At 70.5% G+C, this 55,014-nt stretch carries 54 protein-coding genes, 1 tRNA gene and 1 pseudogene (1 of these 56 only partly in view); 27 read left to right on the top strand and 29 right to left on the bottom strand.

The genetic code is table 11. The features are described 5' to 3' along the window. Together ACWDEX_RS00280 and ACWDEX_RS00275 are read right to left on the bottom strand one after the other, a co-directional pair. Nucleotides 1–1,059, bottom strand: the 5' portion of a protein-coding gene (locus ACWDEX_RS00280; protein WP_450460843.1) for an alpha/beta hydrolase. The gene continues 144 nt to the left of window position 1, outside the view; only the first 1,059 of its 1,203 coding nucleotides appear in the window; its start codon is at nucleotides 1,057–1,059; the stop codon falls past the left edge of the window. Between the two features lie 202 nt (nucleotides 1,060–1,261). Continuing rightward, nucleotides 1,262–1,948 (bottom strand): TetR family transcriptional regulator, encoded by a 687-nt coding sequence (locus ACWDEX_RS00275; RefSeq protein WP_450460842.1) that lies wholly within the window; start codon nucleotides 1,946–1,948, stop codon nucleotides 1,262–1,264. Nucleotides 1,949–2,056: 108 nt separating this feature from the next. Here ACWDEX_RS00275 and ACWDEX_RS00270 point away from each other — a divergent pair, with 108 nt between their 5' ends. Next, a complete protein-coding gene (locus tag ACWDEX_RS00270; protein WP_450460840.1) occupies nucleotides 2,057–3,685 on the top strand; it encodes an MFS transporter in 1,629 nt (542 codons plus the stop codon). A 245-nt stretch (nucleotides 3,686–3,930) separates the two neighbouring features. Here the strand turns inward: ACWDEX_RS00270 and aceE are convergent, their stop codons facing one another. Further along, entirely contained in the window at nucleotides 3,931–6,678 is a 2,748-nt protein-coding gene (gene aceE / locus ACWDEX_RS00265; protein ID WP_450460839.1) for a pyruvate dehydrogenase (acetyl-transferring), homodimeric type, read from the bottom strand. 466 nt (nucleotides 6,679–7,144) lie between these two features. Here aceE and ACWDEX_RS00260 point away from each other — a divergent pair, with 466 nt between their 5' ends. From ACWDEX_RS00260 to ACWDEX_RS00235, 6 genes are all read left to right on the top strand, one after another. Then, on the top strand, nucleotides 7,145–7,582 hold the full coding sequence (locus tag ACWDEX_RS00260; RefSeq protein WP_450460838.1) for a DUF3052 domain-containing protein: 438 nt from the start codon (nucleotides 7,145–7,147) through the stop codon (nucleotides 7,580–7,582). 220 nt (nucleotides 7,583–7,802) lie between these two features. Further along, nucleotides 7,803–8,261 (top strand): peroxiredoxin, encoded by a 459-nt coding sequence (locus ACWDEX_RS00255; RefSeq protein ID WP_450460837.1) that lies wholly within the window; start codon nucleotides 7,803–7,805, stop codon nucleotides 8,259–8,261. Between the two features lie 112 nt (nucleotides 8,262–8,373). Then, entirely contained in the window at nucleotides 8,374–8,949 is a 576-nt protein-coding gene (locus ACWDEX_RS00250) for a TerD family protein (RefSeq protein ID WP_450460836.1), read from the top strand. 176 nt (nucleotides 8,950–9,125) lie between these two features. Further along, nucleotides 9,126–9,701: a TerD family protein gene (locus ACWDEX_RS00245; RefSeq protein WP_450460835.1), complete on the top strand. Its 576-nt coding sequence runs from the start codon at nucleotides 9,126–9,128 to the stop codon at nucleotides 9,699–9,701. A 72-nt stretch (nucleotides 9,702–9,773) separates the two neighbouring features. Then, complete coding sequence (locus tag ACWDEX_RS00240) at nucleotides 9,774–10,922, top strand: DUF475 domain-containing protein (protein WP_450460834.1); 1,149 nt, start codon at nucleotides 9,774–9,776, stop codon at nucleotides 10,920–10,922. 100 nt (nucleotides 10,923–11,022) lie between these two features. Continuing rightward, nucleotides 11,023–11,757 (top strand): TerD family protein, encoded by a 735-nt coding sequence (locus ACWDEX_RS00235; RefSeq protein WP_450460833.1) that lies wholly within the window; start codon nucleotides 11,023–11,025, stop codon nucleotides 11,755–11,757. Between the two features lie 24 nt (nucleotides 11,758–11,781). Here the strand turns inward: ACWDEX_RS00235 and ACWDEX_RS00230 are convergent, their stop codons facing one another. After that, entirely contained in the window at nucleotides 11,782–12,639 is an 858-nt protein-coding gene (locus ACWDEX_RS00230; protein WP_450460832.1) for a TerD family protein, read from the bottom strand. Between the two features lie 199 nt (nucleotides 12,640–12,838). On the opposite strand from ACWDEX_RS00230, the gene ACWDEX_RS00225 reads away from it, so the two are divergent. From ACWDEX_RS00225 to ACWDEX_RS00210, 4 genes are all read left to right on the top strand, one after another. Continuing rightward, on the top strand, nucleotides 12,839–14,032 hold the full coding sequence (locus ACWDEX_RS00225) for an HpcH/HpaI aldolase/citrate lyase family protein (protein ID WP_450460831.1): 1,194 nt from the start codon (nucleotides 12,839–12,841) through the stop codon (nucleotides 14,030–14,032). A gap of 36 nt (nucleotides 14,033–14,068) precedes the next feature. Further along, nucleotides 14,069–16,543 (top strand): phosphoribosyltransferase, encoded by a 2,475-nt coding sequence (locus ACWDEX_RS00220; RefSeq protein ID WP_450460830.1) that lies wholly within the window; start codon nucleotides 14,069–14,071, stop codon nucleotides 16,541–16,543. Beyond that, nucleotides 16,540–17,367 (top strand): HAD family hydrolase, encoded by an 828-nt coding sequence (locus ACWDEX_RS00215; protein ID WP_450460829.1) that lies wholly within the window; start codon nucleotides 16,540–16,542, stop codon nucleotides 17,365–17,367. Before ACWDEX_RS00220 ends, ACWDEX_RS00215 begins: the two co-directional genes overlap by 4 nt. A gap of 81 nt (nucleotides 17,368–17,448) precedes the next feature. Continuing rightward, nucleotides 17,449–18,108, top strand: a complete 660-nt coding sequence (locus ACWDEX_RS00210) for an O-methyltransferase (protein WP_450460828.1) — start codon at nucleotides 17,449–17,451, stop codon at nucleotides 18,106–18,108. A 53-nt stretch (nucleotides 18,109–18,161) separates the two neighbouring features. On the opposite strand, the gene ACWDEX_RS00205 is transcribed toward ACWDEX_RS00210, so the two are convergent. From ACWDEX_RS00205 to ACWDEX_RS00195, 3 genes are all read right to left on the bottom strand, one after another. Next, the gene (locus tag ACWDEX_RS00205; RefSeq protein WP_450460827.1) at nucleotides 18,162–18,383 is read right to left on the bottom strand and encodes an FmdB family zinc ribbon protein; all 222 of its coding nucleotides are present in this window, start codon (nucleotides 18,381–18,383) and stop codon (nucleotides 18,162–18,164) included. A gap of 76 nt (nucleotides 18,384–18,459) precedes the next feature. Continuing rightward, nucleotides 18,460–19,986, bottom strand: coding sequence for a hypothetical protein (locus ACWDEX_RS00200; protein ID WP_450460826.1), 1,527 nt, complete (start codon nucleotides 19,984–19,986; stop codon nucleotides 18,460–18,462). 120 nt (nucleotides 19,987–20,106) lie between these two features. After that, nucleotides 20,107–20,895, bottom strand: a complete 789-nt coding sequence (locus ACWDEX_RS00195; protein WP_450460825.1) for a DUF4097 family beta strand repeat-containing protein — start codon at nucleotides 20,893–20,895, stop codon at nucleotides 20,107–20,109. A 190-nt stretch (nucleotides 20,896–21,085) separates the two neighbouring features. Here ACWDEX_RS00195 and ACWDEX_RS00190 point away from each other — a divergent pair. Further along, nucleotides 21,086–21,160: transfer RNA gene (locus ACWDEX_RS00190), tRNA-Val, on the top strand. A gap of 111 nt (nucleotides 21,161–21,271) precedes the next feature. On the opposite strand, the pseudogene ACWDEX_RS00185 reads toward ACWDEX_RS00190, so the two are convergent. After that, nucleotides 21,272–21,727: pseudogene (locus ACWDEX_RS00185) on the bottom strand (hypothetical protein); the annotation flags it as partial. A 65-nt stretch (nucleotides 21,728–21,792) separates the two neighbouring features. On the opposite strand from ACWDEX_RS00185, the gene ACWDEX_RS00180 reads away from it, so the two are divergent. After that, complete coding sequence (locus tag ACWDEX_RS00180; RefSeq protein ID WP_450460824.1) at nucleotides 21,793–22,158, top strand: hypothetical protein; 366 nt, start codon at nucleotides 21,793–21,795, stop codon at nucleotides 22,156–22,158. A 9-nt stretch (nucleotides 22,159–22,167) separates the two neighbouring features. Here ACWDEX_RS00180 and ACWDEX_RS00175 read toward each other — a convergent pair whose 3' ends face one another. Next, nucleotides 22,168–22,509 (bottom strand): hypothetical protein, encoded by a 342-nt coding sequence (locus ACWDEX_RS00175; protein WP_450460823.1) that lies wholly within the window; start codon nucleotides 22,507–22,509, stop codon nucleotides 22,168–22,170. Between the two features lie 136 nt (nucleotides 22,510–22,645). Between ACWDEX_RS00175 and ACWDEX_RS00170 the strand changes: the two genes are divergently transcribed. Next, nucleotides 22,646–23,539: a LysR family transcriptional regulator gene (locus ACWDEX_RS00170; RefSeq protein ID WP_450460822.1), complete on the top strand. Its 894-nt coding sequence runs from the start codon at nucleotides 22,646–22,648 to the stop codon at nucleotides 23,537–23,539. 4 nt (nucleotides 23,540–23,543) lie between these two features. Here ACWDEX_RS00170 and ACWDEX_RS00165 read toward each other — a convergent pair whose 3' ends face one another. Then, nucleotides 23,544–24,455: a ketopantoate reductase family protein gene (locus ACWDEX_RS00165; protein ID WP_450460821.1), complete on the bottom strand. Its 912-nt coding sequence runs from the start codon at nucleotides 24,453–24,455 to the stop codon at nucleotides 23,544–23,546. A gap of 368 nt (nucleotides 24,456–24,823) precedes the next feature. On the opposite strand from ACWDEX_RS00165, the gene ACWDEX_RS00160 reads away from it, so the two are divergent. Further along, nucleotides 24,824–25,072, top strand: a complete 249-nt coding sequence (locus ACWDEX_RS00160; RefSeq protein ID WP_450460820.1) for a DUF2277 domain-containing protein — start codon at nucleotides 24,824–24,826, stop codon at nucleotides 25,070–25,072. Here ACWDEX_RS00160 and ACWDEX_RS00155 read toward each other — a convergent pair. Then, nucleotides 25,044–25,643 (bottom strand): DedA family protein, encoded by a 600-nt coding sequence (locus ACWDEX_RS00155; RefSeq protein WP_450460819.1) that lies wholly within the window; start codon nucleotides 25,641–25,643, stop codon nucleotides 25,044–25,046. The genes ACWDEX_RS00160 and ACWDEX_RS00155 overlap by 29 nt on opposite strands. Before the next feature lie 178 nt (nucleotides 25,644–25,821). Then, nucleotides 25,822–26,466 (bottom strand): HNH endonuclease family protein, encoded by a 645-nt coding sequence (locus ACWDEX_RS00150; protein ID WP_450460818.1) that lies wholly within the window; start codon nucleotides 26,464–26,466, stop codon nucleotides 25,822–25,824. A 286-nt stretch (nucleotides 26,467–26,752) separates the two neighbouring features. Between ACWDEX_RS00150 and ACWDEX_RS00145 the strand changes: the two genes are divergently transcribed. Then, nucleotides 26,753–27,418 (top strand): HAD-IA family hydrolase, encoded by a 666-nt coding sequence (locus tag ACWDEX_RS00145; protein ID WP_450460817.1) that lies wholly within the window; start codon nucleotides 26,753–26,755, stop codon nucleotides 27,416–27,418. Between the two features lie 198 nt (nucleotides 27,419–27,616). On the opposite strand, the gene ACWDEX_RS00140 is transcribed toward ACWDEX_RS00145, so the two are convergent. Next, on the bottom strand, nucleotides 27,617–27,880 hold the full coding sequence (locus ACWDEX_RS00140) for a peptidoglycan-binding domain-containing protein (protein ID WP_450460816.1): 264 nt from the start codon (nucleotides 27,878–27,880) through the stop codon (nucleotides 27,617–27,619). Between ACWDEX_RS00140 and ACWDEX_RS00135 the strand changes: the two genes are divergently transcribed. Both ACWDEX_RS00135 and ACWDEX_RS00130 read left to right on the top strand, forming a co-directional pair. Continuing rightward, nucleotides 27,870–28,457 carry a hypothetical protein gene (locus tag ACWDEX_RS00135; protein ID WP_450460815.1) on the top strand — a complete coding sequence of 196 codons (588 nt, stop codon included), beginning with the start codon at nucleotides 27,870–27,872 and terminating at the stop codon, nucleotides 28,455–28,457. The two genes, ACWDEX_RS00140 and ACWDEX_RS00135, sit on opposite strands and share 11 nt — an antisense overlap. 408 nt (nucleotides 28,458–28,865) lie before the next feature. Continuing rightward, nucleotides 28,866–30,983 (top strand): MDR family MFS transporter, encoded by a 2,118-nt coding sequence (locus tag ACWDEX_RS00130; protein ID WP_450461101.1) that lies wholly within the window; start codon nucleotides 28,866–28,868, stop codon nucleotides 30,981–30,983. Nucleotides 30,984–31,013: 30 nt separating this feature from the next. Here the strand turns inward: ACWDEX_RS00130 and ACWDEX_RS00125 are convergent, their stop codons facing one another. After that, nucleotides 31,014–31,505, bottom strand: coding sequence for a GNAT family N-acetyltransferase (locus ACWDEX_RS00125; RefSeq protein WP_450460814.1), 492 nt, complete (start codon nucleotides 31,503–31,505; stop codon nucleotides 31,014–31,016). A 55-nt stretch (nucleotides 31,506–31,560) separates the two neighbouring features. Continuing rightward, the gene (locus ACWDEX_RS00120) at nucleotides 31,561–31,965 is read right to left on the bottom strand and encodes a DnaJ family domain-containing protein (protein ID WP_450460813.1); all 405 of its coding nucleotides are present in this window, start codon (nucleotides 31,963–31,965) and stop codon (nucleotides 31,561–31,563) included. A gap of 127 nt (nucleotides 31,966–32,092) precedes the next feature. Here ACWDEX_RS00120 and ACWDEX_RS00115 point away from each other — a divergent pair, with 127 nt between their 5' ends. Further along, on the top strand, nucleotides 32,093–32,491 hold the full coding sequence (locus ACWDEX_RS00115) for a hypothetical protein (protein ID WP_450460812.1): 399 nt from the start codon (nucleotides 32,093–32,095) through the stop codon (nucleotides 32,489–32,491). An 86-nt stretch (nucleotides 32,492–32,577) separates the two neighbouring features. Here ACWDEX_RS00115 and proP read toward each other — a convergent pair whose 3' ends face one another. Beyond that, complete coding sequence (gene proP, locus ACWDEX_RS00110; protein ID WP_450460811.1) at nucleotides 32,578–33,963, bottom strand: glycine betaine/L-proline transporter ProP; 1,386 nt, start codon at nucleotides 33,961–33,963, stop codon at nucleotides 32,578–32,580. 406 nt (nucleotides 33,964–34,369) lie between these two features. Between proP and ACWDEX_RS00105 the strand changes: the two genes are divergently transcribed. After that, nucleotides 34,370–36,457: a bifunctional glycosyltransferase 87/phosphatase PAP2 family protein gene (locus ACWDEX_RS00105; RefSeq protein ID WP_450460809.1), complete on the top strand. Its 2,088-nt coding sequence runs from the start codon at nucleotides 34,370–34,372 to the stop codon at nucleotides 36,455–36,457. 81 nt (nucleotides 36,458–36,538) lie between these two features. Here ACWDEX_RS00105 and ACWDEX_RS00100 read toward each other — a convergent pair whose 3' ends face one another. Both ACWDEX_RS00100 and ACWDEX_RS00095 read right to left on the bottom strand, forming a co-directional pair. Next, a complete protein-coding gene (locus ACWDEX_RS00100; RefSeq protein WP_450460808.1) occupies nucleotides 36,539–36,817 on the bottom strand; it encodes a DUF397 domain-containing protein in 279 nt (92 codons plus the stop codon). After that, nucleotides 36,777–37,625, bottom strand: a complete 849-nt coding sequence (locus ACWDEX_RS00095; protein WP_450460807.1) for a helix-turn-helix domain-containing protein — start codon at nucleotides 37,623–37,625, stop codon at nucleotides 36,777–36,779. Before ACWDEX_RS00095 ends, ACWDEX_RS00100 begins: the two co-directional genes overlap by 41 nt. Before the next feature lie 93 nt (nucleotides 37,626–37,718). Here ACWDEX_RS00095 and ACWDEX_RS00090 point away from each other — a divergent pair, with 93 nt between their 5' ends. Continuing rightward, entirely contained in the window at nucleotides 37,719–38,138 is a 420-nt protein-coding gene (locus ACWDEX_RS00090; RefSeq protein WP_450460806.1) for an ATP-binding protein, read from the top strand. Between the two features lie 66 nt (nucleotides 38,139–38,204). On the opposite strand, the gene ACWDEX_RS00085 is transcribed toward ACWDEX_RS00090, so the two are convergent. Beyond that, entirely contained in the window at nucleotides 38,205–38,624 is a 420-nt protein-coding gene (locus ACWDEX_RS00085) for an aggregation-promoting factor C-terminal-like domain-containing protein (protein ID WP_450460805.1), read from the bottom strand. Between the two features lie 448 nt (nucleotides 38,625–39,072). After that, entirely contained in the window at nucleotides 39,073–39,546 is a 474-nt protein-coding gene (locus tag ACWDEX_RS00080) for a hypothetical protein (RefSeq protein ID WP_450460804.1), read from the bottom strand. Nucleotides 39,547–39,628: 82 nt separating this feature from the next. Here ACWDEX_RS00080 and ACWDEX_RS00075 point away from each other — a divergent pair, with 82 nt between their 5' ends. Next, nucleotides 39,629–40,474 (top strand): hypothetical protein, encoded by an 846-nt coding sequence (locus ACWDEX_RS00075; protein ID WP_450460803.1) that lies wholly within the window; start codon nucleotides 39,629–39,631, stop codon nucleotides 40,472–40,474. Nucleotides 40,475–40,582: 108 nt separating this feature from the next. Here ACWDEX_RS00075 and ACWDEX_RS00070 read toward each other — a convergent pair whose 3' ends face one another. The 5 genes from ACWDEX_RS00070 to ACWDEX_RS00050 are packed head-to-tail and all read right to left on the bottom strand — an operon-like array spanning nucleotide 40,583 to nucleotide 46,014. Continuing rightward, nucleotides 40,583–41,404 (bottom strand): ECF transporter S component, encoded by an 822-nt coding sequence (locus ACWDEX_RS00070; RefSeq protein WP_450460802.1) that lies wholly within the window; start codon nucleotides 41,402–41,404, stop codon nucleotides 40,583–40,585. Beyond that, entirely contained in the window at nucleotides 41,401–43,083 is a 1,683-nt protein-coding gene (locus ACWDEX_RS00065; RefSeq protein WP_450460801.1) for an ABC transporter ATP-binding protein, read from the bottom strand. The genes ACWDEX_RS00070 and ACWDEX_RS00065 overlap by 4 nt, the downstream gene beginning before the upstream one ends. Beyond that, nucleotides 43,080–44,168 carry a CbiQ family ECF transporter T component gene (locus tag ACWDEX_RS00060; RefSeq protein WP_450460800.1) on the bottom strand — a complete coding sequence of 363 codons (1,089 nt, stop codon included), beginning with the start codon at nucleotides 44,166–44,168 and terminating at the stop codon, nucleotides 43,080–43,082. Before ACWDEX_RS00060 ends, ACWDEX_RS00065 begins: the two co-directional genes overlap by 4 nt. 2 nt (nucleotides 44,169–44,170) lie before the next feature. Continuing rightward, nucleotides 44,171–44,800: an SCO2322 family protein gene (locus ACWDEX_RS00055; protein ID WP_450460799.1), complete on the bottom strand. Its 630-nt coding sequence runs from the start codon at nucleotides 44,798–44,800 to the stop codon at nucleotides 44,171–44,173. Further along, nucleotides 44,797–46,014: a prenyltransferase/squalene oxidase repeat-containing protein gene (locus ACWDEX_RS00050; RefSeq protein ID WP_450460798.1), complete on the bottom strand. Its 1,218-nt coding sequence runs from the start codon at nucleotides 46,012–46,014 to the stop codon at nucleotides 44,797–44,799. The genes ACWDEX_RS00055 and ACWDEX_RS00050 overlap by 4 nt, the downstream gene beginning before the upstream one ends. A gap of 321 nt (nucleotides 46,015–46,335) precedes the next feature. Here ACWDEX_RS00050 and ACWDEX_RS00045 point away from each other — a divergent pair, with 321 nt between their 5' ends. Beyond that, nucleotides 46,336–47,007 carry a phosphotransferase gene (locus tag ACWDEX_RS00045; protein WP_450460797.1) on the top strand — a complete coding sequence of 224 codons (672 nt, stop codon included), beginning with the start codon at nucleotides 46,336–46,338 and terminating at the stop codon, nucleotides 47,005–47,007. A gap of 204 nt (nucleotides 47,008–47,211) precedes the next feature. Here the strand turns inward: ACWDEX_RS00045 and ACWDEX_RS00040 are convergent, their stop codons facing one another. Beyond that, nucleotides 47,212–47,901: a TetR family transcriptional regulator gene (locus ACWDEX_RS00040; protein WP_450460796.1), complete on the bottom strand. Its 690-nt coding sequence runs from the start codon at nucleotides 47,899–47,901 to the stop codon at nucleotides 47,212–47,214. Between the two features lie 213 nt (nucleotides 47,902–48,114). On the opposite strand from ACWDEX_RS00040, the gene ACWDEX_RS00035 reads away from it, so the two are divergent. The 4 genes from ACWDEX_RS00035 to ACWDEX_RS00020 all read left to right on the top strand — a co-directional run bounded on the left by ACWDEX_RS00035 (nucleotide 48,115) and on the right by ACWDEX_RS00020 (nucleotide 52,062). Beyond that, nucleotides 48,115–49,548, top strand: a complete 1,434-nt coding sequence (locus ACWDEX_RS00035; protein ID WP_450460795.1) for a glycosyltransferase family 4 protein — start codon at nucleotides 48,115–48,117, stop codon at nucleotides 49,546–49,548. After that, nucleotides 49,542–50,285: a class I SAM-dependent methyltransferase gene (locus ACWDEX_RS00030; RefSeq protein ID WP_450460794.1), complete on the top strand. Its 744-nt coding sequence runs from the start codon at nucleotides 49,542–49,544 to the stop codon at nucleotides 50,283–50,285. The genes ACWDEX_RS00035 and ACWDEX_RS00030 overlap by 7 nt, the downstream gene beginning before the upstream one ends. Further along, nucleotides 50,282–51,355: a prenyltransferase/squalene oxidase repeat-containing protein gene (locus ACWDEX_RS00025; RefSeq protein WP_450460793.1), complete on the top strand. Its 1,074-nt coding sequence runs from the start codon at nucleotides 50,282–50,284 to the stop codon at nucleotides 51,353–51,355. Before ACWDEX_RS00030 ends, ACWDEX_RS00025 begins: the two co-directional genes overlap by 4 nt. 152 nt (nucleotides 51,356–51,507) lie before the next feature. Next, nucleotides 51,508–52,062: a hypothetical protein gene (locus tag ACWDEX_RS00020; RefSeq protein WP_450460792.1), complete on the top strand. Its 555-nt coding sequence runs from the start codon at nucleotides 51,508–51,510 to the stop codon at nucleotides 52,060–52,062. A 102-nt stretch (nucleotides 52,063–52,164) separates the two neighbouring features. Here ACWDEX_RS00020 and ACWDEX_RS00015 read toward each other — a convergent pair whose 3' ends face one another. The 3 genes from ACWDEX_RS00015 to ACWDEX_RS00005 form a co-directional block, all read right to left on the bottom strand. Further along, nucleotides 52,165–52,989, bottom strand: coding sequence for a hypothetical protein (locus tag ACWDEX_RS00015; protein WP_450460791.1), 825 nt, complete (start codon nucleotides 52,987–52,989; stop codon nucleotides 52,165–52,167). A 155-nt stretch (nucleotides 52,990–53,144) separates the two neighbouring features. Beyond that, nucleotides 53,145–54,095 carry an N-acetylmuramoyl-L-alanine amidase gene (locus tag ACWDEX_RS00010; protein ID WP_450460790.1) on the bottom strand — a complete coding sequence of 317 codons (951 nt, stop codon included), beginning with the start codon at nucleotides 54,093–54,095 and terminating at the stop codon, nucleotides 53,145–53,147. 10 nt (nucleotides 54,096–54,105) lie between these two features. Next, nucleotides 54,106–54,768, bottom strand: coding sequence for a class I SAM-dependent methyltransferase (locus tag ACWDEX_RS00005; protein WP_450460789.1), 663 nt, complete (start codon nucleotides 54,766–54,768; stop codon nucleotides 54,106–54,108). Nucleotides 54,769–55,014 lie beyond the last annotated feature (246 nt).

The following is a 55,014-nucleotide window of genomic DNA, read 5'->3' as shown; positions in this document are numbered from 1 at the left end:
CTGTGCGGACAGCACCCGCGCCCCGAAGTCGTGGGACACCGGGTCGGCGCCGTGGCCGAGGCCCCCGACCTCCAGGTACGGCACGTCCTGGATCCAGTCGTCGGCGTCGCGCGTGGCCCACACGTGGGCCGTGGTGTGCAGTCCGGCGGCCGTCCGGCTTCGCATGCCGGGGCTGCCGGCCACCGCTATGTCGGACACCCGGGAGGGCAGCTCGCGTGCGGCGACCCCGCACAGCACCGAGCCGTAGCTGTGGCAGTACAACTGGACGGGGGAGCGGCCGGGCAGGGCGCGCAGCAGGGCGTTCAGACGGACGGCGCCTTCCGTGGCGCGCATCGCCGTGGCCGCCTCGACGCCGAGTCCGCCGGGCGCGGTGTAGTCGGCCCAGGCGATCACGGCCGTACGGGTCAGTGGGCTCGCCGAGCGCTCGGCCGTGTACAGCGACCGGGCCATGCCGACCGGTGCCGAGTACTTGCGGAAGGTGCGCTGGAAGGTGAGCAGGTCGGTGTCCACCCCGGGGACGACGACCGAGATCCGCTGGGCCCTGTTCAGGTTCCCGAAGACCTCGGCGATGCGTCCCGAACCCTCCGGGTCGAAGGCGAGGATCTGCCGGTCCTTCCGCATCAGCGCCTCGAAGCGGTGCATGCGGCGGTCCGCCTCCTGGTGGCCGACGGGCGACAGCCGGTCGTCGTGCGTCCGGGCGCGCTCGACCTTCCGTTGCTGGCCGAGGGCGATGCGGTTGGCCTCGTAGCGGAGCTGTACGGGCGCGCCGTTCATGTTGCCGACCGCGAGCGGGAAGCGGTGGGCGAGCCGGGAGCGCTGGTGGGCGCTGAGCGAGGCGAAGAAGCCGGCGAGCCGGGCCGGGCTCGCGTCGGGGGCCGGCAGTCGATGCCCGGCGATCCTGCCGTGCTCCCAGGCGGAGCGCGACGCCTGGAGAGGGGTGGTGCCACGGTGGCTGCGCACAGCGGTCCAGCCGGTCGTGGCGAGCATCACGAAGACCACGCCCAGCGCGAGCAGCGCGCGCCAGACATTGAGTTGCGGGGGGCTGTCGAAGGAAGTCACTGGGAGGACACACTAGGAGAACGAGAGAGTCTCGCGTTAACCGAGTGACGCGTATCACGTTTCCGGTGGGCCAATTGCGGCAATTGGAATGCGGTTTGTGTCCGATCATCACGCCGGGTCGATGAGGCGGGCGTCACTTGACGCTTCGTGTGAGGGAGACTTCACTCCGACGGCCGCGTCAGACCGTTTGCACACCGGGAATTCAGGTGACGCGTACGGGGCGATGCGGAGCCGGATCGGTGCGCGTGTGCTCCGGCCGCCACTTCTCCGCCAGTGCCGGGCCTATGGTGTCGAGGTGCCTGGCGGTCAGTTCGCGGATCGAGGCCGGGCTGGTGTCCTCGCCGCAGCTCCACAGGCGTTGTGTGACGCGGAGTACCCCGCAGAAAACGGCCACGGCGACCCGCGGTCGCGGGTCCGTGTCCACGTCGAGCCCCTCGCGCTCGGCGATCACTCGGGCGATCTCCTCCTCCAGCTCCGCCGATCGGCGCAGACGGGTGGCGAGGAGGGCCGGTGTCGACTCGATCAACCGGCAGGCACGCAGGTGGAGTTCGGGCGGGATGATCTGCCCGACGGTCTCGTCCAGAGCGCCCCAGGACTCCAGGGCCGCCTGCCGCAGCGCCTCCAACGGCGCCTCGTGTGGTGGGCGTTGGCGTACCGTCTCGACGAAGTGCGTCTCCGCGACGGACTGGGCGAAGAAAACCGCCTCCTTCTTGCCTGCGAAGTAGCGGAAGAAGGTGCGCTGCGAGACATCCACGGCCTCGGCGATCTCGTCGACGGTCGTCCGCTCGTAGCCTTGGGTGAGGAACAGTTCCAGGGCGGCGTGCAGTAGTGCGTCCCGAGTGTGCTGCTTCTTGCGCTCACGCAGCCCCGGCCGCGACGCCGTCACCATGTCTCCTCATCTCATTCGCCCAGTTCAGCCTACCTTCGAGTGGAGTGACAGTTACCGACTAGTGAATATGTTTGTCAATTGTCAGAGGCTGTCACTAGCCTCGAACACATGACTAGTCAGACCACCGTCGACGCGACGGACCCGGGGGACAAGACGTCCACGACGTCGACGGCCCCGCCAGACACGGCGCAGGGGCGCGGACTGCGCGGGCATCCGTGGTTCACCCTCATCTCGGTCGCCATCGGCGTGATGATGGTCGCCCTCGACGGCACCATCGTGGCCATCGCCAACCCGGCCATCGCCAAGGATCTGGGCGCCAGCTTCGCCGACGTCCAGTGGATCACCAACGCCTACTTCCTCGCCCTGGCGGTCACCTTGATCACCGCGGGCAAGCTCGGCGACCGCTTCGGCCACCGGCAGACCTTCCTGATCGGAGTGGTCGGCTTCGCCGCCGCCTCCGGGGCCATCGGTCTGTCCGACAGCATCGCCCTCGTCGTGACCTTCCGTGTGTTCCAGGGCCTGTTCGGCGCGCTGCTGATGCCGGCCGCGCTCGGCCTGCTGCGGGCCACCTTCCCGGCCGAGAAGCTGAACATGGCGATCGGCATCTGGGGCATGGTCATCGGTGCCTCCACCGCCGGCGGCCCGATCCTCGGCGGTCTGCTCGTCCAGCACGTCAGCTGGCAGTCCGTCTTCTTCGTCAACGTGCCGGTCGGCCTGCTGGCGCTCGTCCTCGGCGCGGTGATCCTCACCGACCACCGTGCCGAGAACGCCCCGCGCTCCTTCGACGTGCTCGGCATCCTGCTGCTGTCGGGGGCCATGTTCTGCCTGGTCTGGGCGCTCATCAAGGCTCCGACCTGGCACTGGGGCAACGGCAGGACATGGCTGTTCATCGGCGCGTCCGTGCTTGCCTTCGTCCTCTTCGCCCTGTGGGAGACGAAGGTGAGGGAACCGCTGATCCCGCTCGGGCTGTTCCGCTCGGTGGCGCTGTCGGCGGGCGTCGTCCTGATGGTCCTCATGGCCATCGCCTTCATGGGCGGCCTGTTCTTCGTGACCTTCTACCTGCAGAACGTCCACGGGATGAGTCCCGTCGACGCGGGTCTGCACCTGCTGCCCCTGACCGGCATGATGATCGTCGGCTCCCCGCTCGCGGGCGCCGTGATCACCAAGGCGGGCCCGCGCGTTCCGCTGGCCGGCGGCATGGTGCTCACCGCGGTCGCCATGTTCGGCATGTCGAAGCTGGAGGCGGGCACGAGCAGCGGTGTCATGTCCGTCTGGTTCGCCCTGCTCGGTCTCGGGCTCGCGCCGGTGATGGTCGGTGCCACCGAGGTCATCGTGGGCAACGCGCCGATGGAGCTGTCCGGTGTCGCCGGCGGCCTCCAGCAGGCAGCGATGCAGATCGGCGGCAGCCTCGGCACCGCGGTCCTGGGCGCGGTGATGGCCTCCCGCGTCGACAACGACCTCGCGGGCAACTGGGCCGCCGCCAAGTTGCCGCCGCTCACCCCCGCACAGCTCGACCAGGCGTCCCAGGCGGTCCAGGTGGGCGTCGCCCCGGTCCCGAAGGGCACGCCGGTCGCGATCGCCGAGAAGATCACCGGCGTCGCGCACGACACGTTCATCTCCGGCATGAGCCTGGCCTGCCTGGTCGCCGCCGGGGTCGCGTGTGTCGCGGTACTGGTCGCGCTGCTCACCAAGCGGGGCCAGAACGCGGAGGCGGGCGCTGGGGCCGCGCACATCTGACGACTCCAGCCCCGGGCGAGTTCACCCATCAGGGTGAAGACGCTCAAGATCCCTCCCGTCGGCATGCGTCGCACGTAACAGTGGGCCACGTCCTCCGCATGGCAGGGCCGTGCATCCGGAGGGCGGCCGGACTGCGGCGCGCTGCCGGAGGGGGGCAGCGCGCAGCAGTTCCCCGGCTGGCGAACGCGCAAGGGCGGCGGAGCACAGTGCTCCGCCGCCCTTCACCGTTCAGTGCGAGCGCGGTGTCACGCGTCGCCGCCAGCCGCTCCCGGCTCGGCCGCGGTCACATCGAGAAGCTGGTAGCGGTCGATCGCCTGCTTCAGTACCGAGCGGTCGAGCCGGCCCGCCCTGGCCAGTTCGGTGAGCACCGCGACCACGATCGACTGGGCGTCGATGTGGAAGAAACGGCGCGCCGCACCGCGGGTGTCAGCGAAGCCGAAGCCGTCCGCGCCCAGAGACTGGTAGGTCCCCGGAACCCAGCGCGAGATCTGGTCCGGAACCGAGCGCATCCAGTCGGACACGGCCACGAACGGCCCCTCGGCACCGCTCAGCTTCTGCGTCACATACGGCACCCGCTGCTCCTCCTCCGGGTGCAGCAGATTGTGCCGCTCGACCTCGACGGCCTCACGCCGCAGCTCGTTCCAGGAGGTCGCGGACCATACGTCGGCCCGTACGTTCCACTCCTCGGCGAGGATCCGCTGCGCCTGAAGGGCCCAGGGAACCGCCACACCGGAGGCCATGATCTGCGCCGGTACGGTGCCCGACGTGCCCTCGCTGATGCGGTGGATGCCCTTGAGGATGCCCTCGACGTCGACGTTCGCCGGCTCGGCCGGGTGCCGGATCGGCTCGTTGTAGACGGTGAGGTAGTAGAAGACGTCCTCGCCGTGCGGGTGCTCGGGCGAGGAGCCGTACATCCGGCGCAGACCGTCCTGCACGATGTGCGCGATCTCGTAGCCGTACGCCGGGTCGTACGCGACGCACGCCGGGTTGGTCGAGGCGAGCAGCTGCGACTGGCCGTCCGCGTGCTGCAGGCCCTCACCGGTCAGCGTCGTACGGCCGGCGGTCGCGCCCAGGACGAAACCGCGCGCCAACTGGTCGGCCATCTGCCAGAACTGGTCGCCGGTGCGCTGGAAACCGAACATCGAGTAGAAGACGTACACCGGGATGAGCGGCTCGCCGTGCGTGGCGTATGCCGAACCAGCCGCTATCAGCGACGCCGTGCAGCCCGCCTCCGAGATGCCGTCGTGCAGCATCTGGCCGGTGGGCGACTCCTTGTACGCGAGGAGCAGCTCACGGTCCACGGCCTCGTACTGCTGGCCGAGCGGGTTGTAGATCTTCGCGCTCGGGAAGAACGAGTCCATTCCGAACGTGCGGTACTCATCGGGCGCGATCAGCACGAACCGCTTACCGATCGCCTTGTCCCGCAGGAGGTCCTTCAGTAGACGCACGAACGCCATGGTCGTGGCGATCGACTGCTGACCGGTGCCCTTCTTCACGCTCGCGTACGTCGACTCGTCCGGCAGTTGCAGCGGCTTCGACCGCACGACACGCGTCGGGACGTACCCGCCGAGCGCCTTGCGGCGGTCGTGCATGTACTGGATCTCCTCCGAGTCCCGGCCCGGGTGGTAGTACGGCGGAAGGCCCGACTCCAGCTCCTTGTCGGAGATCGGCAGGTGCAGACGGTCCCGGAAGCGCTTGAGGTCGCCGACCGTCAGCTTCTTCATCTGGTGCGTCGCGTTGCGGCCCTCGAAGTTGGGGCCCAGCGTCCAGCCCTTGACCGTCTTGGCCAGGATCACCGTCGGCTGGCCCTTGTGCGCCTTGGCCGCCGAGAACGCCGCGAAGATCTTCCGGTGGTCGTGACCGCCACGGCCCAGGTGCAGGATCTGGTCGTCGGTCATGTCCTCGACCATCGCGCGTAGCCGGTGGTCGTCACCGAAGAAGTGCTCGCGGATGTAGGCGCCGGACTCGGTCGCATACGTCTGGAACTGACCGTCCGGTGTGATGTTCATCTTGTTGACCAGGATCCCGTCCCGGTCCTGCGCGAGCAGCGGGTCCCAGGTGCGGTCCCAGACCAGCTTGATCACGTTCCAGCCGGCGCCACGGAAGACCGACTCCAGCTCCTGGACGATCTTGCCGTTGCCGCGGACCGGACCGTCCAGGCGCTGCAGGTTGCAGTTGACCACGAAGGTCAGGTTGTCGAGTCCCTCACGGGCGGCGATGGTCAGCTGTCCGAGCGACTCGGGCTCGTCCATCTCGCCGTCGCCGAGGAACGCCCAGACGTGGGACCTGGAGGTGTCCGCGATGCCGCGCGCCTCCATGTAGCGGTTCATGCGGGCCTGGTAGATCGCGCCGATCGAGCCGAGGCCCATGGAGACCGTCGGAAACTCCCAGAAGTCCGGCATGGAGCGCGGGTGGGGGTAGCTGGAGAGGGCGTACGGGGCCTTGGACTTCTCCTGGCGGAATCCGTCCAGGTGCTGCGCGTCGAACCGGTCCAGCAGGAAGGCGCGGGCGTAGATGCCGGGGGAGGCGTGGCCCTGGAAGAAGACCTGGTCGCCGCCGTCGCCCTCGTCCTTGCCGCGGAAGAAGTGGTTGAAGCCCACGTCGTACAGCGAGGCGGAGGAGGCGAAGGTCGCGATGTGGCCGCCGACGCCGATGCCGGGCCGCTGGGCCCGGGAGACCATGACGGCGGCGTTCCACCGGGTGGCGTTGAGGATCTTGCGTTCGATCTCCTCGTTGCCGGGGAAGAACGGCTCGTCCTTGGTCGCGATGGTGTTGACGTAGTCTGTGCTACGCATTTCGGGCACGGCCACGCGCTTCTCACGGGCACGCTCGATCAGGCGCAGCATCAGGTAGCGGGCCCGCTCGCGGCCGCGCTGGTCCACGGCGGCGTCGAGGGAGTCGAGCCACTCCTGGGTTTCCTCGGGATCGAAGTCAGGAACCTGACTCGGAAGGCCGCCAATGATGATCGGGTTGCGATCGGATCCGGAAGCCACGCTGTTCCTTACCTGTCAGAGGGCCACTGTTTCGGTGCCTTGGTCCACGTGCCTGCGCCGATCCCATCGTCTACCTCGGGGCAGTGAAACGTCATCTCTACCGTGAGGTAACCCGCGGGCCGACCGGACTTCGGGGCGGGCCCGGCCAAAACGCAACGATACGCTCAGGCTGTGACGTGTTCCGCAAAGTCGTTCGCCTCTCGTATGCCCAGAGGGTTCTGGAATACGCAAATCGGGCAGAACGGTGTGGTGTGCATCACCTCGGGGCGCGATACGGTGCCTGGAGTTGCGGCGACACGGCCAGGATCGTCACCGTTTTGGCGGTCTGAACGGCCGGGTACTTGCGCGATCCGCCCCGCCCGTGTGGACTACGGCCAATGCTTCGCGTACGCGCGTGGCTGAGATTCCCCCAAGCTCTTGACGAGCAGGGGGTACCCCCATCCAAGACATGATCAGGAGGCAACCCGTGAGCGCGACCGCGGACCACGCGGAGGAGCGGACGAACCCTGCCGCGAGGCTGGGGTTCCAGCCCGAGCAGGTGGTCCAGGAGATCGGCTACGACGACGACGTCGACCAGGAGCTCCGCGAGGCCATTGAGGACATCGTCGGCAGTGAGCTCGTCGACGAGGACTACGACGACGTCGCCGATGCCGTGGTGCTGTGGTTCCGCGACGAGGACGGCGACCTGACGGATGCGCTGGTGGACGCCACCACGTACATCGAGGAAGGTGGCTCGATCCTGCTCCTTACGCCGAAGACCGGCCGTACGGGCTACGTGGAGCCGAGCGACATCTCCGAAGCTTCGACGACGGCCGGCCTGTCGGCGTCCAAGAGCATCAGCGTGGGCAAGGACTGGAGCGGCTCCCGGCTGGTGACGCCGAAGGCGGCGAAGTCCAAGCGGTGACGCTTCGCCGGGGGGGCACTGAGGTGGCCGCGCCTGGGGGCGCTGCCGCCCACAGGTACCCCGGTGGCCTGAAGGGCCTCGTCTCCCCCCGCTCCCGGCTTCGCCCGAGCGGGGGAACCCCAGGACGGGCTGTATCCACTCAGCCCGTCCTTTGGCCTGCTGTGAACGCTGCGTAGGGTGGTGGTTCCACCCCGACAGCCCAGCGAAGGGATGCAGGACCATGGCGATCCAGGTCGGCGACAAGGCCCCCGACTTCGAGCTCAAGGACAACCACGGCGCGACCGTGAGGCTCGCGGACTTCCGCGGTCGTAAGAACGTGGTGCTGCTCTTCTACCCGTTCGCCTTCACCGGTGTGTGCACCGGCGAGCTGTGCGCGCTGCGCGACAACCTGCCGAAGTTCGTCAACGACGACACCCAGCTGCTCGCCGTTTCCAACGACTCCATCCACACCCTGCGCGTCTTCGCCGAGCAGGAGGGCCTGGAGTACCCCCTGCTGTCCGACTTCTGGCCGCACGGCGACACTTCGCGCGCCTACGGCGTCTTCGCCGAGGACAAGGGCTGCGCGGTGCGTGGGACCTTCGTCATCGACAAGGAAGGCGTGGTGCGGTGGACCGTGGTCAACGACCTGCCGGACGCGCGTGACCTCAATGAGTACGTCAAGGCGCTCGACACCCTGTGATTCTTCTGACCCAAGCCCTGCGAGGTGCGGGAACCCGTCACTAGGATCGACTCGTTGATCCGATACCAACGCACGAAGGGGCTCCCTGCCCCCGGACATCAATGGAGGACTCGTGGGAGTCAGCCTCAGCAAGGGCGGCAACGTTTCACTGACCAAGGAAGCCCCGGGCCTGACCGCGGTCCTCGTCGGTCTGGGCTGGGACGTCCGCACCACGACCGGCACCGACTTCGACCTGGACGCCAGCGCCCTGCTGCTGAACTCGGCGGGGAAGGTCGGAAGCGACCAGAACTTCGTGTTCTTCAACAACCTCAAGAGCCCGGACGGCTCGGTGGAGCACACCGGCGACAACCTCACGGGTGAGGGCGAGGGCGACGACGAGGCGATCAAGGTCAACCTCGCCGCGGTACCGGCCGACGTCGACAAGATCGTCTTCCCGGTCTCCATCTACGACGCGGAGAACCGCCAGCAGTCCTTCGGGCAGGTGCGCAACGCGTTCATCCGTGTCGTCAACCAGGCCAACCAGCAGGAGCTCGCGAGGTACGACCTGAGTGAGGACGCCTCCACCGAGACCGCCATGGTCTTCGGTGAGCTGTACCGCCACGGGGCCGAGTGGAAGTTCCGTGCCATCGGTCAGGGTTACGCCTCGGGCCTGCGCGGTATCGCGCAGGACTTCGGCGTCAACGTCTGAGTCGACGCACACCTTCCGGCGCCGCACCCTCCACAGTGCGGCGCCGGACGTGCAAGGGTCGCCGGGGCCCGGCCCCGGTACAGCCGGGGTTTCCGCCTCCGGCCACCGGGGGACAAACCCTCGGCCATGGGGGCACCGCCCCCGAAAACGACGCAGCCTCGGGGAGGACCAGCATCATGGGCGTCACGCTCGCCAAGGGAGGCAATGTCTCCCTGTCCAAGGCCGCACCGAACCTCACGCAGGTCATGATCGGGCTCGGCTGGGACGCGCGCTCCACTACGGGAGCCCCCTTCGACCTCGATGCCAGCGCGCTGCTGTGCGGTGGCGGCCGGGTCCTCGGTGACGAATGGTTCGTCTTCTACAACCAGCTCAAGAGCCCGGACGGCTCGGTCGAGCACACCGGCGACAACCTCACCGGTGAGGGCGAGGGCGACGACGAGTCGATCCTCATCGACCTCGCCAACGTTCCGCCCCAGTGCGACAAGATCGTCTTTCCGGTCTCCATCCACTTGGCGGACGAGCGTGCCCAGACCTTCGGGCAGGTCAGCAATGCCTTCATTCGTGTCGTCAATCAGGCCGACGGTCAGGAACTCGCCCGCTACGACCTCAGCGAGGACGCCTCCTCGGAAACGGCCATGATCTTCGGCGAGGTCTACCGCTACGGCGGCGAATGGAAGTTCCGTGCGGTGGGTCAGGGGTATGCCTCCGGACTGCGGGGCATCGCTCTAGACTTCGGAGTCAACGTTTCGTAAAGCCGGGTACGGCGACAGGGGGATGGTTCCCAAGCGACGCTTGGGTCCCCCAACATACGGATTGGGTAGCCAGTGCTTCTGAAAACCTTCGGCTGGTCGTTCGTGGTCACCGCGGTCGGCTTGGCCGCGGCGGTCCTCTACGGGGGGTGGACCGCCTTCGGCATCGTTGCGATCCTCTCCGTCCTCGAGATCTCGCTCTCCTTCGACAACGCGGTGGTCAACGCCGGGATCCTGAAGAAGATGAATGCCTTCTGGCAGAAGATCTTCCTCACCCTGGGCGTGCTCATCGCCGTCTTCGGTATGCGACTGGTCTTCCCCGTCGTGATCGTCGCCGTCACGGCGAAGAAGAATCCGATAGACGCGGTCAATCTGGCATTGACCGACAAGGACCAATACCAGCAGCTCGTCACCGACGCCCACCCGGCGATCGCCGCCTTCGGCGGCATGTTCCTGCTGATGATCTTCCTGGACTTCATCTTCGAGGACCGGGACATCAAATGGCTGCACTGGATCGAGCGCCCGCTCGCCAGGCTCGGCAAGATCGACATGCTGTCGGTCTGCATCTCGCTGGTCGTTCTGCTGATCGCCTCCATGACCTTCGCGGCCCACGCCCACCAGCACGGCGGCGCCCACATCGACAAGGCGCAGACGGTCCTGATCTCCGGCATCGCCGGTCTGATCACGTACCTGGTCGTCGGCGGTCTCTCCGGCTTCTTCGAGGACCGGCTGGAGCAGGAGGAGGAGCGGGAGCACGAGGAGGAGGAAGACGCCAGGCGAACCGGCAAGAGTCGGTCGGCGGTCGCGCTCGCCGGCAAGGCGGCGTTCTTCATGTTCCTCTACCTGGAGGTCCTGGACGCCTCCTTCTCCTTCGACGGTGTGATCGGCGCCTTCGCCATCACCAACGACATCGTCCTGATGGCGCTCGGCCTCGGCATCGGCGCCATGTACGTCCGGTCGCTGACGGTCTACCTGGTCCGCCAGGGCACCCTCGACGAGTACGTCTACCTGGAGCACGGCGCGCACTACGCGATCGGCGCGCTCGCCGTGATCCTTCTCGTCACCATTCAGTACGAGATCCACGAAGTGATCACCGGTCTCGTCGGTGTCGTCCTGATCGCCTGGTCCTTCTGGTCCTCGGTGCGCCGCAATCGCGCGCTCGTCGCAGCCGAGGGAAAAGTCGTGACCTCGGACGAGGAGACTGAGGTCTCGTCCGGGGTGTGACAGCCCTCGGAGTGAGGAACGCTCTGTGCGGGGCGGACGCGAGGATTCGTCCTCGGCGGCCGCCCCGCAGTTGTCGAAACGTACGCATCAGGGGGCGGGCATGGGCTTGTGGGACGGCGTGTGGCGCGGGAGGGCGGCGGAGTTCGACTCGGGCAGCGCGGCGACCAACGCGATCGAGATGACCAAGCGGCACCAGCGGGTCTCGCTCACCAAGCAGGGCGCGGCGACGGGCAATCTGCGCATCAACCTGTCGTGGCGCATGCGGACGTCGGACATCGGCGGTACCGAGCGGGGCAGCGTACTGCGCCATCCCTTCCGGATGTTCACCCCGGAGGTCGTGCAGGCACACACCCAGAGCATGGTCAACGTCGACCTCGACCTGGGGTGCATGTACGAGCTGACGGACGGCACGAAGGGCGTGGTGCAGCCGCTCGGCAGCTTCTTCGGCGAACTCAACGAGCCGCCCTACATCAAGCTCAGCGGCGACGACCGGTTCGGCTCCGGCACCGGCGAGACGATCTTCGTCAACCTCGATCACCGGGACGACATCAAACGGCTGCTGATCTTCGTCTACATCTACGACCAGACGCCCGCGTTCGACCGTACGCACGCCGTCGTCACGCTGTACCCGAGCAATGGCCCACGCATCGAGATCGGCCTCGACGAACGTCACCCGCAGGCCCGTTCCTGCGCGGTCGTCCTGATCGAGAACAACAACAAAGGCGAACTCGTCGTCCGTCGCGAGGTGAAGTTCGTGTACGGCTTCCAGGCGGAACTGGACCGGCTGTACGGGTGGGGACTGCAGTGGGGCCGCGGCTACAAGTCGAAGGCGTGAGCGTGCCATCCGCCCGGCGAGCGCCTACCGGCCGATGAACTGGGGCCCCTGCGGCGGCAATGTGAAGGTCGGGTCCGGCGCGGGCGCAGCCGTCGGCGGGTAGCCGTACGCCGGTGCGGAGGTCGCGCTCGCCTGCGGATGCGGCGGGTTGTACGCCGGAGGGCTCGCCGGCTGGGGGTACCCGTACGCGGGCTGGACGGCGGCCACCGCGGCCGGCTGCTGCGCGGGCTCCGGTGGATAGCCGTAGGCGGGCTGTCGGTTCACCGGCTGCTCCGGCGGCAGCGGTGCCGACACCTCGGGCGTGGCCGCAGACGTCGTGTCATCGGCCGGCGGGGTCTCCGACTCGTCCACCGAGATGCCGAAGTCGTTCGCGAGGCCCTTCAGTCCGTTCGAGTAACCCTCGCCGAGCGCACGGAACTTCCAGCCCTCGCCCCGCCGGTACAGCTCCCCGCAGATCAGTGCCGTCTCGGCCCCTGTCTCCGGCCTGATGTCGAAGTAGGCCAGCGGTTCACCGTCCGGGCCGGCCTCGTCGTAGAGCAGGATGCACAGCGACGGCACACGGTCGAAGGTGACGTCGTCCGCCGAGGCGACGAGCAGGATCCGTCCCACCCCGGGCTCGATCCCCGCCAGATCCGTCTGGATCGTGTCGGTCAGACCTTCCGTCTCCCGCTTCTTGCCGAGCAGCCGGACCGTTCCGGACGGATGCCGGGGCTGGTTGTAGAAGACGAAGTCCTCGTCGGAGCGCACACGACCGTCGGGACCGAGGAGCAGTGCCGAGGCATCGACCTCCGGAACCCCCTGCCCCGGGGCCCACCGCAGCACCGCCCGCACCGCCATGGTGTTGAGCGGTACGTTCGACCCTTTCAGCATCGCGTGCGTCATGCCGTCATCCTGCCCTCTCCGTCCTGGTCACAACAACGTGGGGGTGGGCTCCCCGACGCGCCGTCGAACTGCCGCCGTAGGGCCCGCGACACAGCCGAGTCACCTGAAGTTCATGCCCAACGGGAACTCTCGCCAGGGGGATCTACGTACTATTACCGGCCACATCTTTGTCGGGCTGTCGACCACCAGGGGGAGCCATATGCGTCATTTCGGGCACATTGCCCCTGAAAGGCGGCAGCGTCTGTTCCATCGGGAGCCGGCCGCCTTCACCGCCGATTCTCCCGCCCACGTCCTCGCGGCGGCCCTGGGCGCCACCCTGTACAGCCCGGCCACCCGGCCCTGCCTCGCCGGTGACGTGGTCAAGCAGGCGGGCCGCGGGGTCGTCTCCATGGTGCTGTGCCTGGAGGACTCCATCGGTGACGCCGACGTCGCGGACGCCGAGGAGAACCTGGTCCGGCAGTTGACCGCGCTCGCCGACGTGCCCCCTGCTCGTGCAGGGGGGAGCCCCATGGGCGCCGAACCGCCCCTGCTCTTCATACGCGTCCGGTTCCCGGAGCAGATCCCGGACCTGGTCGCCCGGCTCGGACCGGCCGTCCGGCTGCTGTCCGGATTCGTGCTGCCGAAGTTCACCGAGGAGCGGGGCGTTCCGTTCCTGGAGGCGCTGACGGCGGCCGAAGCGGCGAGCGGACGACGGCTGTTCGCCATGCCCGTCCTGGAGTCGCCCGACCTGCTCTACCTCGAGTCCCGCCGGGAGACCCTGGACGGAGTCTTCCGTACCGTCGACAAGTATCGCGACCGCGTCCTCGCGTTGCGCCTCGGCGTCACCGACTTCTGCTCGTCCTACGGCCTGCGCAGGGCGCCCGACATGACGGCGTACGACGTCCAGATCGTCGCCTCCGTGATCGCCGACGTGGTCAACGTCCTCGGGCGGGCCGACGGGACCGGGTTCACGGTGACCGGACCTGTGTGGGAGTACTTCCGGGCCCAGGAGCGTATGTTCAAGCCGCAGTTGCGGCGCAGCCCCTTCCTGGAGGGACAGGTCGAGGAACTGCGCGAGACGCTCATCGCGCACGACATGGACGGACTGCTGCGCGAGATCGCCCTCGACCGCGCCAACGGCCTGCTCGGCAAGACCTGCATCCACCCCTCGCACGTGATGCCCGTGCACGCGCTGTCGGTGGTCAGCCATGAGGAGTTCAGCGACGCGCAGGACATCCTGCGGCCCGAACGCCTGGGCGGGGGCGTGCTGCGCTCCGCGTACACGAACAAGATGAACGAGGTGAAGCCGCACCGCGCTTGGGCCGAGCGCACCCTCCAACGCGCCGAGGTCTTCGGCGTCGCGAACGAGGACATCGGCTTCGTGGAGCTGCTGGCGGCCGGGCTCCTCGACTGAGAGCCGCGGTCGTACCGCCATAGTGACAAGGAACTGATGAGGAACGTGGTCTGGTCCGGGACGTGGGTGTCCGAGCGGCTCGGAGTCGAGCTGGTCGGCGACGGCAATCTGACCGATCTTCTGGGGCTCGCGCTGCGGCGCAACCCCAAGCGGGCGCATCTGCTCGTCTCCCATGTACTGGGCAAGCATGTCCCGCAGTCCCCCTCCGTCGTCTACGGCTACGGGTTCACGCTCGGCCGCCGGGTGCGGGACCTGCTGGGCGCCGAGCGCCCGGGAGAGGACCGGGCGGTCGTCCTCGGGTATGCCGAGACGGCCACCGGCCTCGGCCACTCGGTCGCGGACGGGCTCGGCAGCGCGCCCTACCTCCACTCCACCCGCCGCCCCGTCGAGGGCGTCGCACGCGCCGGCGGCTTCGAGGAGTCCCATTCGCACGCGACCTCGCATCTGCTGCTGCCGGAAGACCGGGCGCTGCTCGCGGGTGACGGGCCGCTGGTTCTGGTCGACGACGAGTTCTCGACCGGCAACACGGTCCAGAACACCATCCGCGACCTGCACGGCCGGTACCCGAGGAAGCGGTACGTCGTCGTCACGCTGGTCGACCTGCGCTCGGACGCCGACCTGGGCCGGCTGGAGGAGTTCGCGCGGGAGATCGGCGCACGGATCGACCTGGTGACGATGGCCACCGGGACGGTACGGCTGCCGGAGGGCGTCCTGGAGAAGGGGCGGCAGTTGGTCGCCCGGCACGAGACGGCGCCACCGGAGAGGGAGCCCCACGGGACCGTCGCCCGCGTGGGCCTCGGCTGGCCCCGCGGCCTGCCCGACGGCGGACGGCACGGCTTCACCCCGGAGCACCGGACCCGACTGGAGCGCGCCCTTCCGGCGATGACCGCGCGGATCGCCGAGGCGCTGCCCGCGGACGCCCGGCGCGTACTCGTGCTCGGCTTCGAGGAGCTGATGTACGCGCCGCTCCGGCTCGCGCGGGAACTGGAGCAGGTCGTGGCCGCCGAGGTCCGCTACTCCACGACCACCCGCTCGCCGGTCCTCGCGATCGACGACCCCGGCTACGCGATACGCAGCCGGATCGTCTTCCCCGCCCATGACGACCCGGCCGACGGCCCAGGCGAGCGCTACGCCTACAACGTCGCGGACGCAGGCTTCGACACCGTCGTCGCGGTCGTGGACTCCACGGCCGACACCCCCGCACTGCACGCCCCCGGCGGCCTGCTGGACCGGCTCGCCGCCCACACCCCGCACGTCCTGCTCGCGGTCGTCCCCAGCTACGTCCCCGAGCCACCGCAGGCCCCCGAAAGGTCCGTGATGCTGTCCGAGCCCCTTCGTGGCCCCGCCTTCTCCTCGTACGCGCCCGACGAGGTCGGCTGGCTGCTGCAGGATCTCTCGGACGTCACCCTGGAGGCGCCGACAGAGGAGCGCGAGGAGGCGATCCAGAACGGCGGCGCGCACTACGCCGAGTCGCTGCCGGTGGAGTACCAGCCAAGTCCGCAGTACCAGGAGCTGTTCCACACGGCGCTGGAGGCCTCGGCGACCCGTCTCGCCCAGGCCGTCGGCGTGGTCACCGAGACGGTCCTGGCCGAGATCCCCCACTCTCGGCTTCGCTCGAGCGGGGGGACCCCCATGCCCCGGCCCGTCCTGGTCTCGCTGGCCCGCGCGGGCACCCCGGTCGGTGTCCTGATGCGTCGCTGGGCGGGGCACCGGCACGGGCTCGACCTGCCGCACTACACGGTGTCGATCGTGCGCGGCCGCGGCATCGACGCCAACGCGCTGCGCTGGCTGGCCGACCGCTACGACCCGTCCGACATCGTCTTCGTCGACGGCTGGACCGGAAAGGGCGCCATCACCCGGGAACTGGCCGAAGCGATCAGGGAGTTCGAGGCCCGTGAAGGCATCACGGGCTTCGACCCGGAGATCGCGGTGCTCGCCGACCCGGGTTCGTGCGTGCGGACGTACGGCACCCGGGAGGACTTCCTGATCCCGTCCGCATGTCTCAACTCGACGGTCTCCGGGCTGATCTCACGGACGGTGCTGCGAGCCGACCTGGTCGGCCCGCACGACTACCACGGCGCGAAGTTCTACCGCGAACTCGCCGGAACGGATGTGTCGGCCGCCTTCCTCGACGCCGTCTCCGCCCGCTTCGCCGAGGTCGAGGAGGCGGTCGACGTGCAGGCGAAGGAGATGCTCAGCGGCGACCGCACGCCGACCTGGGAGGGCTGGGCGGCGGTGGAACGCATCAGCGAGGAGTACGGCATCCATGACGTGAACCTCGTCAAACCGGGCGTCGGCGAGACCACACGGGTCCTGCTGCGCCGGGTGCCCTGGAAGGTCCTGGCACGGGCCGGGGCGGGCGCCGACCTCGACCATGTACGCCTGCTGGCCGGGCAGCGCGGCGTGCCGGTGGAGGAGGTCGAAGGACTCCCGTACACCTGTGTGGGGCTGATCCACCCCCGCTACACGCGGGGCGCGACCGGCGCCGACGGCAGGGCGGTGTCCGCATGAGCTCCGTCCTGGTCGCCAGCGATCTCGACCGTACGCTGATCTACTCCTCCACGGCGCTCGCGCTGACCATGCCGGACCCTCCTCCTTCGACGCCCCGTCTGCGGTGTGTCGAGGTGTACGAGGGCAAGCCGCTGTCGTACATGACCGAGACCGCGGCCGGACTGCTGACCGACCTCAGCGACCGGGCGGTGTTCGTGCCGGCCACGACCCGCACCCGTACGCAGTACCAGCGCATCGACCTGCCGGGCCCCACCCCGAAGTACGCGGTCTGCGCGAACGGCGGCCATCTGCTGGTCGACGGAGTCTCCGACCCCGACTGGCACGCCGGGGTGCTGACCCGGCTCGCCGACGAGTGCGCGGCGCTGGCCGAGGTGCGTGAGCACCTCGCGGCCACCGCGGACCCGGCCTGGCTGCGCAAGCTCCGGGTGGCCGAGGACCTCTTCGTCTATCTGGTCGTCGAGCGTGAGCTGCTGCCCGAGGAGTGGGTGAGGGAAGCGGCCGCGTGGGCGGAGGACCGCGGCTGGACGGTGTCGCTCCAGGGCCGCAAGGTCTACGCCGTGCCCAGGCCGCTCACCAAGAGCGCCGCCGTGCGCGAGGTGGCCCGCCGTACCGGTGCCGGGTCCACGCTCGCCGCCGGGGACTCGCTGCTGGACGCGGACCTGCTCCTCGCCGCGGACCGCGGCTGGCGCCCGGGCCACGGCGAACTGGCCGACACCGACTGGACGGCACCGGGGGTCGGCGCACTGCCGGAGCAGGGCGTGCTGGCCGGCGAGCGGATCCTGCGGGAGTTCCTGAAGGCGGCGCGTGAGGCCCGACACGCGTAGATCCCGGCCGGAGGGCCCGGGGATACGGTGGAGGAATCCTCGGGGCAATGGAGCCTTGGGGACCGAGGCTGAGGAGATCGCGTGGCCAAGGGGAACGGAACGCCGCTGACGGACGAACTGTATGCGTACATGCTCGGCCACAACCCGCCGTTGGACCCGGTGCAGCGGATGCTCGTCGAGATCACCCACACACAGCTGCCGCTGGTGGCGGGCAAACAGGTCGCCGAGGAGCAGGGGCCGCTGCTGGCGTTCCTGGTGCGACTGACCGGGGCGCGACGGATCGTCGAGGTCGGGACGTTCACCGGGCTGTCGGCGCTCTCCATGGCTCAGGCGTTGCCGCCCGACGGGACGCTGCTGACCTGCGATGTCTCCGAGGAGTGGACCGAGCACGCGCGGGTGGCCTGGGCGAAGGCGGGAGTGGCCGACCGGATCGACCTGCGGATCGCGCCCGCGCTGCAGACGCTGCGGGGGCTGCCGTCCGAACCGCATATCGACATGGCGTTCATCGACGCGGACAAGGACAACTATGTCGCCTACTGGGACGAGTTGGTGCCGCGCATGCGCCCCGGTGGCCTGCTCGTGGTGGACAACGTCTTCTACCACGGCGATGTGACGGACCCGGACGCGACCGGACTCGCGGCCGCGATCAAGGACTTCAACACGCATGTGCGGGCGGACGAGCGAGTGGACAGCGTGATGCTGGCCGTGGCGGACGGCCTGACCCTGGCGCGCCGACGCTAGGTCCAGCGCCACGGCAGGCAACGGTGCTGTGACCGGAAGGACCGGCCAGAGGCTCAGCCGCAGCAGCCCCCGCCGCAGCACCCACCGCCTCCGCCGCCCGCCCGCGGTGCCGGTGCGGCGCCGGTCGCGGTGCCGCCCACCGCGACCGTCGACAGGAGCTTCACGGTGTCGTCATGGCCCGACGGGCAGGATGCGGGCGCGGAGGACTCCGCCATCGGACGGCTCAGTTCGAACGTGTCGCCGCAGGTACGGCAGCGGTACTCATAGCGAGGCATGCGCACAGGTTAACGGGCGGCTCCGGGAGAGCACAGGCCGTCCCGGGCCCACGATGACCGGGACGGCCGGTGGACGCTACGAGGCGCCCGTGCCGCGTTCCTCACGGATGCGGGCCACGACCTGAGCGGTCGTTCGCCGCACCGCCTCCGTCTCCGTCAGGAAGTGCCAGTAGTCCGGGTGGCGGCCCTCCAGCGTGGCGATCGCACGGTCGAGACGGGCCACCGACTCGTCGAGCGGGCGGGCGTGCCGCGGATCGGGAGCCGTACGCCCCGTCATGGCCAGCCGCTGCGCGTCCCGGATCGCGAACCGCGTCCGCTCGATCTCCGCCTGCGGGTCCTTCTGCACGGCGTTGAGCTGCCGCAGCCGGTCGCCGGCCGCGGACACGGCCTCGTCCGTCGTGTTCAGCAGCGCCCGTACGGTGGACAGCAGCGAGGTCGCGTCCGGCCAGCGCTGGGTGTCACGGGCGGCCTGTGCCTCCCTCAGCTTCAGCTCGGCCTGCCGTACCGCCTCGGCGGCCTGGTCCGGCACATGCTGCAGATCCTGCCAACAGGCGGCCGAGAACCGTCGCCGCAGCTCGCTCAGTACGGGCTCCACCTGGCCGGCGCGGGTGGTGAGCGCCTGCGCCCGGGTACGCAGGGACACCAGCCGGTTGTCGATCTCGGCGGCCCGCTCCGGCAGCCGCGCGGCCTCCGCACGCAGGGCCTCGGCCTCTCGCGTGACCCGCTCGGCGCGCTCCAGGGTCTGCGGCACGCCGTACTGTCCCGCACCCTGGTTCAGCTTGGTCAGTTCGGGGGCGAGGGCGGCCAGACGCGCGGCCAGGTCGTCGGCCTTGAGTCCGGCCTCCCGCGCGCCGTCCAGGGCGTTGCTGGCGCCGAGCAGGGACTGGCGGGCCCGCTCCACGGCCGGGGCGAGCCGGGCGAGCTGGGTCTCGGCCTTGCCGAGCAGCGGCCCGAGCCCCTGGGCGTAACGACCCAGCTCCTGCTTCACACGGACGAGTTCGTCCTTGGCGGCGGTGAGTTCGGCGCGGGCGCGGGAGGCCACGGAGGCCTCGAGATCGACCCGGTCGAGGTCGTGGGCGTCCACGGCCTCGATGTACCGGTGACTGACCTCGTCGATGCGCCGCCCGAGCGCCTCGAAGTCGGCGATCGCGCGGCGCGCGGCCGGGGAGTCGTCGACGGCGGCGATGGTCTCGATCGAGATCCTGAGATCGCGCTGGGCGGTGTCGAGCTCGTAGAACGCGGCCGCGGCGGCGTCCTTGGCGGCCTGCGCCTCGGCTCGCTGCCCCTCGGCGCGTCCCCCGAACCACCGTCGTGTCCCGCCCGAGGCGAACGCCGCGGGCAGGAGGAGGGCGGCGGCCACGGGGAGGGCGAGGAGGGCGAGGGTGTCACGGACGGGGGCGGGACGCCGCGGACGGCGGGCTCCGGCGCCGTCCGCCGCTTCGGTCCGCGGGGCCGGTGGTGCGGTCCGCGGCGCCGAGTGCCGATCGTCGCGCGCGGCCTCCGGCGGAGACGGGGTACTCGTGGGATCGGGGCGGCGACTCGGCGCGGCGAGGCGCGCGCATGGCGCAAGCGGTGGGTACGGCTGTAGTGGTGTCGCCGTCACATCCCTCTCCCGTGTCGTTCGCCCTGCCCGGTTCATTGTCCCACCGGTTGAGGACGAACACACGGGGCGGTCGGTTCACGGTGTCGCCGGCCGGGCCGCTGCCCCGGCCGGCGCGAGGTCCTACCCCGCCGTCCGCACGGTGACCGAGCCGTCCCTCGTCAGTGTGTCGACCACATGGGAGCTGCTCGGGTCCTGGGGGACGGACACGTGGGCCGAGCCGTTGCGGGTGTTGGTGGTCACGCGGTAGGCGCCCTTGGGCAGTGCGATCGACATCGAGCCGTTCCAGCTGGCCGCCTTCACCAGGTCGGGCGCGACCGCGAGTTCGAGGTGGATCGAGCCGTTCCGTGTCTCGACGTGTACGCGTTGCGAGCCCACACCCGTCGCACGGACCGATCCCTCGCGGCTGTTCAGCGTCAGCGCCCCCGTGGAGTCGGTCACTCGTACCGAACCGTTCCGGGTCCGAATACTCAGCGCCTCCTTGAAGCCCTGTGCCCGTACACCCCCGTTACGGTCCTCGACCTTGACGTCGATCCCGCGCGGCACCTCGATCCGGTGCCGGGCGGAGCAGTTCGAGACCAGGCCCGAACACTTCAGCCGCAGGACGAGCCGGTCGTCCTTCATGGCCCAGGTCACCCGGGGGTCCTCACCGATAATGACCGAGCCCCGGAACCACCGCGTGACCTGGACCTTGTCCACCTTCGCCGGGACGATCTCCAGATCCGAGTTGTCGGAGTCGACGGTGAGGGTACGACCGTGCAGTGTGAAGGCACGGTGATCCGGATGTTTGTCGTCCTGCGCGTCGTTCCCGCACGCGGCGGCCGTCGCGATGAGCGCCGCGACGATTCCCGTGACGGCGACGGCGCGCCCCGTCCGTCGAGTCCGTCCAGTACGCGCCGCATTACGAGCCACGCCGTCCCCCTGAAGTGCTGATGATCTGCTGAACATGTGCTCTGACCGTACGCGTGTGCGGCCCTCGGGAGGATCCGGCACGCTCCCGGACGGGGGGTGGGGATAACCCCCGCAACCGCCTGCCTCGGCATCCATGGAGGGCTGGTTTGCGGGGCACACCCTCAGGCAATGTAGGCTGTCCACTCATCCTGGGCGCGTAGCTCAGCGGTAGAGCGCCGCCCTTACAAGGCGGATGTCGGCGGTTCGAAACCGTCCGCGCCCACCAGGACAAGGGCCCCTGCAAAGCATGATCGCAGGGGTCCTTGACGTCTGTCCTTGACGGCAATCAGAGAGGCCCGGGTCGGCGGGTGGATACCCGAGGACCTGTGGCGATGCCTCCCATGTAGGCGATGGGCTTGCCTGTCTTCTCGTCCGTGAAGGCGACGGCGCTGTTCGGGCCCTTCGCCTCCCAGCCCGCCGGGACGTCGAAGGCGACGCCCGACTTGGGGTTGAGGACGACCTTCCAGCCCGGGACGGTCGGCTTCTCGGTCTCGGTACCGCGCGCACTGTCGTCCGACTCCGACGCAGAGGCCGTTGCGCTCGGCGAGGAACCGGCAGACGCCTTGGCGTCCTTGTTCCCGCCCAGGAGCAAAAAGCCGGTGACACCGGCGGCCACGACCACGGCCGTGGCCGCTCCGATCGCGACGAATCTCGTGCGGTTCCCGCCGCCCCCGCCGCTCGGTGGCTGCGGCGCGCCCGTCGGCGCACCCCACTGCGGCTCACCCGGCTGCTGGTACGGGCTCTGGTGCTGCGGGTTCGGCTCGCCCCCGGGCGGTTGCTGTCCTGGCCGCATGCGTAGCAACCCTAAGGGGCCGTCGAACGTGCAGACGACGACGGCAAGCCCGTATGTTCTCCCGCATGTTCGAGACGATCCGTTGGCACTGCTTCGCCCATGCGGCTGACCGGCGCAAGGCAGAACGAGTTGTCGACCGCCTCGGTGCGCGGTCGCATCTGCCCCTTGAGATCGACAGCTACGAGCGGTACTGGAAGTTCCCCGAACTCGCCGATCTGCGGCTGGTCTCCACCCTGAAGTCCGCCACCCCGGAACATGCGCTGCTGACCACCCTCGAGTGTGCTTGGAAGTTCGCCACCCCGTGGAGTCTCATGAGCCCGGACGGCAACGCACGCCATGAGTTCGTGGGAATCGCGGCCACCAACGCCGGCGCCGACTTCACCGTCCAGGGCATCGAGTGGATGGAGTTCTCCATCACCGATCGGCCGTGACGACTTGTCTCAAGCCCTCGTCGGTGGTTCCACGTGCACGTGCTTCAGGTACATGCGTGCGTCCACCTTGTTCTCGGTCGTCACTTCCGCCCAGAAGCGGTGGCAGGAGACGAACACCGCGAGTTCCCGTTCGCGCTGCCGGAGTTTTTCCACCTCGGCCTGCTCCTCTTCGGTCCAGCCCGGGGACGCTTGGCGCTCCACCTTGCGCCAGCCGGTGTCGTCGCTGAAGCCGTCCAGCGGTTCCACCGACCAGGGAAGCCGCTTCAGCAGGGTCAGGAGCTCTGCCCGGACCTGATGCAGCTCCTCCTGGCCGGTGAGGAGGTCACCCGGAAAGTCATAGGTCGCAGCCACACCGCAATGCTACGTCTGTTCGATTTTCTGATGCGAGTCGCTTCGGGCGCTTCACTCGAACGGATGCACGGACGTCGCCTCCAGGAGCAGGCACCACCCGGCGGCCGGTCCCACCCGGCGGCTACCTTTGATCACCGTGACCCTCGATGATCTGCGTGTGTTCGTCGCCGTCTGCCGGGCCGGAAGCCTCAGTGCCGTGGCCCGGGAGCTGGGCTGCACCCAGTCCGCCGTCAGCCAGCACGTACGGCGGCTGGAGCGTGAGACAGGTGTCGGCCTCGTGGAGCGGCAGTCGCGCGGGGTCGTTCCCACCCGGGCCGGGCGTGTGTTGTACCAGGCCGCCGAGGAGGGCATGTCCGGGCTCGACCTGGCACTGCGCAGGCTGGCGGAGATCGCGCGGGGCGACGGCGGCGTCGTACGGATCGCCACCGGAAGCGTCACCGTGCGGCACTTCATGGCCGCCGCGGTGGCCGAGTTCCGGCGGCAGCATCCGCGGGTCAGCCTGGAGTTCCAGACAGAGAGCTCGAGCCGTAGCTGTTTCGACGCACTGCGGGAGCCCGGGCTCGACCTCGCCTGGGTGACGCTCGGGCCGTCCGTGCGCGGCATCGAGCAGCGGCCCGTCGCCCGCCTGCCCTGGGTGCTCGCCGTACCCGCCGACGACGAACTCGCCGGGCGGGAACGGGTCGAGGCCGCCGACCTGGCCGGGCTGCGGCTCGTCAACCTGCCCGAGGGCTCCACCTCACGCGCTCGACTTGACTCCATCTACGTTGAGTTGGGGATATCCGTGGCCACGTCCGAGACCAGTGTGGCCGACTGGGACACCGCCGTCCTGCTCGCCGAACTCGGCGTCGGCCACGCGGTCGTGCCCGACCTGCCCGGCTATCGCACGCACGGTCGTCCCGGGCTGCGGTTCATCCCGGTGCCAGAACTGCCGCCGCTCGCGGTCGGTTGGGCGGTGCGTCGCTGGGACGCCCTGTCACCGTCGGCCCGCGCCTTCGCCGACCTGGTCACCCGGCACAACACACTGCCCTGACGGCTCACGAGCCCAAGGGCGACTTCCCCAACTCGCCCACCAGGCGCGTCGCCACCGGAACCGCCACCCCGTGCCGCTCGGCCGCCCTCAGCAACGCCCCGCCGATCGCGTCCAGTTCGAGCGGCCGGCCGGCCTCCGCGTCGCGCTGCATCGACGACTTCGTCTCCGCCGGGAAGGCGTCGTACCGCGCGAGGGCCGCCTCCGGGTCGGTGGCCGCGCCGCTCGCCCGGCCGACCGCCGCAGTCTCCTCCACCAGCGAGACCAGTTCGTCGCGGTGCCGGGTGCGGATGTCGCCAAGGGGCACCCCGTACCGCGTCGTCAGCAGCGCGAGCGGCGCGAGGAACGCCATCTTCGCCCACAGGGCTGCCGATTCCCCCTCCAGGATGCGGGCGCGCACCCCTGCCCACTCCAGAGCCCCCACGAGCCGGTCGAGACGGTCGCGTGCCACGGTGTCCCCGGTCAGATCGATTTCCACGAACGGGCTGGCGTGCTCGATCACCGCAGGCGCGACACGGGTCGACTCGACACGGATGACGGCGGGCGCCACCCGCGTGACGCTGTAGCGCTCGCGCAGGGCCTCCGGGTGTTCCACGCCGTTCAACAGCGGTACGACCACGGTGTTCTCGCCGAGCACCGCCGCCGGTACGCGGTCCAGCGCGGAGTCGAGCGCGGTGTGCTTGACCGCGACGAGCACGATGTCGGCCGACTCGCGCAGTTCCGTGTCCGCCTCCACCCGGGCCGTGAACTCGCCGAACCGGCCGCTGCTTACCCGGATGCCGTGCCCGCCGAGTGTGCGCACGGTCTCCTCGCCCGCCAGGCAGATCACCCGGTGCCCGGCTCGGGCCAGCAGCGCGGCGAGCAGACCGCCGACACCGCCCGGCCCCAGGACCGCCACCGTGAGGTTTCCGTTCGTCATGTCCGTCCCCGTTCCTTGTCCTGGCCCCCGGTCGAGGCCCATCGGCGATGATCACAAGGGGGGAATCATCCAGTCAATCCTCAGGGAAACTTGGCCAATTCCAAGGAATCGCTTGGGTACTGCAGGAAGCGTACGGACTCCGGCCGACGGAAGCGGCGGGGTTCGACGTACCGGCCGACCCGTGGCCTCACAGGCGTACCGAACCCTCCGGCTTCAGCAGGTGCAGCCGGTCCGGCAGTCCCGTGTCCGCGAACGCCTTGGTCAGCGTGGGGCCGTCCTCGGTGAAATGGGCTCAGCGCTCGAAAGGGTGTTCCCCGCGTTTCACCCGGCTGCGCCCGGCAGGCGGCGGATCGCGCGACACTGGACGCATGTGCCGCAGCATCAAGACGCTTCGCCCGCCCGTTCTCCCCGAAGAGGCCACGGAGGAGGAGATCCGTGCCGCCGCGCTTCAGTTCGTGCGCAAGGTGTCCGGCTTCCGGTCGCCGGCCGCCCACAACCGTGAGGTGTTCGACCGGGCGGTGGACGCGGTCGCCGCGGCGACCGCGGAGTTGCTCGCCGGTCTGGAGGTGCGGGGACGGGCCCGGGACGCTATCTCTGTGGTGCCGGACGGCGCATGAAGTAGGTGGCGCCCGCGCCCGCCGCGAACAGGGCGGTGACCGAGACGCCCGTCGCGAGCCAGCTCGTACCCAGCCACTGGCCGCCGAAGTAGCCGAGGGCCACGCTGTATCCGGCCCAGGCGACACCCGCCAGCGCCGACCAGGGCAGGAAGTCGCGGGCGCGGCGGCGGGCGGCGCCCGCGCCGAGAGAGACGACCGAGCGGCCCGCGGGCGCGAACCGGGCGAGTATCACCAGCATTCCGCCACCGTGTGCGAGCGCCGCTCCGAGGCGTTCCTGCGCGCTCGTCAGCCGGCGTGAGCGGGCTATCGCCCGGTCCAGTCGGGCGCCGCCGCGCCAGGCCAGGCGGTACGCGACCAGGTCGCCCAGAACCGAGGCCGTCGCCGCGCACAGGGCGAGCCCGAGGACGTCCGGCACGTGCGCGACGGCCGAACCGGCCGCTGCCGCCGTGGCCGCGGTGATGACGAGGATGCCGCTCGGCAGCACCGGCAGGAAGACGTCCAACAGGACCGACATGGCCACGACGGGGTAGATCCAGGGGCTGCCGGTCAGCGACCCCACCATCTCAAGCACCCGGACTCCCCCGATCAACTCCCCAGAGGCAGCTGCGTGCCGCGGTGCCGCGATGTCGCGGGGGAGCGGCAGGAGCGGCCTTCGACAGCCGTACAGCGTACGCGGCGGCTGTGACAGGCGGTGTACCGGGGGTGAGAACGATGGGTGCGAGCGGGGAGGTTCCGGGAATCCGAGCGGCTCAGCAGGCGGCGAGGTAGTTCTGCAGCGCGCTCTTCTCGGTCGGGTCGACGGAGAGGTTGTAGTAGTACTTCACCTGTACCCAGGCGCGGACGTAGGTGCAGCGGTACGCCGACCGGGTCGGGACCCACTCGGCCGGGTCCTTGTCGCCCTTCGAGCGGTTGGAGCTCGCCGACACGGCGATCAGTTGGGGCCGGGTCAGGTCGTTGGCGAAGGCCTGGCGCTGGGCGGTGGTCCACTTTCCGGCGCCGGAGTCCCAGGCTTCGGCGAGCGGGACGACGTGGTCGATGTCCACGCCGGAGGCGGCGGTCAGGGTGACGCCGTCGTACTGCGAGTACCAACTGCCGCTGGTGGCCGCGCAGGAGGAGTCGGTGACGACGTTCGAGCCGTCGCGCTTGAGTACCGTCTCACGGGTGTTGCAGGTGCCGCTGATGGTGATCCAGTGGGGGAAGAGGTCGCGGCTGTAGCCGGTGCGGTTCTCGGCGGCGACCGTGAGGGAGGCGAGATAGGTGCGCGCGGTGGCGGCGCTGACCGGGGTGGGGAGTGTGGCGGAGGCGGTCGGACCGTTGAGGATTCCGACGAGGGCTATGAGTCCGGTGAGGGCCGCCAGCTTACTGAGGTGTCGACGCGCGTAGACCGTGGACATGCGAACTCCCTTGTGGGGTAGGGGTGTTGAGCTGCGGGCAAGCAGAATGCTCACCTGGGCGCGTTGCCGGAGGGTGTACGTTCGGTGAGACGTTAGTGGCGCGTACATGACATGACAACCCTCGCGGCCGGGATCAATGCGGGCCGGTGGTGTGGCGTGATGCGAGGGCGTTTTGTATCGTGGTGGAACAAAGTGGCTCCCGCTCGCACTCCCTGACCGGCGGGCGGGGCCGCCTTGTCCCCGGGTCCGCCTGCACCGGTCGGCCCCTCTTCCGCGCCTTGGAGCCATGTCGATGACGGCCACGACCCTGCTCACCGCCCGCGCCCTTCTGCTGGACATGGACGGCACTCTCGTCAACTCCGATGCGGTCGTGGAGCGCTGCTGGCGGCGCTGGGCCGGTCGGCACGGGCTGGACGGCGACGAGGTGCTGAAGGTCGTGCACGGTCGGCAGGGTTATGCGTCGATGGCCGTACTGCTGCCGAACCGCCCCATGGAGCAGAACCACGCCGACAACGCCCGCATGCTCGCCGAGGAGACCGCCGACATGGACGGTGTGGTCGAGGTCCCCGGCGCCGCCGCGTTCCTCGCCTCCCTCGCCGGGCTGCCGCACGCCCTCGTGACCTCGGCGGACGTGGCGCTGTCCACCGGGCGTATGGCAGCCGCGGGCCTGAGGCTGCCGGATGTGCGCATCACCGCCGAGTCCGTCGGCGCGAGCAAGCCGGACCCCGAGGGCTTCCTCAAGGGCGCCGTCGAACTGGGCGTCGCGCCCGAGGACTGCCTCGTCTTCGAGGACTCGGGCGCGGGCATCGCCGCGGGGCGCGCCGCCGGGATGCGGGTGGTCGGCGTCGGCCCCCGGGCTCGGTCGCACCGCCCCGACGTGCTGGTCCCGGACCTCACACGGGTGCGCGTGCAGTCCGCGGCGGGCGGGCTGATCCAGGTGTGCGTCGACTGACGGCACGGCCCCAGGGCCTGTATTGAGTTGCCCGCCTGCGTCGCGGCGTCCCAGTACGCGGGCGACCCTCCGCCTTGCGAGGCTCCCCCACTGCCTGAACGGCGTGGGAGGTGCCCCCAGCACCAGACGCCGCGACGCCCGCCCTCCGGGTGAACGACGGGCAACTCAATACAGGCTCTGGTCGTCCTCGCGGTCGCCTCAGGGCTCTCTCGTCTCCGACTCCAGTTGCGCCCGCGTGGCCGGCCCGTACACTCCCGGCTCGTCCTGCGTGATGCCGCGCGCGGACTGGTAGGCGCTGACGGCCCACTCCACCTTCTTGTTGTAGTTGCCGTGCGCGGGGCCGGTGTACAGATTGAGCTGGCGCAGCCGCAGTTGGAGCCCGGTGACCTCGGGGCCCTGGCTGCCGAGGCGCAGGACCTGGACGTCGTGCGGGCCGTCGCCGACGGTGGTGGTGGGTGACACCGAGCCGGTGGGGGTGGCGGTCGTCGGCGCGGTGCTCGGTGTGGCCGGGGTGGACCGGCTCGGTGACGCGCTCACCGACGGCGACGTCGACGTCGACGGCGTCGGACCCGCGCTCGCCGATGCCGACGCACTTGCCATGGGCGCCCCCGTGGACCCCGTGGACGTCGAGGCCGACGGTTCCCGCGACCGCGACTCATCCGGCACGCCGGCCCGGATGCCGTCGGGCCGCGCCTCGTCCCGCTGCGGCGTGTCGTACGAGAGCAGCCCTCCGGCGAACGCGGCGGCCGCCGCGACCGCGACGACGGCCCCGGCGGCGGCCAGCAGCACGGTGCGCCGCCGGCGCCGCGGCTCCCCGTCACCCGGCGGCACGGAGGCCCCTGGCCCTTCCGGTACGGTTTCGGGCCGCATCGTGGCGTCTCGTCCCGGTGCCTCCTTCGGCGCGAGGGCGTGCCGTCCCCGTGTCTCTTCCGGAACCGCTGCGAGCGGCATCGTCTCGTCCGCTGCCGCGTCCCGCGCGGCTCGCCCTGGTGCCGTGGGAACCTCGGTCCCGGTCATGGTGACCGGGATGTCCACGTAGGGCCGGATCCGCAGGGGGTTGAAATCCTCCGCCGCTGCCGCCTGGGCCGTACGCGCGTCCCGGAGCGCGTCGGACGCCCGTCGGGTGCACCCGCACGACGGCGTGCCGTCCGGCCGCCGTGGCGCCGCGCACTCCGGGCAGGCCTGTCCGTTCGATCCGCTCACGCCCTGGGTCCCCTCCCGCTGAATTCCAGAGATTATGCAGATTTCCTGCACGGAATCTCCGGGCTACCCCCTGAATCTCCGCTTCCGATCAGAGCTCAACAGGCCATAAACGGTCATACCGACCAGGATGGGGGCACGATGGAGGAGGCGGGATGGACGCGAACCTCATCAAGGCTATACGGACCGTGATGCCCGGATGCCGGATCCATGGACGCCGTAGGACCGTCCACAGGAGGTCCTGATGATGACCGGTGACGCAGAGGGCAGGGCGGCCGAGCCGGTGGCACGGGAGACGAAGACGGGTTCCACCGGCGTCGTGGCCGCAGGGCGCCATGGCGCGCCCGTGACGGAGAGCGTCCAGGGTGGCGTCCTCGTCTCCATCGGCGCGCTGCTGCTCGGCATGCTGCTCGCGGCACTCGATCAGACGATCGTGTCGACCGCGTTGCCCACCATCGTCAGCGACCTCGGCGGTCTGAATCACCTGTCGTGGGTGGTCACCGCGTATCTGCTCGCCTCGACCGCGGCGACCCCTCTGTGGGGCAAGCTCGGTGACCAGTACGGCCGTAAGAAGCTGTTCCAGGCCGCGATCGTGATCTTCCTGATCGGGTCCGCGCTGTGCGGTATGGCGCGGAACATGCCCGAGCTCATCGCCTTCCGTGCTCTTCAGGGCCTCGGCGGCGGCGGGCTCATGGTCCTGTCGATGGCGATCGTCGGCGACATCGTCTCGCCTCGGGAGCGCGGCCGCTACCAGGGCCTCTTCGGTGCCGTCTTCGGGACGACCAGCGTGCTCGGACCGCTGCTCGGGGGTCTGCTCACCGAGCACCTGAGCTGGCGCTGGGTCTTCTACGTCAACCTGCCCGTCGGTGTCGTCGCCCTTCTCGTGATCGCGACGGTGCTGAGCATCCCGCGGAAGTCCGCACGGCACGTCATCGACTACCTCGGCACCTTCCTCATCGCCTGCGTCGCGACCTGTCTGGTCCTCGTGGCCTCCCTCGGGGGCACGACCTGGGGCTGGGGCTCGCCGCAGGTCACCGGCCTGGTGGTGGTCGGTGCCGTGCTGCTGGTGGCCTTCGTGCTCGTCGAACAGCGGGCGGCCGAACCCGTCCTCCCGCTGAAGCTCTTCCGGGTGCGCACCTTCACGCTCGCCGCGGTCATCAGCTTCATCGTCGGCTTCGCGATGTTCGGCGGGATGACCTATCTGCCGACGTTCCTGCAGATCGTCCACGGCATCACCCCGACCCTGTCCGGAGTGCACATGCTGCCGATGGTGGTCGGGATGCTGCTGTCGTCCACCGGTTCCGGCCAGATCGTCAGCCGCACCGGCCGCTGGAAGGTGTTCCCCGTCACGGGCACCGGCCTCACGACCGTCGGGCTGCTCCTGCTGCACCGGCTCGACGAGCGCAGCAGCACGGCCGCGATGAGCGTCTGCTTCTTCGTCTTCGGCCTGGGCCTCGGCCTGGTCATGCAGGTCCTGGTGCTGATCGTGCAGAACGCGGTCGCCTACGAGGACCTCGGTGTCGCCACCTCCGGCGCCACCTTCTTCCGGTCCATCGGCGCCTCGTTCGGCGTGGCCGTCTTCGGCACGATCTTCGCGAGCCGCCTCGGTGGCCGACTCACGGCGGCGCTGGCCGGCCGACCGCTCCCACCAGGCGTCACCGCGGGCAGGTTGAAGTCCGACCCGCGGGGCGTCGCGACGCTCCCGGCCGGCATACGGCCCGCCGTTCTGCACGCGTTCGCCTCCTCCATCACCGATGTCTTCCTGTACGCCGTCCCGGTCGCCCTCCTCGGCTTCGTGCTGTCGTGGTTCCTGCGCGAGGACCCGCTGCGCGGCTCGGTGACCGCACCGGACGGGACGGAGACGCTGGCGAGCAATCCGGTGCAGCGGTCGTCGTACGACGAGGTGTGCCGGGCGCTGTCCGCGCTCGGCCTGCGGGAGGGGCGGCGGGAGATCTACGAGAAGATCACCCGGCGGGCCGGGTACGACCTGCTGCCCGCGGCGAGCTGGCTGCTGCTGCGGATCAAGAAATACGGCTGGGCCGAACCGGGGGTGCTCGCCGAGCGCAGCACGGTCCCGCTGAACGTCATACTCGACGCCGCGCGGCAGGTGGAGGAGCGGCACCTGGCGGTGCGCAAGGGGCTCGACCTCGTCCTCACCGAGCGGGGCAGCGAGGCCGTCGAGCGCCTGGCCAGAGCCCGCGAGGAGTCCCTGGCCGAACTGCTCGGCGACTGGTGGGGCCCGGACCGCCCGACCGATCTGACCAGGCTGGTCCAGGACCTGAACGCCGAGCTGTGCGGCTCGGACGCGGAGCGCCCGCGCGGCGGTCCACCACCGCGGACGATTCGCCGGGGCCCACTCATATAGGGCCTGTCGTCAGTGGAGTAGGGCCCGTCGTCAGCGGAGTCGCTTCGCGAACCAGTGCTCGGCGTATGTGTCGTCGTTGTGCGGTTCGGTCTCCGCGTACCCCAGACGGCTGTACAGGGAGCGGGCTTCCACCAGGTCGTGGCGGGTGTCCAGGACGATCCGTTCGGCCCCCAACTCGCGGGCCGCGTCCTCGGCGGCGGACACCAGGAGCGGGGCGCCGCCCCGGCCGCGCAGTTCCTCGCGCAGGAAGACCCGCTTGAGCTCGGCCGTCGCCGGGTCCAGCAGTCGCACGCCCGCGGTTCCGGCGGGCTCGCCCGCGTAGCGGGCCACGAACAGGGCGCCGGCGGGCGGTGCCAGATAGTCACCGGTGTCGGCGGCGATCGCGTGCTCCAGTTCGTCCGGGTCGGTCGTGCGGCCCTCGTGGAGCTGGTACCAGCGGTCGCTGACCTCCGTGTAGTACGCACGCCACAGCGCGGCGGCCACGGGTGAGTCATGGGGTTCTCGGGCGACGGTCCAAGTCATGACGGGCATGGTCAAAGGTGCCGGAAGGGGCCCGCAACCGAATATGCGTTCCACCTCAGTCCGCCCGGCGTTCGCGCCACCGGCGGACGATCTCCTCGACGTCGTACGGCTTCAGACCCAACGGCGGACCCGGCGGTGGCATGGACATCATGTCGCGGATCTTCACGTTGAGGTCCTCGATCAGCCGTCGTACCAGCCGCTCGGACGGCGCCGCCTCGGCGGCCGCGAGTGTGTCCTCCGCTTCCTTGCGGAGCGCCAGCGACGGCGGCAGGACGGAGAACCCCTCGCGGGCCATCTTCCGCTTGATCCACCACAGTTCGTCGTACTGCGTCTCCGAGACGGCCGGTACCGGCCGACCCGCGCCGGGGAGGTTCGCGAAGTCGCCGCGCGCCTCGGCATCACGGATCTGCTTGTCGACATAGGACTCGAAGCTGACGCCAGGTGGCTTGCGCTCGGTCATGGGTCCATTGTGCCGCAGGTCACTCACAGCGAACGAAGGGGCGAACTATCATGCCGCCGCGGCACGCCAACCGGGCCCGGTCGCAGGACACTTGACCGCTTGACCGCTGCACTCAGGAGGAGCGCACGTGCTCGAACTCACCATGGCCGCGGTCTCCGCGGCGGACGCCGGGGCGACGGCCGGCATGCTGATGGCCGACGCGCCCAGCGACCCGGGTGCCACGCTGCGGGTGGGCCGGGACAGGTCCGTGTGCCGGCTGGCACCCCCCGACGACTGGCTGTTCGTCTCGCGCGTCCACCTGGAGTTCCTGTGCGGCCCCGACGGCGGCTGGCAGGTCACGTGGCTGCGCGGCTCGCACACCGAACCCTCCTCCGAGGTCCTGCTGGCCCTGGGTGGGCACCACCCGGTCCAGCCCCTGCCGTACGGCGGGACGGCCAGGCTTCCGCAGGGCGGCTCGGGCGAGCTGGTGATCCGGGACCGTACCGCTTCGCGCAGCGTCAACGTGGGCTTCTACCACGAGGCCTGAGCGGAGTTGGCATACCAGCCGGCAGCGGCGCCGACGCGAACCTGTCGCGTCGGCGCCGCCGTACCCGGGGACCACAGGTGCCCGCCTCAGCGCTCCGCGCGCTCGACGGACGGTGCCGACCCCGGCAGCGGGCGGCCCGCCGACTCCGCCATGAACCACACCGCGGCGCCGCCGATCACGGCCGCCGCCATCATGTAGTAGGCGGGCATCATCATGTTCCCGGTCGCGCCGATCAGCGCCGTGACCACCAGCGGGGTCGTGCCGCCGAACAGCGACACGGAGATGTTGAAGCCGATCGAGAGCGAGCCGTAGCGTACCCGGGTCGGGAAGAGGGCCGGGAGCGCGGCCGGCATCGACGCGGTGAAGCAGACCAGCAGCAGGCCCAGCGCGCCCATGCCGAGCGCGACGGCGAGCAGGCTGCCCTGGCGGATCAGCAGCAGGGCGGGGATCGACAGGAACAGGAAGCCCGCGCAACCCGCGGCGATCACCGGGCGGCGGCCGACACGGTCGGTCAGCGCTCCCACGAACGGCTGCGCGATCATCATGAAGGCCATCACACCGAGCACGACCAGCAGCCCGTGCGTCTCGTCGTACTTCAGCTCACCGGTCAGATAGGTCGGCATGTACGACAGCAGCATGTAGTCGGTGACGTTGAAGACGAGCACCAGGCCCACGCAGAGCAGCAGCGCCCGCCACTGCCCGGTGATCATGTCGCGCAGCGGCACCTTGGGCCGCTCGGCGTCGGTCTTCTCGGCCTTCTTGAGCTGGGCCGCGAACGCCGGGGTCTCCTCCAGGCGCGTCCGCAGGTAGAGGCCGATGATCCCCATCGGGCCCGCGATCAGGAACGGGATCCGCCAACCCCAGGCCACCAGGTCCTCGGAGGACAGCAGGGCGGTCATCAGGGTGACCAGGCCGGCGCCGCCGATGTATCCGGCGAGCGTGCCGAACTCCAGCCAGCTACCGAAGAAGCCGCGCTTCTTGTCCGGTGAGTACTCGGCGATGAACGTGGACGCGCCCGCGTACTCGCCACCGGTCGAGAATCCCTGCACCAGACGGGCCACCAGCAGCAGGATGGGCGCCCCGACACCGATCACCGCGTACGACGGGATCAGGCCGATCGCGAACGTGCCCGCCGCCATCATGATCATCGTCAGCGCCAGGACCTTCTGTCGCCCGACGCGGTCGCCGAGCGGGCCGAAGACCATGCCGCCCAGCGGGCGGACCAGGAAGGCCGCGGCGAAGGCGCCGAAGGTGGACAGGAGCTGCGCGGTGGGGTTGCCGGACGGGAAGAACACCTTGCCCAGCGTCACCGCGATGTAGCTGTAGACGCCGAAGTCGAACCACTCCATCGCGTTGCCGAGCGCGGCGGCCTTCACGGCGCGCCTGACCAGCGCGGGGTCGGTGACGGTGGGCTCCGGAGTGACCGGGGCGCGATGGGTGACGGTTGCTGCGAGTGGAGCGACGGTCGGCAAGGTACCGCTCGCCTGCCTTTCGACGGGGACAGGGACAGGGCCGCCGCCGTGCGACGGACCGTGGCCCGCCGTTGCGGGCAGGCCGAAAAGCGACCATAAGGGCAGTTGCCGTCATAGCGTTCGGTAGTCGACCCATCGCATACTGCGCGCAAATGCGGTCTATGCAGGCGTGACGGACCCGTCGCGCGGTGCCGCGAACCGTCCCGCCTGTGACCCTTCTCGCGCCCCGGGGAGGGAACCACGCCGTCCGCACACGGTCGTCATTCGGACAAAAAGTCGGGCTGATGTCAGGCGAAGTGGGGGGTGTCTGCGTCTCACAATGGGGGTGCTGCGACCCTCATAGGCGGATATGCGCACGGGACGCGCGTGATGAATGGGATGAACGGGGCGGGAGGGGCGGCGGGGCGTGGCGAACGTCGAGCACAGTGGGCAGGTGAGCCGTGCCTTCGGGGCGGGGGCCGCGGAGCAGACGAAGACACGGCTGACAGTGGCCCGCGTCGGCCTCTGGCTGATCGCCGCCATTCTCGCGGTACGGGAGGTCGCCGTCGTCCTGAGCACGCCTCGGGGCGAGCGGCTGACGGACCTGGAGACCTGGGTCGGCCCGCACGGCGTCCTGCATGTGGAGGGGTCGCTCTACGACTCGACGCGCTTTACCGGCACTCCGTTCGGCGGGCTCGTCCTCAAACCGCTCACCCGGGCCGCCCAGCAGACGCTCGGCTGGGGCTGGACCTTCGGCACGCTGCTGCTCGTCGTTGCGCTCGGCCTGGTCGCCGCCCGCGCCCTGCCGCAGCCGGTGACGCGGCGCAGCTCCCTCCCAGTGCCCGCCGGGGCACTGGCCGCGCCGGTCGCGATCAGCCTGCTGATGCTGTCGCTGCCGGTGCGCAACACCCTCTCCCTCGGCCAGACCAGCATTCTCCCCGTCCTGTTCGTGGTGCTCGGCTGCTTCGCCGTGCGCGGGGAGCGGGCCGGCGGAGTGCTCATCGGCCTCGGTGCCGCGCTCCAGCCGACCGTCCTGCTGTTCGCGCCCCTGCTGTGGTTCACCGGCCGTCGCCGTGCCGCCGTCTCCGCCGTCGGCGCGTTCGCGGTGTGCACCGCGCTGGCCTGGGCCGCGATGCCGGACGACTCGTACACCTACTGGGTGCACCACCTGGCGGGCGTCGGCCTGGGCGGCGCCGCCGACGACCACGCCAACCAGTCCCTGCACGGCGCCCTGCTGCGGTTGGGTCTGTCCGGCCCGCTGGAGATCGGCCTGTTCCTCGTGCTGGGCGCCGCCGTCGCGGTCATCGGGCTGCGCCGCGCGATCCGGTACGCGCACGACGGTCAGCTACTGCTCGCCGTCGCGGTCACCGGCTGTGTCGCGGTCGCCGTGTCGCCCACGAGCTGGCAGCACCAGCTCCTGTGGGTGCTGCTCACGGTGGTCGGCCGGGTGGGCACCAGGGCCTCGGACCGGTTGGTGTGGCCGGTGGCCGTCGTGCTCGTGATGACGCTGCCCGCGCAGACGATGTTGCCGCACATGGAGGTGCTCTATCCGCTGCGCGACAACCTGGTCCTGCTGGTTGCCCTCGCCGCCGCCACCTTCGTACCGTTCCTGTCCCGCACCTCCCTCCACTATCAGGACCCGGTTCCCACCGAGTACGCGCGGCCCGTCCCCGCCCGCTGGAAGCGCGTCCCGCTCCTGCCGTTCCTGCGCCGGGCCCTCACCCGCCCGAACCTGCTGCTCGAACTGCTGCTGATCCGGGTCACCTACGCCGCCTACCAACAGGTCCGGCTTGCGGCGACCGGCGGCAGCAACTCGGCGGGCCGGGCCACCGCCGAGCAGCACGGTGACCAGATCCTCTCGATCGAACGCTTCCTGCACATCGACATCGAGCACTGGGCCAACCACGCCGTCGTCAAGGTCGGCTGGTTGCGGGACTTCTTCGACTTCTACTACGGGTCCTTCCACTTCGCGGTCCCGCTGACCGTCCTCGGCGTGCTCTACTGGCGCCGCCCGGTCGACTACCGGTGGGCACGCGCGTCGCTCGGCTTCGCCACCCTGCTCGCGCTCGTCGGTTTCTGGCTCTATCCGCTGGCTCCGCCGCGCCTGATGCCGGACCTCGGAATGATCGACACCGTGCACGGCGTGCAGGACTTCGCCAAGCCGGACTACGGCACGCTGACCGCGCTGACGAACCAGTACGCGGCGATGCCCTCGCTGCACTTCGGCTGGTCCCTGTGGTGCGGCCTGGTCATCGCGATCCTCGCGCCCAGGTGGTGGATGAAGGCGCTCGGACTGCTGCACCCCTTGTGCACGGTCTCGGTGATCGTGGCGACCGGTAACCACTGGGTGCTGGACGCGGTCGGCGGCGCGGTCGTCGTCGGTGCGGGCTTCGGCCTGACCTGTCTGTTCCAGGGGCCGCGGGCCCGGGTGGTGGAGACGATGGCCGCCGATGCCGATGCCGAGGCCGAGGCCGGGAGTGCGCCGGTGTTGGTGAAGGACCGCGCGGTGAGCTGATCCGAGTACGGGTTCAAGGGCGTGGGGGTGTAGCGGCTGGAGTGTGACACATCCGGGAGATGTGTCACACCACAGGCGCGATCACTCCGGGGCGGTGGCCGTCCAGGAGACGAAGGCCGAGAAGGCGGCGGGCGCGAGGGTGAGGGCCGGGCCGGTGGGGGTCTTGGAGTCGCGTACGGCGATTGTGGCGCAGGGGGCTTCGGCGATCTCCACGCAGTTGCCGCCCTGGTCGCCACTGTACGAGGACTTGCGCCAGGCGAGGGGGCCGAGCGGCGCGCACTCGACACAACTGCCGCCTTGGTCGCCGCTGTAACTGGACTTACGCCACTGGATCCCCGTCAGAGTCGCATTGCTCCGCATAGCGTTCCTCCATCACGCGCCGGATCAACTCCGCCGAGTCCCTGAGGGAGAGAGCGGCGGCTTGGAGGTGATCGTAACGGAGCGAGCAGTCCTTGACGGTGTCCGGATTGGCGGTGGGATACCCGCTGCCGTAGCCCTCGGTGTAGATGATGGATGGGTCGCCCGCGAAACGGTAGATGTCGAACGAGCCTTGTAGCCCCGCGTGTGCCCCAGCCGAGTACGGCAGCACTTGGATGTTGATCAGGGGGTCATCCTCGAACGACAACAGGTGCGCCAGTTGTTCTCGCATGGTCTCCGGGCCATCGATCTCCAAGTGCAGTGCTGCCTCGAAGAGAACCAGCCAATAGACCGGCGGCTCGTCCTTCTCGAAGATGCGCTGACGGTCCAGCCGCACAGCGGTGCGGTCGTCGAGGCCGGTCTGCTCCAGCACACCGAGTACGGCACGCGCGTACGCCCTGGTCTGAAGAAGGCCAGGCACCATGTGCGTCTCGAAGGCGTAGATCTCTGTCGCCCGCGCCTGCAATTCCGCCACCTGCTGAAACCAGGCCGGAAGTTGACTACGCATCACCAGGACGACGAGCCGCGAAAGCAACCCACCCGTCCCCAACGCCGCATCCACCCGCTCGCTGAACTCCGGCGTAGGCAGCTTCCTGGCCGTCTCGATCTGGCCCACCAGCGAGCCGGTGTAGTTGACGATGTCCCCGAGCTGCTTCTGTGTCAGCCCGGCGGCCTCGCGATGTCGGCGCAGTTCGAAGCCGTAGTAGTCGAGCGGTGAGGCGCCCGGGTCGAGGATGTTGATGTGGGTCACGCGCGACCTCCTCGTCGCGTAACTCGGCCCACTGCGGGACCGGTTGTATCCGTTCGGTGGCCCAGAGTAGTTCCGGCAGGTCAGCCTCGTACTGTGAACGACTACATTCCCTCGGCCCTGCTGGGCCTCTGCGCCACCCAGTACCGGATGCGGCTCACCGTCGGCGAGCACTCGGCGCGGCACATACGGCGTATCGTCCGCTCGTTCCTGCGGGAATGGGAGATGGGGGACCTTGTCGACGCCGCGGAGCTGGGTGTGACCGAGCTGGTCGCCAACGTCGTACGTCATGTGCCGGACCGGCACTGCACGCTGCGGGTGCTGCGGCAGCCGGCGGGGGTGCGGGTGGAGGTGACGGACGGGTGCGCGCAACTGCCCGCCGTACCGACGCAGTTGCTGCCGGCGGCCGAGAGTGGCCGCGGGCTCGTTCTCCTGGACGCGGTGGTCGACAACTGGGGTGTGGTGCCCGCGCCGGGAGGCGGCAAGACCGTGTGGTTCGAGTGCCTCACCGGCTGAAGCACGCCGAAGGCGGCGGCCCCGGGTCGGGGTCGCCGCCTTCGCGGATCAGTGGGCTCGGCTCGATCAGTACCAGTGGTGGGTGGACCAGAAGTTCCAGGCCGCGGCGGGGCTGCCGTAGCGGGAGTTCATGTAGTCCAGGCCCCACTTGATCTGGGTGGCCGGGTTGGTCTTCCAGTCGGAACCGGCGGACGCCATCTTGTGCGCGGGCAGTGCCTGGACCAGGCCGTACGCGCCGGAGGAGGGGTTGGTGGCGTGCATGTTCCAGCCGCTCTCATGCGAGACGATCTTGTGGAACGCCTCGTACTGCGCGGGGTCCTTGATCATCTGGCGCGCTATCGCCTTGGCGGAGGCGGGGTCCGAAGTCGGCGTGGCGGCGTGCGCGGGCGCTGCGGTGAGCGCGAGACCGGCCGTGGCGGCGGCGACGGCGGCGGTGGCGATGGCCTTCTTCGGGGAAGCGATGCGACGGATGACGGAGACGGACACAGAGCACCTTTTCGTAGGGGACAAGGAATCGCCGGCCTACCGGAACCACGCGGGGCGTGGTGGGTCTGCGTCGGCACCGCGACCCGTCGGGCTTGTCGGTGCCTGGCGACGGGATCCAGAGAAGCAGGCGGCCAGGGGTGTCCGCAATGACCCCTTTTACTAGTGGTAGCCGCATTTGCAGCACTAGTCGCTTGTGTGACCTGGCTCTCTATGCCCAGGTCGGAGCGCGGATTCGACGCGCGCATGTCAGGCGTTCGGACTACGGCCGGGCCTCGTAGGTGAGGGCGGTCACGTGGGGCTCCTCACACTCGGTGTCACGCAGGGTCGAGGGCGTGGTACGGACCGAGAGGAGGAGGGGTGACCCACGCCGCACGCGGGCGTGTCGGATGGTGACCCAGGTCGCAGCGTCCGCCCTGGTGTGGGCCTTCCGAAACCGTGTCGGCCGGTGTCACCCGGCAGTGGCCGTGCGCGCGGACTCGTCGAAGTGCGCTACGGCCTCCGGTCGCCGCAGCATCGCCAGCCCCGCAAGTCCGGCCAGGCAGGGCAGCATCCCGGCCAGTGACAGCACCAGCGGATGCGGCTGGGTGAAGTGGTAGAGGGACAGGGTGGTGCCCAGTGCGACCGTCACGGCACCCGCCCTTCGTACCCGCCGCTTGCCCCGCTTGCTCGCCCGCGCCATCCATACGAAGAAGAGGGCGCCTACCGCGGCGAGGATGAACAGGTAGGTGAGGATGCTGGACTCGGCCATCGACAGCTCACCGGGGTCGCGGTGCGGGTAGGTCTCACGCAGCTTCCCGGCGAGCCCGTCGCTCCAGGCCTGGTCGGCGATGACGGTAATGGCGGCGAACAGGGACAGGGCGGCGGCCGCGTAGAACGCGGTGACGGCGCTGCGGACGGATGCGGGGAGCTGCTGCGAGAGCATCGGAAACTCCTTCTGGCGAGGCCGCGAAGTGATGAAACTTGGGATATCGTGTCTCAAGTGCTACTCGGAGGATAGAGGCAAGATGACCAACGAGCAATCGCCCACGGGGCTGCCCCGGCGTCGTCGCAGGCTGACGGACGCGGAGACCGCGCAGCGGATGCTGGACACCGCCATGGCGATGATCGACGCCACCGGGCTGACCGTCAGCCTGGACCACATCAGCTTCGAGGACGTCATCCGGGACGCGGGCGTCGCGCGCAGCGCCGTCTACCGCCGCTGGCCCTACAAGGACCTGTTCTTCAGTGACCTGCTCAAGGCGATCGCCGCGACCGCGCCCGCCGCGATCGGCACCGACGGCACGGTCGCGGAGGATGCGGTACGGCGGCTCGCGCTCGACCGGCTCGACCAGTTCCGCACCGCCGAGGGCCGCCGGGCGCTCCTCGTCGAACTACTGCGCCAGGGAGCGCTGCGGGACTTCGAGGCCATGCGCGCATCCACGCAGTGGCGCACCTACATCGCCCTGCACGCGACCTTCCTCAGCCTCGCCGACGGCGAGTTGCGAACCCAGGTCCAGGCCGCGCTCGCCACGGCCGAAAGCGAACTGATCAACGGCATCGCTCGGTCGTACGAACAACTGGCGACCCTGCTCGGCCTGCGGCTGTTCCCGGAACTCAACACGAACTTCGAGGAGTTGGCGGCTCAGGTCAGCGCGACCATGCGCGGCTTCGTGATCACCGCGCGCTCCCTGCCCGGCCTCGCCGAGAGGCGGCTGAGGACCGGTCCCCTCGGCGCGGACGAGACGGCCGAATGGTCGCAGCCCGCGCTCGGTGTCGTCGCGGCGGCCCTCTCCTTCCTCGAACCCGACCCGAGGGTGGAGTGGGACGAGGAACGGCTGGCAAGGGTGCGCCGCACCCTTGAGGCCTCGTAGCGGCCAGGACGAGGCGGACGACGAGCAGGGGACGAGTCCGGGGGCGAGTCCGGGGGCGCAACTCCGTTTCACCACCCGCAACGTGTGGCCGCCGGCCTGGCCTCGGCGCTACCTCGGTTCGAACGTGACCGGGCTCTCGAAGGCCGCCCGTCGGGTCGCCCGGCGCAGTGCCCTGAGGACCGGCGGGCCGAGGAAGAACGTCAGGGCGACCGTGACGGCGGCGCGGCCCAGGTCCCAGCCCAGCGAGGTGGCCAGGCAGTAGGCGAGGAAGCGGGTGAGGTTGGTGGCGAGGCCGGCGTGCGGGTCGTACGCGGCGTTCGAGGCGAGCGCGTCCATGAAGGGCCAGCCCGCGAGGTTCATGACCGTGCCGTAGGCGAACGCGGCCAGGAACCCGTAGCCCGCGAGCATCGCCACCTCACCGCGGCCCCGCAGCCGGCCGGGTCCCGGCAGTAGTCCCGCCCCCAGCGTGAACCACCCCATGGCCAGCATCTGGAACGGCAGCCATGGCCCGACCCCGCCCGTCAGCAGCGCGGACGCGAACATGGTGACGGCCCCGAGCACGAAGCCGAAGCCCGGCCCGAGCACCCGCCCGCTCAGCACCAGCAGGAAGAACATCGGTTCGAGGCCGGCGGTCCCGGCACCGATGGGCCGCAGGGCCGCGCCGGTCGCGGCGAGGACTCCGAGCATGGCCACGGCCTTGGGCCCGAGCCCCGACTCGGCGATCGTCGCGGCCACGACGGCGACGAGCAACACGAGCAGCCCGGCGAACAGCCAGGGGGCGTCCTGCGCGTGCGCGCCGAGCTGCGAGTCGGGATCGGCGAACAGGGGCCAGGTGAAGCCGACGACGCCGACCGTGCTGACCAACGCGAGGGCGGCCAGGGAGCGGGGACCGAGACGGACCGGCGCCGACCGGGGCTGAGGGGATGTCATGAGGACAGGGCCTCCCGGACCTGGGAGACCGTGAGCCACTGCTGCGGGGCCAGCACCTTCGTCACCTGGGGCGCGAACGACGGGGACGCGACCACCACGTCGGCGGTGGGGCCGTCGGCGACGACCTCGCCGTCCGCGAGGACCACCACGCGGTGGGCGAGTTCGGCGGCCAGTTCCACGTCGTGGGTGGCCAGCACGATGGCCTGCCCCTCGGCGGCGAGCTCGCGCAGTACAGCGACCAGACGGGTCTTGGCCGCGTAGTCGAGGCCGCGCGTGGGCTCGTCCAGGAGCAGCAGCGGGGGTCGGGCCGTCAGTACGACGGCCAGGGCCAGCGCCAGCCGTTGCCCCTCCGACAGGTCCCGGGGATGTGTGTCGTCCCCGACGCCCGGCAGCAGCTCGGACACCAGGGCCCGGCAGCTCCCCTCGGCGGCACCCGCGTCCTGGTCCGCCGCCGTGCACTCGGCTGCCACCGTGTCCGCGTACAGCAGGTCCCGTGGCTCCTGCGGGACGAGGCCCACCCGACGCACCAGGTCGCGCGGTGCCGCGCGGTGCGGCACCATGCCGCCGACCAGTACCGACCCGCGGGCCGGTGTGACGAGCCCGACGAGCGCGGCGAGCAGCGTGGACTTCCCGGCGCCGTTGCGTCCCATGAGGGCGACGGTCTCCCCCGGGGTCACCGTGAGGTCGACGTGGCGCAGGGCCTGGACGCGGTCGCGCTGGACGGCGAGGGAGGTGACGGCCGCCGCGGGGTGGGGTGTCGCGGTGTCCGGGGCGGTACGCCGGCGCAGGAAGCGGCGCTGGGCGGGGACCTCGGGGCGCGGGTTCGCGTCGCCCTGCGGACGGCGGCCGTCCACGGGTGTGGCGTCCGCGAGTCGCTCGCGCAGTTCGCCCGCGCGGCGACGGGCGTCGCGGATGGTCAGGGGCAGCGGCGACCAGCCGGCCAGCCGGCCCAGGTCCACCACCGGCGGGTACACCGGGGAGACGGCCATCACCTCCGCCGGGGTGCCCAGGACCGGGCGGGAACCGGGGGAGGGGAGCAGTACGACCCGGTCGGCGTAGTGGACGACCCGTTCCAGCCGGTGCTCGGCCATCAGGACCGTCGTGCCCAGGTCGTGGACGAGCCGTTGCAGCACGGCGAGGACCTCCTCGGCCGCCGCCGGGTCCAGCGCGGACGTCGGCTCGTCGAGGACGAGGACCTTCGGGTGCGGGGTGAGTACCGAGCCGATCGCGACGCGCTGCTGCTGACCGCCGGAGAGGGTGGCGATCGGCCGGTCCCTCAGCTCGTTCAGCCCGAGCAGGTCCAAGGTCTCCTCCACCCGCCGCCGCATGACGTCCGGGGCGAGCCCCAACGACTCCATCCCGTAGGCGAGTTCGTCCTCGACCGTGTCCGTCACGAAGTGGGACAGCGGATCCTGGCCGACCGTGCCCACCACATCGGCGAGTTCACGCGGCTTGTGCGTACGGGTGTCGCGGCCGGCCACCGTGACACGGCCGCGCAGGGTACCGCCCGTGAAGTGCGGGACCAGCCCGCTCACCGCGCCGAGCACCGTCGACTTGCCGGTCCCGGACGGGCCGACGAGCAGGGTCAGTTCACCCTCGGGGACGGTGAAGTCGATGCCCTCGACGGCCGGTTCGGTCACTCCGTCGTACGTCACCGAGACGTTCTCGAAACGGATCACACGGACTCCTCGGGGGCGGGGGTGACGAACGCGGGCAGCAGACCGAGCAGCACCGCCGCCGCGGGGAGCAGGGGGAGCGTCGGGGCGGTCAGGGGGACGACGCCGGGGCGCAGGGCGGCGGGGTCGTACGCGGCCGAGACGACCAGCAGTGCCGCTGCCGCGACACCCGAACCGGCGACCAGCCAGGCTCGCAGGCCCCACACGTCCGGGCGGTAGCGGGTGCGTGGCGAGCGGCGCCCGCCCAGCCGCAGTCCGCCGAGGGCGGCGGCCAGCCCACAGAGCAGGAGGGGCAGTCCGTAGACGCCCCCTTCCGCGGTCAGCAGTCCGTACGTGCCCGCGCAGACACCGAGCAGACCGCCCAGCGTGAGGGCGGTGGTGGTACGGCGGACGGCGGGCGGAACATCGGTGGTGCGGCCGAAGCCGCGCGCGTCCATCGCGGCGGCGAGGGCGACCGAGCGTTCCAACGCGCCCTCCAGCACCGGGAGTCCGACCTGCAGCAGTCCGCGCAGGCCCCGGTCGGGCCGGCCGCGCAGCCGGCGCGCGGCGCGCAGCCGTCGGGCGTCGGCGATCAGGTGCGGGGCGAAGGTGAGCGCGACGACGACCGCGACGCCCGTCTCGTACAGGGCGCCGGGAAGGGACTTGAGGAGCCGGGCGGGGTTCGCGAGGGCGTTCGCGGCGCCGACACAGATGAGCAGTGTGGCCAGTTTCAGACCGTCGTACAGCGCGAAGACGAGGCCCTCCGCGGTGACCCGGCCGCCGATACGGATGCCCTGCGCCCAGTGGGGGAGGGGGACTTCGGGGAGCGTGACGACGGTGTGGGTGCCGGGGATCGGGGAGCCGAGGACCACGGCGAACAGGAGCCGGATGACGAGGACGGCGAGGGCGAGTTTGGCGAAGGCCGCGTAGGAACGGGACCAGGGTGCGGTGGTGCGGCGGGCCGCGACCACGTAGGCGGACACGGCGACGAGAAGGCCGAGCAGGAGCGGGTTGGTGGTGCGGGTGGCGGCGGTGGCGAGGCCGAGGGCCCACAACCACCAGGCGCCCGGGTGCACGGTCGGACCGCCGCGTCGGGGTCGGGGTGCCATCGTCAGCTCCTGCGGCGGCGCGCCTGCCATATCGCCGCCGCTCCCAGGACGGCCACGGCGACGGTGCCCGCCAGCAAACCCACCGACGGAATGTGGTGCGGCTTGCTCGGTTCGCTCGGCTTGCTCGGCGCGGCGTCCCGCACCTGCTCGCCGCACCCCTTCTGCGGGTAGCCCGCGATCGCGCACAGCAGGGCGTTGGTGTCGTAGCGCAGCGGCGGGGCCACCGCCGCCAGCGCGTCCGCGGTCGTGGCGTTCTCGGGGACGCGGGCGCAGACCGTGCGCGGGGCGGGCGGGGTCCCGCCCGTGGAGGCGTCCGCCGTCGTGCCGAAATCGAGGACGAGCGCCACCCGCTTCTCACCGTCGCGCGCGGGCGTCTTCGCGCAGATCGTGGCGAAGTCCGCCGTGCCGCGCGGCTTCGTGGCCTTCTGCGAGTCCTCGCTGACCGCGAACCGGAAGCCCTGGACGTCCCCGTCGGCCGGGCGCGCCATGGACGGGCCCTGGGTCGCGTACGTCCACGCCCGGCCCTGGCGCTCCCAGAAGGACCAGTACCGGTAGCCGGTGGCGTGCGCCTGGCCGCCGGTGAAGAGGACCAGCAGGGCCAGCGCCAGGACGGCCGCACCGCGGCGGATCACGGCTGCTGCTTTCGGTTCCGGCCTGACAGCAGGAAGCCGATGCCGATGCCGGCGACCAGGCAGACGCCGACGAACCACCAGACCGCGTGGCTGGAGTCGGTCTGCGAGTGGACCTCGTCGGTCGCGCTCTTCTCGACGCTCCGCGGCGCCGGGCCCGTCGCGTTGAGCAGGTCGACGAGGTTCACGCGGCCGAACTCGTGTGGATCGGTGTCCGTCGCGTGCGCCGCGAAGATCAGTTGGGCGTACGCGGCCGGTCCGGACTTCGCGGCCCAGTCGGCGGCGTTCTTCTTCAGCCAGGCGAGGGGGCGCTGCGCGGCGGACTGTGACCCTGTCGCGGCGAGCGCGACGACCGCGTCCGCCGTGTTGCCGTAGTCGGGCTGGGGCTTCGCGCCCGGCAGGGCGACCGTCAGGTAGGGGTCCTTCTTCATGGCCCCGGCGAGGTAGGTGGCACCGTTGTGCGCCGCGTCGGCGGGGGAGGGCGTGTCGCCGCCGGTGCAGGTGGCGTCCCCGGCCGCCTTGCCGGGGCCGGTCACGAAGCCCTTGCCCAGTCCGGCGAGGACACCCGAGGCCGTCGCGTCCGCGTTCGCCGCCAGGTGGCCCTTCTTGTCCGGCTGGTAGGCGAACGCGCCGCCGTCCTTGTCGTCGCAGGGAATCGACAGCTTCACCAGCGCGTCGTACGGCGAGTGGCCCTTCGCGGACTTCGTCTCCTGCGGTTTCGCGCCGGTCGCGGCGAGGGCTCCGATGACCACGGACGTGGAGTTCGTGTCGCTCGCGCCGCCCGCGGTGAAGCCCCAGCCGCCGTCCTCGTTCTGCACGGACTTCAGCCAGGAGACGGCCTTGCCGGTCTGGGCGTCGTGCCCGCCGAGCGCGGCCAGTGCCTGGACGGCCGCCGCGGTGCTGTTGGTGTCGACGGGCTCCTTCGCGTCGCAGGCGGCCGTCGGGTGGGCGCGGTAGGGGGCGAACGCGCCGTTCGCGCACTGCTGTCCGGCGAGCCAGTCCACGGCCTTGGCGGCCGGTCGCACACCGACCGTGTGCTGGGCGAGCAGCGCGAGCGACTGGCGCCAGACACCGTCGTAGGTGGGGTCCGCCGTCCCGTACAGGCCGGAGGGGAGCGACGGGGACGCGGACGGGGAGGCGGCGAGGGCGGCCGGGGCGGGGGCGCCACCGATCACTGCTATGGCGGCCAGTACCGCTGCGGTGCGGCGAACGATCATGATCGGCGGTTGCCTCTCCCTGTGGGAGGCCGGGGCGCACGGGCACACGGAGGCAACCGGGCGGCTCCGGCCCCGTATGCCTCGACGGTGCCTGCCCCCGGCGGGCTGCCGGTGACACGAGCCGGTCACGTCCCGTGCGAGGCGATCCGGCTCACCGCCCAAAGGCGGCACACGGTTGCGGGTCAGCGCCGGAATTGCACCGGCTTCCCCTCGTACAGGTGTGATGACGACGCGGACACTCTACCGGCCCGTACGGCCGTGTCCGGGAGCCGCCTGTGAGGGCCCGGCCCCCGCGAACACGGACGTGGTTAGGATCCGGCCATGACAACGGGGAAGTTGCTCGGCTCCGGGCGGATGGCCGATGTGTACGAGATCGACGGGGCGTGGGTGCTGCGGCGCTACCGGGACCCGTTCGGGGACGCTGCCGCCGAGGCGGCGGTGATGGACCACGTTCGCGGCCACGGCTATCCGGTCCCCGAGGTACGGTCGGCGACCCGCAGTGACCTCGTCATGGAGCGGCTGGCAGGCCCGACGATGGGAGAGGCGCTCCTGGAGGGGCGGATCGGCCCTCGGGAGGGCGGGGCGATGCTCGCACGGCTGCTGCGCGAGCTGCACGCGCTGCCCGTGCGCGACTTTGCCGACCCGGCCGTCAGTGTCCTCCACCTCGATCTGCACCCGCTGAACGTGATCATGACCGCCGGTGGCCCGAAGGTCATTGACTGGGCCACCGCGCAGGAGGGCCCGCCCGGCCTCGACTGGGGCATGTCCGCGATGATCCTCGCCCAGGTCGCCCTGCTCGGCGAACCTCAGGTGGAAGGCGTACGCGAGCTCCTGGCCGCGATGCTCGACGGCCAGGAGGGGGCGTCGGCTCTCACGGAGGCGGGCCTGACGGAGGCGCGCGCCCGCCGTGCGGCGAACCCGACGATGACACGGCGGGAGATCGAAGTCCTGGGAGAGGCGGAGGACTTGATACGGGCGCTACTACCTGTCTGAATTGCCTCAAAGAATCATGAATTGGGGGTACCCATCCGGCGATGGGGGTTATATCCTAGAGGGTGCCTACGGGGCGAGTGAGGAACTTTGACCGGAAAGTGCCGACTTTAGCGTGAAGCTTCGGTTTCCGCTGGGGCCGACAATGGTCGGCCAAAGGGCTGGAAGGTCGAAAGACTGGAAAGTCGTCCAAACCCGTCTCGTAGGTCATTTTTTATGCCCGGACAGGCCCGGGTTCCAGTCCCGCGCCCCGGCCCCATCAGGTCGATCACCCCTCAGGTCGATGAGCCGGCACGCCGTCTCGATGTCGAGCTTGACCTGGGCGATGGAGGCCCGTCCGGAGAGCCAGGTGATCAGGGCCGAGTGCCAGGTGTGCTCGATCACGCGGACCGCCGACAGCTGGTCCGGGGTCGGGTCGTCCAGGTCCATCGCGTCGAGGATGATCGCCGTGGTCTGGCGGGAGACCTGATCGACCTCGGGGGAGACGCTGCGGTCCGCGAAGATCACGGCGCGGACCATGGCATCGGCCAACTGCGGCTCGCGCTGCAGTGCACGGAAGGCCCGCATCAGGGTCTCCACCACCCGCTCCGCCGCCGTCTCCCCGGCCGGCGGCTTCTTTCTGAGGGTGCCGTGCATGTGCTCCAGCTGGTCCTGCATGGTCGCGACCAGCAGGTGCACCTTCGACGGGAAGTAGCGGTACAAGGTGCCGAGGGCGACCTGCGAGCACTCCGCGACCTCGCGCATCTGCACCGCGTCGAAACCACCCTGGCCGGCCAGCTCCGCGCTCGCGCGAAGGATCCGTCGGCGGCGCGCCTCCTGCCGCTCGGTGAGCCCGGGCGAGGCCGGCTGCGTCGCCGCTCGCGCGGTACTGGCTGGCACCTTGGCTTCCGCAGGCATGGGTTCCGTTCCGTTTTTCCGTGACAGTCGGTGAGGGCGAGTGATCGGACAGCATGGCAGGAGCCCGCTCCGTGGCGCGAATCACCTGATCCGCTGCTCACGGTGTCCTTACCTGCCGGTAGATTCGAAGCCTCTGAACGATCAAGTCTGAAACTTGTTCTAGATTACCGTCCCGGCGTAACCTCGCGGGAATGGCTGGAGAAGGGGTCGAGAGTGACCGCTGAGGGCAGGGAGGCGGGTTTCGGGGAAGACCCGGCCGCCGACGGGTACCTCCCGTTGCGCATCGCGCTCCTCACCTACAAGGGAAACCCCTTCTGCGGCGGTCAGGGTGTGTACGTACGGCACCTCTCGCGCGAGCTGGTCCGGCTCGGCCACCGGGTCGAGGTCATCGGCGCGCAGCCGTACCCGGTGCTCGACGAGGGCGAGGACCTGCGAGGGCTGACCCTCACCGAGCTGCCAAGCCTCGACCTGTACCGCCAGCCCGACCCCTTTCGCACCCCCGGGCGCGAGGAGTACCGGGACTGGATCGACGCTCTCGAAGTCGCCACGATGTGGACCGGCGGCTTCCCCGAGCCGCTGACGTTCTCGCTGCGCGCCCGCCGTCATCTGCGCGCCCGGCGCGGCGACTTCGACATCGTGCACGACAACCAGACGCTCGGATACGGCCTGTTGGGCGATGTCGGCGCACCGCTGGTGACCACCGTCCACCACCCCATCACCGTGGACCGGCAGCTGGAGCTGGACGCCGCCGAGAACTGGCAGCGGCGGGCGTCCGTGCGGCGCTGGTACGCGTTTACACGCATGCAGAAGCGGGTGGCGCGCCGGCTTCCGTCGGTCCTCACCGTCTCGGGGTCGTCCCGTCAGGAGATCGTGGACCACCTGGGCGTCTCCGAGGACCGTGTCCATGTGGTCCACATCGGCGCCGACACCGACCTCTTCTCCCCGGACCCGTCGGTGCGGCGGGTACCCGGCCGGATCGTGACGACGTCCAGCGCGGACGTGCCGCTCAAGGGTCTGGTGTACCTGGCCGAAGCGCTCGCGAAGGTGCGGACCGAGCACCCCGGGGCGCATCTCGTCGTCGTCGGCAAGCGCCCCCAGGAAGGGCCGGTCGCGCAGATGCTCGAGCGGTACGGGCTGGAAGGCGCCGTCGAGTTCGTGAAGGGCATCTCCGACGCCGAACTGGTCGATCTGGTGCGCTCGGCCGAGGTGGCGTGCGTGCCGTCGCTGTACGAGGGGTTCTCGCTGCCGGCGGCGGAGGCGATGGCGACGGGCACACCGCTGGTGGCCACGACCGGCGGGGCCATACCGGAGGTGGCCGGGCCGGACGGCGAGACATGCCTGGCGGTGCCGCCGGGCGACGCCGGGGCACTGGCCGCCGGGCTGAACCGGCTGCTGGGCGACCCGGAACTGCGGGTGCGGCTCGGTGCGGCCGGGCGCGAGCGGGTGCTGCGCCACTTCACATGGGCCCGCGCCGCCGAGGGAACGGTGGCCCGGTACCGGGAGGCGATCGCCCGGTCCGCGGCAGGCGCCGCTCCCCGTGAGCCCGGCCCCACCGTGGTCCGGGCCGGTACCGCGCCCGCGGACCGAGAAACAGTCCCCGCCGAAGAAATCGTCGTACCCAATCCCGAAAGCAGGGCTACGTGCTGACCGTCGACTTCTCCCGGTTCCCGCTCGCCCCGGGCGACCGCGTCCTGGACCTCGGCTGCGGTGCCGGCCGGCACGCGTTCGAGTGCTACCGGCGCGGTGCGCGGGTCGTGGCCCTCGACCGGAACGGCGAGGAGATCCGCGAGGTCGCCAAGTGGTTCGCGGCGATGGAGGAGGCGGGTGAGGCACCGGCGGGCGCCACCGCGACCGCCATGGAGGGCGACGCCCTCGCGCTGCCCTTCCCCGACGACTCCTTCGACGTGGTGATCATCTCCGAGGTCATGGAGCACATCCCGGACGACAAGGGCGTCCTCGCCGAGATGGTCCGTGTGCTCAAGCCGGGCGGGCGCATCGCCATCACCGTGCCGCGCTACGGCCCCGAGAAGGTCTGCTGGTCCCTGTCCGACGCCTACCACGAGGTCGAGGGCGGCCACATCCGCATCTACAAGGCGGACGAACTGCTCGCGAGGATGCGGGAGGCCGGGCTGAGGCCGTACGGCACGCACCACGCGCACGCGCTGCACTCGCCGTACTGGTGGCTGAAGTGCGCCTTCGGCGTCGACAACGACAAGGCGCTGCCGGTGCGCGCGTACCACAAGCTCCTGGTCTGGGACATCATGAAGAAGCCGCTCCTCACCCGGGTCGCCGAGCAGGCGCTGAACCCGGTCATCGGCAAGAGCTTCGTGGCGTACGCGACCAAGCCCCACCAGCCCCGTCTCCCCGAGGTGGACGCCACGTGACCACCCCCCGGACAGAACACCTCGTCCTGCCCGGGGTCCTCACCGCCGAGCAGGCCGCCGCGACCGTCCGCGGCATCCTCGCGGTACAGCGGGAGGACGGCGCCATACCGTGGTTCCGTGGCCACCACCTCGACCCGTGGGACCACGTCGAGGCGGCCATGGCGCTGGATGCGGCCGGAGAGCACACGGCGGCCGAACGGGCCTACGACTGGCTGGCCCGGCACCAGAACGAGGACGGCTCGTGGTTCGCGGCGTACGCCGACGGGAACCCGGACGAGGTCACCGACCGCGGTCGCGAGACGAACTTCGTCGCCTATGTGGCCGTCGGAGTGTGGCACCACTACCTGGCCACCGGCGATGACACCTTCCTGGACAGGATGTGGCCGACGGTGTACGCGGCCGTGGAGTTCGTGCTGCTCCTGCAGCAGGCCGGCGGGCAGATCGGCTGGAAGCGCGAGGACGACGGCACGGACACCGCGGACGCGCTGCTGACCGGCTCCTCCTCGATCCACCATGCGCTGCGCTGCGCGCTGGCCATCGCCGAGCAGCGTGAAGAGCCGCAGCCGGACTGGGAGTTGGCGGTGGGTGCGCTACGGCATGCGATACGCCGGCACCCCGAGCGGTTCCTGGACAAGGACCGCTACTCGATGGACTGGTACTACCCGGTGCTCGGCGGTGCCCTCACCGGCGGCGAGGCGAAGGAGCGCATCGAGGCCGACTGGGACCGTTTCGTGGTGCCCGGTCTCGGCGTGCGCTGCGTCGTCCCCAACCCGTGGGTGACCGGCGGTGAGTCTGCCGAACTCGCCCTGGCGCTGTGGGCGGTGGGCGAGTCCGACCGCGCCCTGGGGATCCTCCAGTCGATCCAGCACCTGCGCGATGCGGAGACGGGCCTGTACTGGACCGGCTACGTCTTCGAGGACCAGGCGATCTGGCCCCGGGAACTCACCACCTGGACGGCGGGTTCGCTCCTCCTGGCCGTGGCGGCGCTCGGCGGCGACGAGCCGACGTGCGCGGTCTTCGGCGGCGAACGCCTGCCGCTGGGCCTGGACCCGGACTGCTGCGGCCAGTAGTCCCACGGGGGCCGTGGTACCGGGGGCACCGGTTGTCACCCGAACGGGCCTGTCCGGGCGGTGTGGCCGGGCGGGAACGGTGAGGCTGCTGGTGGAGCCGAGTTCTCCTGGTCCGCGGGAGAACCGTGCCCTTCCCGGAACCGGAGGATCCCGTGCCGCTGCCGAAACGGCGCCTCGTCCCGGCGCTCACCCTCTGCTGCACCCTGTCCGTCGGCGCCGTCGCCTGCGGCGGTGGCAGTGCCGCCGAGGTGGCCACCGTGTACATCGCCGCCCCGACACCGTCCCCGACCACTTTGGCCGAGCGGCAGGAGCGCGCCAGGGCCCGCTTCGCGGCGAACGCGGGGCTCGCGGCCGGTGCGGCGTACCAGTGGGTCGTGAAGCCCTGGAGGGAAGGCGGGTTCAAGGAGGGCGCCAGGGGACGGACGGCCGCGCTCACCAGGGCGGGCCTCGCCGGTACCTTCGCGTACAACCGGCTCCAGGCGGTCCGGCGCCACGCGCAGGGCGACCCCAGGCTCGCCAAGGCCCTCGCCCCGCTGGGCACGGGACTCGACAGCCTGAAGAACCTTCCGTCCAGGCTCCGCAGCGGCGACGAGTCGGCCATACGCTCCTTCAACGACGTCATCACCAAGGTGAGAGGCGTGGGCAACAGCGCGGGCGCCCGGATCAGGATCCGCGTCCCGTCGGCAGCACAGCTCGCCTCGGGCTGAGCAGATTGGTGTGACGAGACGTCAGTTGTGCTCCTGGTGACGTTCGTACGGCAACGGCCCCTCGCCCGGGAAGGGCGAGGGGCCGTGGGAGCAAGGGATTGTTCAGCCGCGCTGGATGCCGCTCGTGTCCTGCAGCACGCCTCGGCGGCCGTCCTGCGTCTGCGCCACCAGGGCAGGGCCGCGCTGCTCGACGGCCAGGTACCAGGTGCCCGGCGCGAGTTCGGCGATCGGCGTCGGCGAGCCGTCCTCCGCGAACAGCGGACGCGGCACCGGCACGGCGAACCAGAACGGCGAGAAGTCCCCGGCGGGAGCCTGCTGCTGACCACCGGACGACGGATCCTGCTGCGGCTGGCCCTGCTGCGGCTGCTCACCGAACGGCTGCCCCGCCTGGGGCTGGCCCTGCTGCGGCTGGCCGCCATAGGGAGGCTGCTGGGCGCCCGGGTAGCCGTAACCGCCCTGCGGCTGGGCGCCGTAGGGCTGAGGGGTGGCGGGCTTGGGGGCCGAGACCAGGGCGGCCTGGAGGGCAGGCACCATGGGGGTGGCGATGGCGGCGCCGGCCAGGACGAGGGCGGCGATGAAGCCGAGGATCAGGCCGGATCCCGCGTTGCTGGCGTCGATGAGCGTCCACAGCAGCACCCAGGCGGCCGAGACGGTCAGCGTGGTACCGGCCATCCCCAGGTCCAGACCCACGACCTTGCGCGGGGTGGGCTGCAGACGGCAGAACACGACGAGCGCACCACCGATCACGCCCGCCATGTACGTGCCGAGTCCGAGTCCGAGAGCGTCCCAGGAGTTGGGCAGATTGAGGTCGCTGCAGATGGCGCTGGAAGCGCTGCAACCGGAGAGGTCGAGGAACGACGCGATGAACAGCAACACCGCTGCTCCGATCACCACGCCGTCGCCTCTAGTGAGGGATCGGATATTCACTTCGGGTCCTTCGTCTGTCGTCTCGTCGTCGGTGGAGGCGTCGCTGTCACCGTCTCGCCCTCGGGTCGCGGTGTGAAGCGCGGGGATGGCCCCTCATAGTAGGAGTGACATTATCGTCCGCCCGGCCCGGATGTCCGTCGAGTCCGGACGGCTGATCACTTCCCGCGCAGGAAACTCACGATTCCTTCGGAGATTCCTTGCGCCGCCTTCTGCCGCCACGCATCACTGGTCAACTGTGCCGCGTCCTTGCTATCGCGCATGTTGCCGCACTCGATGAACACCTTCGGAACCGTTGACAGATTGAGACCACCGAGATCGTCGCGTACGACCAGACCCGTGCCGTTTCCCAGGTAGTTGGACGGGGCGCTTCCCGTGACGCGTACGAAGCTGCCCGCGACGCGCTCGCCCAGGTCGCGGGAGGGGGCTGCGATCCGGCGGGTGTCCGCCGCGCCCGTGTGCACCGAGGCCGGGAGGATGACGTGGAAGCCGCGGTCACCGGCCGCCGCGCCGTCCGCGTGGAGGGAGATCGCCGCGTCCGCGTGGGCCTCGTTGCCCATCCGTGCCCGCTCGTTCACGCACGGGCCCCACGGCCGGTCGCCGTCCTGTGTGAACTTCACGGTGATGCCGTGCTGTTGCAGGAGGGGGCGCAGTCGACGCGCCACGTCCAGCGTGAACTTGGCTTCCGCGTAACCCGAGTTGGTGGCGGTGCCCGTGGTGTCGCACTCCTTCTTGTTCGTTCCGATGTCCACCTTGCGGTTGATCTCGGCGGTATGCCGGAAGTTGCCGGGATTGTGTCCCGGGTCGATCAGGACGACCTTGCCCTTGAGCGACCCGGACGCGGCCGGGGCGGCGGCGCGCGAGGTCGGTGTGGAGGACGCGGCGGGTTGCTTGCCGTCGGCCGTCGGGGAGGCGGCGGCCGAGCCGGGTGCCGCGGAGGTCACGCCGGGCGCCGCCTCGGCCGGTCCGCTGCCGTTGTCGGCCACCGCCTCGTAGACCAGCCAGCCGACGAGCGCCACCGGTACCAGGGCGGCGGCCGCGACCGTCAGCGGCCGGCGCCGGGAGCGGCGCGGCCGGGGAGGATCGAAGTCCGGACCTACGTACGACATGTCTGCGACCCTAACGGCGCCGTCCACCTTCCGTCCGCGTTCGCTTCAGGACGCGCAGCGAGTCGGTCACCGAGACCTCCGTGAACTCGCCGGACTCGAGTGCCCTGAGGTACACGCGGTACGGGGCCTGGCCGGTGAACTCGTCCTCAGGCTCCGGGAAGACGTCGTGGATGACCAGCAGCCCGCCCTGGGCCACATGGGGGGCCCAGCCCTCGTAGTCGGCGTTCGCGTGTTCGTCGGTGTGGCCGCCGTCGATGAACACGAGGCCGAGCGGCGTCCCCCACAGGGCCGCGATCCGCGGCGAGCGGCCGACGAGCGCGACCACGTGCTCCTCCAGGCCCGCCCGGTGCAGCGTGCGTCGGAAGGTGGGCAGGGTGTCCATCAGACCGACCTCGGGGTCGACCGTCTCCGGGTCGTGGTACTCCCAGCCCGGCTGCTGCTCCTCGCTGCCGCGGTGGTGGTCGACCGTGAGCGCGGTGACACCCGCGGCGCGGGCCGCGTCGGCGAGCAGGATCGTCGAGCGGCCGCAGTACGTGCCGACCTCCAGCAGGGGCAGCCCGAGCCGCCCCGCCTCGACGGCGGCCTCGTACAGCGCGAGCCCTTCACGCAGGGGCATGAACCCCTTCGCGGCCTCGAAGGCGGCCAGGATCTCCGATGAGGGTGCCGCGGGCATGGGGTCCTTCCGGTCATACGTACTTGTGGGCGCCCCATGCTGCCGCACCTCCCTGGCCGGTGAGCGACCGGGGGTCGAGCGTGGGGGTGTGACCTGCGGTATCGGGAGCCCGGTCGGTGTGTGCCTCATGCGGTCGCGCCCCCGCCGCGTGCTTGAGTTCTAGTGGTCGTCGCAACACCCCAGCTCAAGGGGTGCGATGGAGTTCGAGATCCGCAAGGACAGACGCGGCGGGGGCGGTCGTCGGCT

The sequence above is a fragment of the Streptomyces sp. NPDC001020 genome, from assembly GCF_053599115.1.
Note: the sequence above shows the minus strand (reverse complement) of the source record. Positions and strands in the feature narration are given on the sequence as shown.

What these genes read in the sequence shown, in the direction of transcription:
- ACWDEX_RS00275 (WP_450460842.1), bottom strand. Translation starts at nt 1,948, where the DNA reads ATGGTGACGGCGTCGCGGCCGGGGCTGCGTGAGCGCAAGAAGCAGCAC.
- ACWDEX_RS00270 (WP_450460840.1), top strand. Translation starts at nt 2,057, where the DNA reads ATGACTAGTCAGACCACCGTCGACGCGACGGACCCGGGGGACAAGACG.
- ACWDEX_RS00255 (WP_450460837.1), top strand. Translation starts at nt 7,803, where the DNA reads ATGGCGATCCAGGTCGGCGACAAGGCCCCCGACTTCGAGCTCAAGGAC.
- ACWDEX_RS00245 (WP_450460835.1), top strand. Translation starts at nt 9,126, where the DNA reads ATGGGCGTCACGCTCGCCAAGGGAGGCAATGTCTCCCTGTCCAAGGCC.
- ACWDEX_RS00235 (WP_450460833.1), top strand. Translation starts at nt 11,023, where the DNA reads ATGGGCTTGTGGGACGGCGTGTGGCGCGGGAGGGCGGCGGAGTTCGAC.
- ACWDEX_RS00230 (WP_450460832.1), bottom strand. Translation starts at nt 12,639, where the DNA reads ATGACGCACGCGATGCTGAAAGGGTCGAACGTACCGCTCAACACCATG.
- ACWDEX_RS00225 (WP_450460831.1), top strand. Translation starts at nt 12,839, where the DNA reads ATGCGTCATTTCGGGCACATTGCCCCTGAAAGGCGGCAGCGTCTGTTC.
- ACWDEX_RS00220 (WP_450460830.1), top strand. Translation starts at nt 14,069, where the DNA reads ATGAGGAACGTGGTCTGGTCCGGGACGTGGGTGTCCGAGCGGCTCGGA.
- ACWDEX_RS00215 (WP_450460829.1), top strand. Translation starts at nt 16,540, where the DNA reads ATGAGCTCCGTCCTGGTCGCCAGCGATCTCGACCGTACGCTGATCTAC.
- ACWDEX_RS00205 (WP_450460827.1), bottom strand. Translation starts at nt 18,383, where the DNA reads ATGCCTCGCTATGAGTACCGCTGCCGTACCTGCGGCGACACGTTCGAA.
- ACWDEX_RS00180 (WP_450460824.1), top strand. Translation starts at nt 21,793, where the DNA reads ATGTTCGAGACGATCCGTTGGCACTGCTTCGCCCATGCGGCTGACCGG.
- ACWDEX_RS00165 (WP_450460821.1), bottom strand. Translation starts at nt 24,455, where the DNA reads ATGACGAACGGAAACCTCACGGTGGCGGTCCTGGGGCCGGGCGGTGTC.
- ACWDEX_RS00160 (WP_450460820.1), top strand. Translation starts at nt 24,824, where the DNA reads ATGTGCCGCAGCATCAAGACGCTTCGCCCGCCCGTTCTCCCCGAAGAG.
- ACWDEX_RS00150 (WP_450460818.1), bottom strand. Translation starts at nt 26,466, where the DNA reads ATGTCCACGGTCTACGCGCGTCGACACCTCAGTAAGCTGGCGGCCCTC.
- ACWDEX_RS00145 (WP_450460817.1), top strand. Translation starts at nt 26,753, where the DNA reads ATGTCGATGACGGCCACGACCCTGCTCACCGCCCGCGCCCTTCTGCTG.
- ACWDEX_RS00130 (WP_450461101.1), top strand. Translation starts at nt 28,866, where the DNA reads ATGACCGGTGACGCAGAGGGCAGGGCGGCCGAGCCGGTGGCACGGGAG.
- ACWDEX_RS00125 (WP_450460814.1), bottom strand. Translation starts at nt 31,505, where the DNA reads ATGACTTGGACCGTCGCCCGAGAACCCCATGACTCACCCGTGGCCGCC.
- ACWDEX_RS00120 (WP_450460813.1), bottom strand. Translation starts at nt 31,965, where the DNA reads ATGACCGAGCGCAAGCCACCTGGCGTCAGCTTCGAGTCCTATGTCGAC.
- ACWDEX_RS00100 (WP_450460808.1), bottom strand. Translation starts at nt 36,817, where the DNA reads ATGCGGAGCAATGCGACTCTGACGGGGATCCAGTGGCGTAAGTCCAGT.
- ACWDEX_RS00080 (WP_450460804.1), bottom strand. Translation starts at nt 39,546, where the DNA reads ATGCTCTCGCAGCAGCTCCCCGCATCCGTCCGCAGCGCCGTCACCGCG.
- ACWDEX_RS00075 (WP_450460803.1), top strand. Translation starts at nt 39,629, where the DNA reads ATGACCAACGAGCAATCGCCCACGGGGCTGCCCCGGCGTCGTCGCAGG.
- ACWDEX_RS00070 (WP_450460802.1), bottom strand. Translation starts at nt 41,404, where the DNA reads ATGACATCCCCTCAGCCCCGGTCGGCGCCGGTCCGTCTCGGTCCCCGC.
- ACWDEX_RS00060 (WP_450460800.1), bottom strand. Translation starts at nt 44,168, where the DNA reads ATGGCACCCCGACCCCGACGCGGCGGTCCGACCGTGCACCCGGGCGCC.
- ACWDEX_RS00050 (WP_450460798.1), bottom strand. Translation starts at nt 46,014, where the DNA reads ATGATCGTTCGCCGCACCGCAGCGGTACTGGCCGCCATAGCAGTGATC.
- ACWDEX_RS00045 (WP_450460797.1), top strand. Translation starts at nt 46,336, where the DNA reads ATGACAACGGGGAAGTTGCTCGGCTCCGGGCGGATGGCCGATGTGTAC.
- ACWDEX_RS00040 (WP_450460796.1), bottom strand. Translation starts at nt 47,901, where the DNA reads ATGCCTGCGGAAGCCAAGGTGCCAGCCAGTACCGCGCGAGCGGCGACG.
- ACWDEX_RS00010 (WP_450460790.1), bottom strand. Translation starts at nt 54,095, where the DNA reads ATGTCGTACGTAGGTCCGGACTTCGATCCTCCCCGGCCGCGCCGCTCC.
- ACWDEX_RS00005 (WP_450460789.1), bottom strand. Translation starts at nt 54,768, where the DNA reads ATGCCCGCGGCACCCTCATCGGAGATCCTGGCCGCCTTCGAGGCCGCG.